General features: G+C 60.0%; 50 protein-coding genes, 1 pseudogene and 1 riboswitch. Of the genes and pseudogenes, 38 read left to right on the top strand and 13 right to left on the bottom strand.

Annotated features, from left to right (window positions below):
* Positions 1-156 precede the first annotated feature (156 nt).
* The 15 genes and pseudogenes from waaF (at position 157) to AACY11_RS14345 (ending at position 15,499) form a co-directional block, all read left to right on the top strand.
* On the top strand, positions 157-1,191 hold the full coding sequence (gene waaF, locus AACY11_RS14415) for a lipopolysaccharide heptosyltransferase II (protein ID WP_339432269.1): 1,035 nt from the start codon (positions 157-159) through the stop codon (positions 1,189-1,191).
* Position 1,192: 1 nt separating this feature from the next.
* Complete coding sequence (gene waaC, locus AACY11_RS14410; protein ID WP_221731249.1) at positions 1,193-2,254, top strand: lipopolysaccharide heptosyltransferase I; 1,062 nt, start codon at positions 1,193-1,195, stop codon at positions 2,252-2,254.
* A complete protein-coding gene (locus tag AACY11_RS14405; RefSeq protein WP_339495034.1) occupies positions 2,254-3,375 on the top strand; it encodes a glycosyltransferase family 4 protein in 1,122 nt (373 codons plus the stop codon). Before waaC ends, AACY11_RS14405 begins: the two co-directional genes overlap by 1 nt.
* Positions 3,376-4,182: a lipopolysaccharide core heptose(I) kinase RfaP gene (gene rfaP, locus AACY11_RS14400; protein ID WP_339432271.1), complete on the top strand. Its 807-nt coding sequence runs from the start codon at positions 3,376-3,378 to the stop codon at positions 4,180-4,182. It begins immediately after the preceding gene.
* Positions 4,182-4,916, top strand: a complete 735-nt coding sequence (locus AACY11_RS14395) for a lipopolysaccharide kinase InaA family protein (protein WP_339432272.1) — start codon at positions 4,182-4,184, stop codon at positions 4,914-4,916. The genes rfaP and AACY11_RS14395 overlap by 1 nt, the downstream gene beginning before the upstream one ends.
* A complete protein-coding gene (locus AACY11_RS14390; RefSeq protein WP_339465363.1) occupies positions 4,913-5,665 on the top strand; it encodes a lipopolysaccharide kinase InaA family protein in 753 nt (250 codons plus the stop codon). Before AACY11_RS14395 ends, AACY11_RS14390 begins: the two co-directional genes overlap by 4 nt.
* Positions 5,665-7,116 carry a lipopolysaccharide kinase InaA family protein gene (locus AACY11_RS14385; RefSeq protein ID WP_339495033.1) on the top strand — a complete coding sequence of 484 codons (1,452 nt, stop codon included), beginning with the start codon at positions 5,665-5,667 and terminating at the stop codon, positions 7,114-7,116. The genes AACY11_RS14390 and AACY11_RS14385 overlap by 1 nt, the downstream gene beginning before the upstream one ends.
* A gap of 220 nt (positions 7,117-7,336) precedes the next feature.
* The gene (locus tag AACY11_RS14380) at positions 7,337-7,672 is read left to right on the top strand and encodes a YceK/YidQ family lipoprotein (RefSeq protein WP_339495060.1); all 336 of its coding nucleotides are present in this window, start codon (positions 7,337-7,339) and stop codon (positions 7,670-7,672) included.
* Positions 7,673-7,844: 172 nt separating this feature from the next.
* Positions 7,845-9,602, top strand: coding sequence for a carbamoyltransferase family protein (locus AACY11_RS14375; RefSeq protein ID WP_339432276.1), 1,758 nt, complete (start codon positions 7,845-7,847; stop codon positions 9,600-9,602).
* The gene (locus tag AACY11_RS14370) at positions 9,586-10,716 is read left to right on the top strand and encodes a glycosyltransferase (RefSeq protein ID WP_339432277.1); all 1,131 of its coding nucleotides are present in this window, start codon (positions 9,586-9,588) and stop codon (positions 10,714-10,716) included. The genes AACY11_RS14375 and AACY11_RS14370 overlap by 17 nt, the downstream gene beginning before the upstream one ends.
* Entirely contained in the window at positions 10,716-11,612 is an 897-nt protein-coding gene (locus AACY11_RS14365) for an antimicrobial resistance protein Mig-14 (protein WP_339432278.1), read from the top strand. The genes AACY11_RS14370 and AACY11_RS14365 overlap by 1 nt, the downstream gene beginning before the upstream one ends.
* 8 nt (positions 11,613-11,620) lie before the next feature.
* On the top strand, positions 11,621-13,051 hold the full coding sequence (locus AACY11_RS14360; protein WP_339432279.1) for a PIG-L deacetylase family protein: 1,431 nt from the start codon (positions 11,621-11,623) through the stop codon (positions 13,049-13,051).
* Between the two features lie 26 nt (positions 13,052-13,077).
* Positions 13,078-13,441 (top strand): annotated as a pseudogene (locus AACY11_RS14355) (DUF6625 family protein); the annotation flags it as partial.
* Entirely contained in the window at positions 13,425-14,582 is a 1,158-nt protein-coding gene (locus AACY11_RS14350; protein WP_339495031.1) for a glycosyltransferase family 4 protein, read from the top strand. The pseudogene AACY11_RS14355 and the gene AACY11_RS14350, both read left to right, overlap by 17 nt.
* Before the next feature lie 14 nt (positions 14,583-14,596).
* On the top strand, positions 14,597-15,499 hold the full coding sequence (locus tag AACY11_RS14345; protein WP_221731335.1) for a glycosyltransferase: 903 nt from the start codon (positions 14,597-14,599) through the stop codon (positions 15,497-15,499).
* 79 nt (positions 15,500-15,578) lie between these two features.
* Here AACY11_RS14345 and AACY11_RS14340 read toward each other — a convergent pair whose 3' ends face one another.
* Complete coding sequence (locus AACY11_RS14340; RefSeq protein ID WP_339432282.1) at positions 15,579-17,441, bottom strand: O-antigen ligase family protein; 1,863 nt, start codon at positions 17,439-17,441, stop codon at positions 15,579-15,581.
* Positions 17,442-17,595: 154 nt separating this feature from the next.
* On the opposite strand from AACY11_RS14340, the gene msbA reads away from it, so the two are divergent.
* The 5 genes from msbA to AACY11_RS14310 all read left to right on the top strand — a co-directional run bounded on the left by msbA (position 17,596) and on the right by AACY11_RS14310 (position 23,859).
* Positions 17,596-19,398, top strand: a complete 1,803-nt coding sequence (gene msbA / locus AACY11_RS14335; protein ID WP_339432283.1) for a lipid A export permease/ATP-binding protein MsbA — start codon at positions 17,596-17,598, stop codon at positions 19,396-19,398.
* A gap of 433 nt (positions 19,399-19,831) precedes the next feature.
* The gene (gene hldE / locus AACY11_RS14325; RefSeq protein WP_339432284.1) at positions 19,832-21,253 is read left to right on the top strand and encodes a bifunctional D-glycero-beta-D-manno-heptose-7-phosphate kinase/D-glycero-beta-D-manno-heptose 1-phosphate adenylyltransferase HldE; all 1,422 of its coding nucleotides are present in this window, start codon (positions 19,832-19,834) and stop codon (positions 21,251-21,253) included.
* A 130-nt stretch (positions 21,254-21,383) separates the two neighbouring features.
* Complete coding sequence (locus AACY11_RS14320) at positions 21,384-22,358, top strand: glycosyltransferase (protein ID WP_339495030.1); 975 nt, start codon at positions 21,384-21,386, stop codon at positions 22,356-22,358.
* Positions 22,359-23,045 carry a hypothetical protein gene (locus AACY11_RS14315; RefSeq protein ID WP_339465356.1) on the top strand — a complete coding sequence of 229 codons (687 nt, stop codon included), beginning with the start codon at positions 22,359-22,361 and terminating at the stop codon, positions 23,043-23,045.
* A 13-nt stretch (positions 23,046-23,058) separates the two neighbouring features.
* On the top strand, positions 23,059-23,859 hold the full coding sequence (locus tag AACY11_RS14310; RefSeq protein ID WP_339495028.1) for a hypothetical protein: 801 nt from the start codon (positions 23,059-23,061) through the stop codon (positions 23,857-23,859).
* A gap of 4 nt (positions 23,860-23,863) precedes the next feature.
* Here AACY11_RS14310 and AACY11_RS14305 read toward each other — a convergent pair whose 3' ends face one another.
* From AACY11_RS14305 to AACY11_RS14290, 4 genes are all read right to left on the bottom strand, one after another.
* Positions 23,864-24,829, bottom strand: coding sequence for a metal ABC transporter ATPase (locus tag AACY11_RS14305; protein WP_339432288.1), 966 nt, complete (start codon positions 24,827-24,829; stop codon positions 23,864-23,866).
* 31 nt (positions 24,830-24,860) lie between these two features.
* Positions 24,861-25,673, bottom strand: coding sequence for an aldo/keto reductase (locus AACY11_RS14300; RefSeq protein ID WP_339495026.1), 813 nt, complete (start codon positions 25,671-25,673; stop codon positions 24,861-24,863).
* Positions 25,670-26,845, bottom strand: coding sequence for an NAD(P)/FAD-dependent oxidoreductase (locus tag AACY11_RS14295; protein WP_339495024.1), 1,176 nt, complete (start codon positions 26,843-26,845; stop codon positions 25,670-25,672). Before AACY11_RS14295 ends, AACY11_RS14300 begins: the two co-directional genes overlap by 4 nt.
* A 133-nt stretch (positions 26,846-26,978) precedes the next feature.
* Positions 26,979-27,311 (bottom strand): DMT family transporter, encoded by a 333-nt coding sequence (locus tag AACY11_RS14290; RefSeq protein ID WP_221731228.1) that lies wholly within the window; start codon positions 27,309-27,311, stop codon positions 26,979-26,981.
* Between the two features lie 109 nt (positions 27,312-27,420).
* On the opposite strand from AACY11_RS14290, the gene AACY11_RS14285 reads away from it, so the two are divergent.
* Both AACY11_RS14285 and waaA read left to right on the top strand, forming a co-directional pair.
* Complete coding sequence (locus AACY11_RS14285) at positions 27,421-28,317, top strand: LysR family transcriptional regulator (protein ID WP_339495022.1); 897 nt, start codon at positions 27,421-27,423, stop codon at positions 28,315-28,317.
* A gap of 11 nt (positions 28,318-28,328) precedes the next feature.
* Positions 28,329-29,603: a lipid IV(A) 3-deoxy-D-manno-octulosonic acid transferase gene (gene waaA / locus AACY11_RS14280; protein WP_339465351.1), complete on the top strand. Its 1,275-nt coding sequence runs from the start codon at positions 28,329-28,331 to the stop codon at positions 29,601-29,603.
* A gap of 58 nt (positions 29,604-29,661) precedes the next feature.
* Here waaA and AACY11_RS14275 read toward each other — a convergent pair whose 3' ends face one another.
* Positions 29,662-31,095, bottom strand: coding sequence for a TolC family outer membrane protein (locus tag AACY11_RS14275; protein ID WP_339432293.1), 1,434 nt, complete (start codon positions 31,093-31,095; stop codon positions 29,662-29,664).
* A gap of 204 nt (positions 31,096-31,299) precedes the next feature.
* A riboswitch (TPP riboswitch) is annotated at positions 31,300-31,405 on the top strand.
* Positions 31,406-31,551: 146 nt separating this feature from the next.
* Here AACY11_RS14275 and thiC point away from each other — a divergent pair.
* Complete coding sequence (gene thiC, locus AACY11_RS14270) at positions 31,552-33,441, top strand: phosphomethylpyrimidine synthase ThiC (RefSeq protein ID WP_339432294.1); 1,890 nt, start codon at positions 31,552-31,554, stop codon at positions 33,439-33,441.
* 187 nt (positions 33,442-33,628) lie between these two features.
* Positions 33,629-34,921 carry a putative hydroxymethylpyrimidine transporter CytX gene (cytX, locus tag AACY11_RS14265; RefSeq protein WP_339495021.1) on the top strand — a complete coding sequence of 431 codons (1,293 nt, stop codon included), beginning with the start codon at positions 33,629-33,631 and terminating at the stop codon, positions 34,919-34,921.
* Here cytX and AACY11_RS14260 read toward each other — a convergent pair.
* Positions 34,890-35,636: an RsiV family protein gene (locus tag AACY11_RS14260; protein ID WP_339465348.1), complete on the bottom strand. Its 747-nt coding sequence runs from the start codon at positions 35,634-35,636 to the stop codon at positions 34,890-34,892. The two genes, cytX and AACY11_RS14260, sit on opposite strands and share 32 nt — an antisense overlap.
* Positions 35,637-35,864: 228 nt before the next feature.
* Between AACY11_RS14260 and AACY11_RS14255 the strand changes: the two genes are divergently transcribed.
* The 9 genes from AACY11_RS14255 (at position 35,865) to AACY11_RS14215 (ending at position 45,154) form a co-directional block, all read left to right on the top strand.
* The gene (locus AACY11_RS14255; protein WP_339432297.1) at positions 35,865-36,482 is read left to right on the top strand and encodes an NUDIX domain-containing protein; all 618 of its coding nucleotides are present in this window, start codon (positions 35,865-35,867) and stop codon (positions 36,480-36,482) included.
* Entirely contained in the window at positions 36,473-36,925 is a 453-nt protein-coding gene (locus AACY11_RS14250; RefSeq protein ID WP_221731220.1) for a DUF1249 domain-containing protein, read from the top strand. Before AACY11_RS14255 ends, AACY11_RS14250 begins: the two co-directional genes overlap by 10 nt.
* Before the next feature lie 99 nt (positions 36,926-37,024).
* The gene (gene cpdA, locus AACY11_RS14245; RefSeq protein ID WP_339495019.1) at positions 37,025-37,840 is read left to right on the top strand and encodes a 3',5'-cyclic-AMP phosphodiesterase; all 816 of its coding nucleotides are present in this window, start codon (positions 37,025-37,027) and stop codon (positions 37,838-37,840) included.
* Between the two features lie 90 nt (positions 37,841-37,930).
* Positions 37,931-38,539, top strand: a complete 609-nt coding sequence (locus AACY11_RS14240; RefSeq protein WP_339495017.1) for a YqiA/YcfP family alpha/beta fold hydrolase — start codon at positions 37,931-37,933, stop codon at positions 38,537-38,539.
* Positions 38,540-38,580: 41 nt separating this feature from the next.
* Positions 38,581-40,488 carry a DNA topoisomerase IV subunit B gene (parE, locus tag AACY11_RS14235; RefSeq protein WP_221731217.1) on the top strand — a complete coding sequence of 636 codons (1,908 nt, stop codon included), beginning with the start codon at positions 38,581-38,583 and terminating at the stop codon, positions 40,486-40,488.
* Positions 40,488-41,477, top strand: a complete 990-nt coding sequence (locus AACY11_RS14230; protein ID WP_339495015.1) for an esterase-like activity of phytase family protein — start codon at positions 40,488-40,490, stop codon at positions 41,475-41,477. The genes parE and AACY11_RS14230 overlap by 1 nt, the downstream gene beginning before the upstream one ends.
* Complete coding sequence (locus AACY11_RS14225; protein ID WP_339465343.1) at positions 41,474-41,998, top strand: retropepsin-like aspartic protease family protein; 525 nt, start codon at positions 41,474-41,476, stop codon at positions 41,996-41,998. The genes AACY11_RS14230 and AACY11_RS14225 overlap by 4 nt, the downstream gene beginning before the upstream one ends.
* Positions 41,999-42,005: 7 nt before the next feature.
* Positions 42,006-44,270 (top strand): DNA topoisomerase IV subunit A, encoded by a 2,265-nt coding sequence (gene parC / locus AACY11_RS14220; RefSeq protein ID WP_339432303.1) that lies wholly within the window; start codon positions 42,006-42,008, stop codon positions 44,268-44,270.
* 176 nt (positions 44,271-44,446) lie between these two features.
* Positions 44,447-45,154 carry a PqiC family protein gene (locus AACY11_RS14215; protein ID WP_339432304.1) on the top strand — a complete coding sequence of 236 codons (708 nt, stop codon included), beginning with the start codon at positions 44,447-44,449 and terminating at the stop codon, positions 45,152-45,154.
* A gap of 233 nt (positions 45,155-45,387) precedes the next feature.
* On the opposite strand, the gene AACY11_RS14210 is transcribed toward AACY11_RS14215, so the two are convergent.
* The gene (locus tag AACY11_RS14210) at positions 45,388-46,896 is read right to left on the bottom strand and encodes an AhpA/YtjB family protein (protein ID WP_339432305.1); all 1,509 of its coding nucleotides are present in this window, start codon (positions 46,894-46,896) and stop codon (positions 45,388-45,390) included.
* A gap of 134 nt (positions 46,897-47,030) precedes the next feature.
* Between AACY11_RS14210 and serB the strand changes: the two genes are divergently transcribed.
* Positions 47,031-48,245 carry a phosphoserine phosphatase SerB gene (serB, locus tag AACY11_RS14205; protein ID WP_339432306.1) on the top strand — a complete coding sequence of 405 codons (1,215 nt, stop codon included), beginning with the start codon at positions 47,031-47,033 and terminating at the stop codon, positions 48,243-48,245.
* 103 nt (positions 48,246-48,348) lie between these two features.
* Here the strand turns inward: serB and AACY11_RS14200 are convergent, their stop codons facing one another.
* Positions 48,349-50,103, bottom strand: coding sequence for a molecular chaperone (locus AACY11_RS14200; protein WP_339495013.1), 1,755 nt, complete (start codon positions 50,101-50,103; stop codon positions 48,349-48,351).
* A 220-nt stretch (positions 50,104-50,323) separates the two neighbouring features.
* Between AACY11_RS14200 and AACY11_RS14195 the strand changes: the two genes are divergently transcribed.
* On the top strand, positions 50,324-50,725 hold the full coding sequence (locus AACY11_RS14195; protein ID WP_221731209.1) for a lectin OAA family protein: 402 nt from the start codon (positions 50,324-50,326) through the stop codon (positions 50,723-50,725).
* Between the two features lie 68 nt (positions 50,726-50,793).
* Here AACY11_RS14195 and asd read toward each other — a convergent pair whose 3' ends face one another.
* The 3 genes from asd to AACY11_RS14180 are packed head-to-tail and all read right to left on the bottom strand — an operon-like array spanning position 50,794 to position 54,069.
* Positions 50,794-51,654 (bottom strand): archaetidylserine decarboxylase, encoded by an 861-nt coding sequence (gene asd, locus AACY11_RS14190; RefSeq protein WP_339432308.1) that lies wholly within the window; start codon positions 51,652-51,654, stop codon positions 50,794-50,796.
* Between the two features lie 18 nt (positions 51,655-51,672).
* The gene (gene rhdA, locus AACY11_RS14185) at positions 51,673-52,488 is read right to left on the bottom strand and encodes a thiosulfate sulfurtransferase (RefSeq protein ID WP_339432309.1); all 816 of its coding nucleotides are present in this window, start codon (positions 52,486-52,488) and stop codon (positions 51,673-51,675) included.
* A 42-nt stretch (positions 52,489-52,530) separates the two neighbouring features.
* Entirely contained in the window at positions 52,531-54,069 is a 1,539-nt protein-coding gene (locus AACY11_RS14180; RefSeq protein WP_339495011.1) for an HDOD domain-containing protein, read from the bottom strand.
* A 166-nt stretch (positions 54,070-54,235) separates the two neighbouring features.
* On the opposite strand from AACY11_RS14180, the gene motA reads away from it, so the two are divergent.
* The 3 genes from motA to AACY11_RS14165 all read left to right on the top strand — a co-directional run bounded on the left by motA (position 54,236) and on the right by AACY11_RS14165 (position 57,391).
* A complete protein-coding gene (gene motA, locus AACY11_RS14175; protein ID WP_339432311.1) occupies positions 54,236-55,087 on the top strand; it encodes a flagellar motor stator protein MotA in 852 nt (283 codons plus the stop codon).
* A gap of 3 nt (positions 55,088-55,090) precedes the next feature.
* Positions 55,091-56,167, top strand: a complete 1,077-nt coding sequence (gene motB / locus AACY11_RS14170; protein ID WP_339432313.1) for a flagellar motor protein MotB — start codon at positions 55,091-55,093, stop codon at positions 56,165-56,167.
* 90 nt (positions 56,168-56,257) lie between these two features.
* Positions 56,258-57,391, top strand: coding sequence for a sterol desaturase family protein (locus tag AACY11_RS14165; protein ID WP_339432314.1), 1,134 nt, complete (start codon positions 56,258-56,260; stop codon positions 57,389-57,391).
* Here the strand turns inward: AACY11_RS14165 and AACY11_RS14160 are convergent.
* Positions 57,361-57,671: hypothetical protein (locus tag AACY11_RS14160; RefSeq protein WP_339495009.1), on the bottom strand; the 311-nt coding region annotated here is incomplete at its 5' end. The genes AACY11_RS14165 and AACY11_RS14160 overlap by 31 nt on opposite strands.

The following is a 57,671-nucleotide window of genomic DNA, read 5'->3' as shown; positions in this document are numbered from 1 at the left end:
ATGCAAAACCCTGTAGGAGCGAGCCTGCTCGCGATCGTGGAGTGACACTCGACAGTCATGTTGAAGGTAATGACCCATCGCAAGCAGCCTGTGTTCCCACCGTGATTATCGAGGCGGGGAGGCGTAATGCCTCCCCGGTTCGTTTTTGGAAACCACATGAATATTCTGATCGTTGGGCCCAGTTGGGTCGGTGACATGGTGATGGCGCAGACCCTGTTTCAGTGTCTCAAGCAACGCCACCCGCAATGCGAAATCGACGTACTGGCCCCAGAGTGGAGCCGGCCGATCCTTGAGCGCATGCCGCAAGTGCGCAAGGCCTTGAGCTTTCCGCTCGGCCACGGCGCGCTGGAGTTGGCGACGCGTCGGCGCATCGGCAAATCCCTGGCCGGTCAGTACGATCAGGCGATCCTGTTGCCCAACTCGCTGAAGTCGGCGCTGGTGCCGTTTTTTGCCGGCATCAAGACACGCACCGGTTGGCGCGGCGAGTTCCGCTACGGCCTGCTCAACGACGTGCGCACTCTCGACAAAGAGCGTTATCCGCTGATGATCGAGCGATTCATGGCTCTGGCCTATGACGCGAACGCCGAGCTGCCAAAACCTTATCCGCGTCCGAGCCTGCAAATCGATCCGGTGAGCCGCGAAGCGGCACTGGCCAAATTTGGCCTGACCCTCGATCGCCCGGTGTTGGCCTTGTGCCCCGGCGCCGAGTTCGGCGAGTCCAAACGCTGGCCGTCGGAGCATTACGCCAAGGTCGCCGAAGCGCGTATTCGTGAGGGCTGGCAGGTGTGGCTGTTCGGTTCGAAGAACGATCATGCGGTGGGCGAAGACATTCGCGCGCGGCTGATTCCCGGTTTGCGTGAAGAGTCGGTGAACCTCAGTGGCGACACGTCCTTGGCCGAGGCTATCGATTTGATGTCCTGCGCCGATTCGGTGGTGTCCAACGACTCCGGCCTGATGCACGTCGCCGCCGCGCTGAACCGGCCATTGGTGGCGGTCTACGGTTCGACTTCGCCAGGCTTTACCCCGCCGCTGGCCGAGCATGTCGAAATCGTCCGTCTGGGCCTTGAATGCAGTCCGTGCTTCGACCGTACTTGCCGGTTTGGCCATTACAACTGCCTGCGCCAATTAATGCCGGACGCGGTCAACGATGCCTTGCAGAAGCTGCACGGCTCTGTGGTCGAGGTTCATTAAGTTGCGGGTATTGCTGATCAAGACTTCTTCGCTGGGCGACGTGATTCACGCGTTGCCAGCGCTGACCGACGCGGCTCGGGCCATTCCCGGGATCAAGTTCGACTGGGTGGTGGAAGAAGGCTTCGCCGAGATTCCGACCTGGCACCCGGCCGTTGGTAAGGTGATTCCGGTGGCGATCCGCCGCTGGCGCAAAAACCTCTGGCAGACCCTCAAGAGCGGCGAGTGGAAACGCTTCAAGCAAAGCGTGCGCGCGAGCAAGTACGACTTGGTGATCGACGCCCAGGGCCTGCTGAAAAGCGCCTGGCTGACCCGCTACGTCAAGGCCCCTGTGGCCGGTCTCGATAAAGGTTCAGCGCGTGAGCCGATCGCGGCGCGTTTTTATGATCGAAAGCTCGCCGTAGCGCGGGGGCAGCACGCCGTTGAGCGGGTGCGGCAGTTGTTTGCCATCGCCCTCGGTTATGACCTGCCCAAGGGGCTGGGCGATTACGGCCTGAGTGTCGAGCGACTGGTGGAGTTGCCGCGCAAGAGTGCTTTCGTGGTGTTCCTCCATGGCACGACGTGGGATACCAAACACTGGCCGGAAGCCTATTGGCGTGAGCTGACCGAACGTGTCGGTTACCTCGGCGTCGGCGTGAAGCTGCCGTGGGGCAATCCGCTGGAGAAGGCCCGTGCCGAGCGCATCGCGGCGGGCTTCAAACACGCCGAAGTCTTGCCGAAGCTGAACCTGGCCGGTGTCGGCAAAGTGTTGGCCGGCGCCCAAGCCTGCGTGGCAGTGGACACCGGTCTCGGCCATTTGGCCGCGGCGCTGGATGTCCCAACGATTTCGCTGTTCGGCCCGACCAATCCGGGCCTGACTGGCGCTTATGGCAAAGTGCAGATTCACTTGGCCAGCGACTTTTCGTGCGCGCCGTGCCTGCAAAAGAAATGTACCTACCAACCGACTGCGCAGGATGCCCGTCAGTTTGACCTGAAACGCGAGCAGCCTCTGTGCTTCACGCGTGTGAATCCCGAGCGTGTCGCCAGCCGACTGAGCACGTTGTTAATGGCTGAGGAGCTGCGCTGATGCAATTGGCATTTGTCCTGTACAAATATTTTCCGTTCGGTGGCTTGCAGCGCGACTTCATGCGCATCGCCCTCGAATGCCAGCAGCGCGGCCACCAGATTCGCGTCTACACCCTGATCTGGGAAGGCGATGTACCGCCCGGTTTCGAAGTGCTGGTGGCGCCGGTCAAGGCGTTCTTCAACCATCGGCGCAACGAAAAGCTCACCGCGTGGATGGAGGCCGATCTGGCCAGGCGGCCGGTGGATCGCCTGATCGGCTTCAACAAAATGCCGGGTCTGGACGTTTACTACGCCGCTGACGGCTGTTTCGAAGACAAGGCGCAGAACCTGCGCAACTCGTTGTATCGCCGCTGGGGCCGCTATCGCCACTTCGCCGAGTACGAGCGTGCGGTGTTCGCCAAGGACGCGAAGACGCAAGTGCTGATGATTTCCGAAGTCCAGCAACCGTTGTTCATCAAGCATTACGACACGCCGATCGAACGCTTCCATCTGCTGCCGCCGGGCATTGCCCAGGATCGTCGGCGCCCGGCGGATGCCGGTGAGATTCGCGCCGGGTTCCGCGCTGAATTCAACCTCAAGGACGACGATCTGCTGCTGGTGCAGATCGGCTCCGGGTTCAAGACCAAGGGCGTGGATCGCAGCCTCAAGGCGCTGGCCGCGTTGCCCGCTGAGCTGAAGAAGCGCACCCGGCTGTTTGTAATCGGCCAGGATGACCCCAAATTGTTCCAGATGCAGAGTGCAACTTTGGGCCTGGGCGACAACGTGACGTTTCTCAAGGGCCGCAGCGATATCCCGCGGTTTCTGCTTGGCGCCGATCTGTTGATCCATCCGGCGTACAACGAAAATACCGGCACAGTGCTGCTTGAAGCGCTCGTCGCCGGTTTGCCGGTGCTGGTCAGCGCGGTCTGCGGTTACGCCCATTACATCGCTGAGGCGGATGCCGGGCGGGTGCTGGACGAGCCGTTCGATCAGGCGCAACTGACCCGGTATTTGACAGACATGTTGACCGATGACTCTGCGCGCGCGGCCTGGAGCCGCAACGGTGTGGCCTTCGCCGAGACGGCCGACCTCTACAGCATGCCGCAGCACGCGGCCGATGTGATTCTGGCGGAGCACGCTTAAATGAAGTTGATGCTGGCTGAACCGTTCAAGAGCCTCTGGGCTGGACGCGACCCGTTCACTGAAGTCGAAGGCTTGCAGGGCGAGGTTTACCGCGAACTCGAAGCGCGCCGGACATTACGCACGGAAGTCGACGGCAACGGATTTTTCGTCAAGATCCACCGAGGCATCGGCTGGGGCGAGATCTTCAAGAACCTGCTGACTGCCAAGCTGCCGGTGCTCGGCGCGGGTCAGGAGTGGAAGGCCATCCAGCGTTTGCAGGAAGTCGGTGTGCCAACCATGACCGCCGTTGCCTACGGCGAGAAGGGCAGCAACCCGGCCGATCAGCATTCGTTTATCGTCACCGAAGAGCTGGCGCCGACTATCAGTCTGGAAGACTTCAGCATCGACTGGGTCAAGCAGCCACCGCAGCCGAAACTCAAGCAGGCGCTGATCGCCGAGGTGGCGCGGATGACCGGCATGATGCACCGCGCCGGCGTCAATCACCGCGACTGCTACATCTGCCACTTCCTGTTGCACACCGACAAACCGGTGACGGCCGAGGACTTCAAGCTCTCGGTGATCGACCTGCACCGGGCCCAGACCCGCGCGGTCATCACCCAGCGCTGGCGCAACAAGGACCTGGCGGCGCTGTACTTTTCCGCGCTGGACATCGGCCTGACTCGCCGCGACAAACTGCGCTTCCTCAAAGGCTACTTCCAGCAACCGCTGCGCCAGATTCTGGCTGAAGAAGCGCCGTTGCTGAGCTGGCTGGAAGGCAAGGCCAACAAACTCTACGAGCGTAAGCAGCGTTACGGGGATGCGCTCTGATGGCGGGTTGGACTCTTGAACCGCAATACAGTGATCTCGCCGAAGATTTCGGCAGCCTCCAAGCTGTCTTTGCCCTGCAAGGCGAGCGTCTGACCCGCGACCCGCTGTCCGAGGTCATTCGCGTACAGCGCAATGGCGTCAACTATTACGTCAAGCGCTACGTCGGCGCCGGTAAAGGCTTGCGCCGTTATCTTGGCAAGCCGCGGGTGAAGATGGAGTGGCAGAATCTCAAGCGTTTCGCCAAGTGGGACATTCCCACTGCCGAAGTGGTGGCTTGGGGGCTGGAGCGCCGTGGCGCGGCGTACGATCGAGGGGCGATGATCACTCGCGAGCTGCCCAACACTGAAGACCTCTCGGCACTCGCCGAGCGCAAGGATCCGAAACTCAAGGATCGTGCCTGGGTCGATGGTGTCAGCCGGCAGTTGGCCGCTTATACCCGCACGATGCACGATCACCGCTTTACCCATAACGATCTGAAATGGCGCAACCTGTTGATTGATGACCAGGCGCGGATATTTCTGATCGATTGCCCCAATGGCGAGTTCTGGCGCGGCTTCTGGCTCAAATATCGGATCACCAAGGATCTGGCCTGTCTCGACAAACTCGCCAAATATCACCTGTCCAATACCCAACGCCTGCGCTTCTATAAGCAATATCGCCAGTGCGACCGGCTGAATGCGGCCGATAAGAAACGGATTCGGCACGTGGTGAGATTTTTCGAGGGACGTGAATGACTGATTTTCTGGCCGAAGAAGACCGCGCGCTGCTTGAACGCCATGGTCTGGGCACTTTTGACGCTCTGTGGGCCAAGCAACTGGAAGCGGTGGATGAGCCGAATACGGCCCGTGGCGGCTGGAGCAGCGTCTTCCGTATGGACCTGGAAGGGCAGGGTTACTACCTCAAGCGCCAGAGCAATTATCTGACGCGCACCCTGCATGCGCCCTTCGGCGAGCCAAGCTTTGCCCGCGAGTTCCGTAATATCAGCCGATATCGCAAACTGGGCATTCCTGCGTTGCAGGCGGCTTTTTTCGGTGAGCGCAAAGTCGATGGCGAAGTCCGGGCGATCCTGTTGACGCGCGCGCTGGACGGCTGGAACGATCTGGAATCGCTGCTCGCGAGCTGGGCAGATCTTAGCGCCGCTCAGCACTCGGCCATCCTCAAGGCCTGTGGGCTGCTGGCTCGGCATCTGCACGGCGTACGACAGGTGCATGGCTGCTTCTACCCCAAACACATTTTTCTGCGGGCCACCGGTGACGGGTATCAGGCGCAACTGATCGACCTGGAGAAAACCCGGCCGTTGTTGTTCGGCATGCGTGACCGGATCAAGGATCTGGAGCCCCTGCAACGTCGCGCTACGGCGTGGGGCGAGCCGCAACTGCGTGAATTGCTGGCGGCATATCTCGATCAACCGACCACCAGTGCGCTGCTCGATCATTGGCTCGTTCGCCTGACCGCGCGCCGCAGCCACAAGGAGACTCGCTGATGCAATTGTCCGAGCTGGCCGCTGCCGGACGAACCCCGCAACTGCCACTGACGGTGGCCCTGGCCGATGCGGCCGGTGTTGCGGATTTGCAGTTGCTGAGTCTGCTGCGGGTCTTGCCGGGGCAGCGCTACGTCGGCGCGGGTGTCTGGCGCGGCCGGCCAGTGCTGGCCAAATTGCTGGTCGGCAGCAAGGCATCCCGGCATTTTCAGCGTGAGCTGGACGGCGTGCGCTTGCTGGCCGCGCAAGGCATGACCACGCCGTTGCTGTTGGCCGATGGCCTGAAGGACGGTGAGGGTGGCTGGCTGCTGTTCGAATTCCTTGAAGGCGCCGAAAGCCTCGGCGATGCCTGGGCGAAAGTCGAGTCGCTGCCGGTGCTGGCGGATGAACAGTCTGCGGTGTTGGCCGAGGCGCTTGGCACCATTGGCGAGCTGCACGGCAAGGGGCTCTGGCAGGAAGATTTGCATCTGGACAATCTGCTGCGTCACGGCGGTCAGTTGTACTTGATCGACGGTGCCGGGATTTGTCTGGAAACCGCCGGTCAGCCGTTGTCGCGACAAAAGGTTCTGGAAAATCTCGGAGTGTTTTTCGCCCAGTTGCCCAAGGCGCTGGAACCGTTTACCGAAGAACTGTTGGTGTATTACTTGCTGAGCAACAGCGAGCACGCGCTGCCGCTGGAAGCCTTGCAGAAACAGATCGACAAGGTGCGCCGCTGGCGTCTGAAGGATTACCTGATCAAGGTCGGTCGCGAATGCACGCTGTTCAGCGTCCGGCGTGGCGCGTTCGGCTTGCGCGCCATTCGTCGCGAGGAAGAGGCGGCGATGGTGCCGGTGCTTGAGAGCGCCGATGCGTTGCTTGATAAGGGCCATCTCTACAAGACTGGCGGCGCCGCGAGCGTCGGCAAGGTCGAAGTTGGCGCCCGCACGCTGGTGATCAAACGCTACAACATCAAGGGATTTGCCCATTGGCTCAAGCGGTTCTGGCGCCCGAGTCGTGCCTGGCATTCGTGGCGTGAAGGCAATCGCCTGGCGTTTCTCGGTATTGCCACGCCCAAACCGCTGGCGGTGCTGGAGAAGCGCTTTTTGTGGTTACGCAGTCGCGCCTATCTGGTGACCGAGTTCCTGCCCGGGCCGGACGTCATCGAGCGCTTTGCGCCTTACGTTGAAAGTGGCGAGGCGCCGGAGTCCGAGTTGGTGGCGCTGGATCAATTGTTTGCCCGATTGATTGCAGAACGCATCAGTCATGGCGACTTCAAGGGGCATAACCTGTTCTGGCAGGATGATCGCTGGGCGCTGATTGATCTCGACTCCATGTGCCAGCATTCCTCGGTGGGCACCTTTGCCGGGGCTTATGCGCGAGACCGGGCGCGGTTCATGCGTAACTGGCCGCAGAGTAGCGCGCTCTATCAGGTGATCGATCAGCGTTTGCCCAAAGATATTTCCAGCAATGACTGAGTCGGCTCTTCGAGCCTTTCGCGAGCATGCCTCTCCCTTGGCATGCATTCCTCCTGTGAGATCAGGCTCGTTCGCGAAGAGGCCAGAAAACCGCTAAGAACACTGTGTGCGCAACAGCGGACAAGCATCACTGACTTGTCCTACAGCCTCATCAGAAGCCATGAACTGTGCCCGTTGCAGCCCCGATGCTAATTTGCCTGACGACTTCGGAGGGCGAATCTTGACCGTAAAACAGGCTGTGACGCTGGGTGCTTTTTCGTGGGTTTTGGCTGGCTGTGGCAGTGCCTTGACCGTATTGCAGGATGATGCCGACGTCGCGCGGGACATGCGCAAGCAAAAAACCTACTGCCAGTCCATTCCACGCATTTACAGTGGGTTGGCCTATGATTTTTGCGTGTTGAACGCACCGCCTGATCCAGGCGGCTATCTTGTCCCGTTCGTGTTGCTGGACTTGCCCTTGTCCGGGGTGTTCGACACCGTTGCGCTGCCTTATACGATTTATCGTCAGTCCACTGAAGGCAATATCGGTATCTACTGGCGCAAGGGCGGTTATTGAGTCTTCAGGCAAGGTTTATCCAAACCATTCGCTGCGGGTCAATTCGCACAGGGTAATTCCCGTCATGTTTACGCTATAATCCCGCCCTTTAGCTGTCTCTCGCCCGGAGTGAGGACACATACATCTTCAAGGCGCATCGCGCCTGAACGCAGACTAAAGAGGCTAGACCCCTGTGGCATTGACGATTCTTGGCCTGTCCGGCGCCCTTAGCCATGATCCATCAGCAGCCTTGTACATCGACGGCAAGCTGGTGGCGGCGGCTGAGGAAGAGCGCTTCGTACGCGATAAGCATGCAAAGAACCGCATGCCCTACGAATCGGCGAAGTTCTGTCTTGAACAGGCCGGTATCAAGCCGTCCGATGTTGATGTGGTGGCGATCCCGTTCGCGCCAATCAGCTTGTTCGGCAAGGCACGCTGGCACTACGCCAAGCGTTACTGGTACGCCCCTGATCGTGCGCTTGATGCAATCCTGATGGGCAACCGTCGCTACAAGCGCTATCGCAACAAGATCGTCTGGTGCCTGGAACAACTGGGTTTTGATCCGAAAAAGATCAAGATCGAGCCGGTCGAACACCATTTGGCTCATGCCTCCAGTGCTTACCACTGCTCCGGTTTCAAAGAGAAAACCGCGATCCTTGGCATCGATGGCAAGGGTGAGTACGCCACGACTTTCTTCGGTTATGGCGAAAACGGCAAGATCCACAAGATCAAGGAATTCTTCGACCCTGACTCCCTCGGCGGCTTGTATGGCGCGATCACCGAGTTCCTCGGTTTCGAGATGCTCGACGGCGAGTTCAAGGTCATGGGCATGGCGCCTTACGGTGATGCCAGCAAATACGATTTCTCGCGCTTGGCTTCGTTCGAAAATGGCGAATTGGTGATCAACACCGACTACGCCAACGTCATCGGCCTGCGTCGCTACAAAGAGAAGGGCAAAGGCTTCTACTTCTCGCCGAAGCTGATCGAATGGCTCGGGCCGAAACGTGAAGGTGACATCGCTGACGAACCTTACATCCACTACGCCGCGAGCATGCAAGCGCTGTTCGAGAAACTGGCGCTGCAAATGATCGACCATTACCTGGGCGATGTGCTCAAGGAAACCGGCAAACTGGCTTTTGCCGGTGGCTGTGCGTTGAACGTCAAGCTGAACCAGAAAATCATTGCTCGTGACGACATCAAAGAGCTGTTCGTACAACCGGCGTCCGGCGATGCCGGCACGGCGGTCGGCGCAGCAGCCTATGTGTCCCATGCCCGTGGCGTTCCGGTCGAGAAGATGGAGCACGTCTACCTCGGCCCGTCTTACAGCAACGAAGACGTGATCGCCGCCTGCGCCCGTCACGAGAGCAAGCCGGTCTGGCGCAAGCTCGACAACATGCCCGAGCAGATCGCCAAAATCATGGTTGACGGCAATCCGGTGGCCTGGTTCCAGGGCCGCATGGAATTCGGTCCGCGTGCGCTGGGTGGCCGTTCGATCATTGGCTGCCCGAGCGTCCCCGGTGTCGCCGACCGCATCAATCATCAGATCAAGTTCCGCGAGCGCTGGAGGCCTTTCTGCCCGTCGATGCTCGACACCGTCGCCCCGCAGATGATCAAGATCGATCACCCGGCGCCGTTCATGACCTTCACCTTTGAAGTGGCTGAAGAGTGGAAGACCCGCGTGCCGGAAGTCGTCCACGAAGACGGCACTTCCCGGGCTCAGGTGCTCAAACGCGAATACAACCCGCGCTACTACGACATGATGAAGGCGCTGGAAAGCCTCACTGGAAATGGCGTATCGCTGAACACCTCGCTCAACCGCCGTGGTGAGCCGATGATCTGCTCGCCGACCGACGCGCTGAACATGTTTTTTGGCTCCGATCTGGAATACCTGATCATGGAAGATATTCTGGTAGTCAAAGAAGGCACAAACGCTTATGACACGCTCGGCTGAACGCCATGTGCTGCAGTTCTGTCACGGCTATGACGGGCCGTTCCTCGACTGCGCGCGGCAGTACGCCAGCCTGTTCGCGGGCACAGGCTATCGGGTGACCACGGTCTTTCTGACCGGCGTCGCCGATAGCGAAGTCGCCGCGGCGTGTGCTTCAGATGAAGTGTTGTTCATGGAATACAGTTCCAAGGCTATTCGTGGCCTGAAGCTGGGCGCTATCGGCGATCTGCGAAAGATCGCCGCTTCACGCAACTTCAGTTTCTGTATTGCCCATCGTTTCAAGCCGATTTACATCGCCTTGCTGGGTACTTCGCTGCCGGTGATCGGCGTACACCACGCGTTCGACGATTACAAACGCGGCACGCGCAAGCTGTTCGCGCACATTTTTCGTAAGCGCCTGAGTCTGCTCGGGGTGTCTGATGCGGTGCGTGACGATATGCGCCGATATCTGCCGAAGTGGCCAGCGACGCGGATTCAGACGTTGTACAACCGCATCGACGTGGCTGCATTGCAAGCCTCTCAGATGTCAGTCGGCGAGGCTCGGGAGACACTGGGGCTTGCGGCGGACGCGTTTATCGTCGGCAACGTCGGACGGCTTCACCCGGACAAGGATCAGGCCACGCTGTTGCACGGTTTTGCCGCGGCTTTGCCCGGTCTGCCGGACAACAGCCAGTTGGTGATCCTCGGCGAGGGCCGTCTGGAGCAAGATCTCAAGGCACTGGCTCGCGAGCTGGGTGTTGGCGACCGCGTGATGTTTCTCGGTCAAGTGTCGCAAGCGCGCAATTACTTCCGCGCGTTTGACGTATTTGCCCTGAGTTCTGATCACGAGCCGTTTGGTATGGTGCTGCTGGAGGCGATGGCCGCCGGTGTGCCATTGCTGAGCACAGCGTGTGGTGGGGCAAAGGAAGTGGTTGAAGGCGTGGGCATTCTGTTCCCTATGGGCGACGCCCAACACCTTGCGCAAGGCCTGCAACATCTGGCGGGAATGAATGATCAACAGCGTCTTCAGTGCGCCGAGCTGATGCTCGACCGTTTACGTGAGCGCTTCTCCGACAGCGCGGTGTACGACACCTTCTGGCGTTTGCCGCAAGTTACCGATCTGGCACCGAGGGGCTGATGCTCAACCGATTTCAAGGCTGGCGCGAACGTGGCTGGTCGCCCGTTGACGCCTCCACCTATGCAACAGCCTGGCAGCGTTTTGGCGGCAGCGTCGCGACTCACCCGCTGGTGGTTGAGCGTCTGGCCGATCTGGCCGGCATCCCGGTGCGCTATCTGGCGTGGGAGCAGGACGGTGACGTCAAAGCCGCGATCCCGACCTGGGGCCGTGATCTGGCCTTATCCAAGGACGTACTCAAACGCAGCGGGAAAAAAGGCTTGTTCGACCTCGGCAACGCAGAGTTGATCTTGCCGGCTGCCGCTGATGCTCAGGCTCCGCTGCGTCATCGCGCACGCTATCTGTCGGCGCTCAACGAAAACCGTTTCAGCGGTATGAAGTTGCAGACCGAACAACTGGCCATGGCCCGTACGCCCGAAGAACTGTCGAAGAAATTTCGCTACAACCAGCGCCGCGAATTGCGTCTGCTGGAGGAGGCGGGCGGGGTGGTGCGTCCGGTCGGCGAGTTTTCCAGTGCCGAGTTGGCGGCGATCTACTGCGATCTGTTTCAGCGTCGCTGGGGCTTTCCGGCCACCGGTGCGGCGCGCATGGCGCAGGTCATCGAGCTGTTGCGCGATCTGTTGATCGGCTCGGTGATCTTCCTCAACGACGCGCCGATTGCGATTCAACTGGTCTATCGCGTTGAAGCGCCGCAATGGATCAGTGTTGAGTACGTCAATGGTGGCGTTGATCCAGAGACCCGTGAATTCAGTCCCGGCAGCGTACTGAGCTTCCTCAATACGCAAAGCGCCTGGGAGCATGCTCGGGCGCTGGACAAGCCGATGCGTTTTTCCTTCGGTCGTGCCGACCGTGAGTATAAGGATCGGTGGTGCAATCCTGTGCCGGTGTTCACCGTATGAGCCAGCTCATGAGCCGTAAACAGCAATTGCTCAAACGCCACCGGCGCAACAAGCGTATCGCTCTGCTGGTGGCGCTGATCGTAATGATCTCAGTCGGCGTGCTGGTTGCTTGGTGGCTGCCATTGTTGCTCGCGGTGCTCGGCTGGATCGCCCATGAGGCCTGGTTTGCCGATCATCTGTTCTATTCGCCGAAAGACGATTACCAGTACAGCTTTCCACCATTCACACCACAACCCAAGGTTCACTTGAACGGCGAACAGTTGCGTTTGGATGACGGCGTGATGCTGGTGGATGATGCCACGTTGATTCTGCAGGTGCGGGTCAAAAGCACTTGGCTGGGACGTTTCCTTGACCCTCGGATCGAGTTGGTTGGTGGCCCTCACCCTGATTCGCAAACCTTCGAGCGTGGCGTCAGCGGCCAGCGTTATCTGAACCTCAGTGGTCATGCACACACCCTTTCGCAGGGTCGGCTGCGCTTGCGGGGGCGTTTCTGCCGGGTGGCCGGCAAGGCGGTCCTGTGGGTGCTGGAGCAACCGGATTATCGTCGTCAGCGCGTGATGGTGATCGCGCCGCATGCGGACGACGCTGAATTGGCGGCCTACGGTTTGTATAGTCAGGCCGACGAAGCCTGGATTGTCACCCTGACGGCTGGTGAGATCGAAGCCGAACATTATCAGCAGATGGGCATGAACAAGGTCGAGGCTGCCAGGCTCAAGGGCCGTCTGCGCGCCTGGGACAGTCTGGCCGTGCCGCGTTGGGCCGGTGTGCCGCAGGAGCACTGCGTGCAGCTCGGCTATTTCTGTCTGCAACTGGCAGCGATGCAAGCCGCGCCGAATCAGTCCGTGGGCTCGCGTGAAGCCGATCTGAATGACACGCGACTGTTTCGTCAGTTGAACCCGTTCACCTTGCCCGGTGATGCCGACGGTGCGCCGACCTGGAACAATCTGCTGGCGGACCTGCGTGAGGTTCTGTTGCGCGCACGCCCGGATGTGATCGTGCTGCCGCACCCGACGCTGGATCCGCATCCCGACCACATCTGCGCCCAGCAAGCCGTGGTTGAAGCCTTGAGCCATCTTGACTGGCAACCGACGCTGCTCGGTTACGCCAACCATCTGCACGACAACGACCGTTGGCCGATGGGCGACACAGGGCAGGGAATTGCGCTGCCGCCGGCCTTCGATCCGGCCGTTCCGATGCAGCCACTGTGTCTGCCTCTGTCCATAGAGCAACAACGCGACAAGGCGATGGCGCTCGGCATGATGCATGACTTGCAACCGCCGGCATCACTCAAGCGTCGCCTGCGACGATTGATTCAGTGGCAGTTGGCCAGTAGAGTGCCGTCGGTCTACGGCGAGAATGAATTTTTCAGGAAAGCGGTCAGGCGTCAGGAGTTGTTCTGGCTTCTCAGGCGTGGTGACACTCCTGTTAAGCCGCGTTAATGACATTCGCAGACTGGACTTGCCATCGCCGTTATTTCTCTGCGCATCGACTGGCTGGCTATGGTCTGTTTTCGATTCATGAGCGTCGGGTGGCGGGGCACTTGTATCTGATGTGCAACACCGCGCTCAAGCGCGAGTGGTTCATAAAGATCAAGGACTGGCGGCAACGGTTTACCGATCAGACACATCATGCGATGGACGAAAGCGCATTCAGCCGCATCGGATGGCGATCGTCCATTATCGTATTCCCATTTCGTTTGCTGAAAACGCAACGAATGGTCTCGATTGTCTCAGCCGAATCAGGCCGAAATCAGGCGCATTGCCGCCGGTCATGCTTGGATTATCAATGCAACGGGTTTCCACGAGGGGTCTTATGAGTCAACGATCTAAGGTCCTGCAACTGCAGCCTGATTACAACATCAAGGCACATGATTTTGCCGATCTCTCCGAGCAGATCGTCAAAGCCCTGCCGACGGATCGCTATGAAGTGACCGCAGCGTTTCTGCGCGGTAAACCCGCACCCGGCGAACCGGTGAGCCGTTCTGATCATTCGGTGTATTTCGAGTTTTCCGACAAGTCGCTTAAAGGTATGCGTCTGCGGGCGATGTGGCAGTTGTACAAGTTCTGCCGCCGTGAAAAGTTCGATGTGGTGATCTGCAATCGCTTCAAACCGGTGAACATGATGCTGACGCTCAATCGTTGGCTGAAGGTGCCGTTGTGCATTGGCATTTCCCACGGTTTCGGCGAATACGACCGCTTTTATCGACGCCGCCAGACCCAGCGCCTGATCGATCGGCACTGGCGGCTCGTCGGTGTCTCACCGGCAGTCAAACAGTACCTGCTCGATTGCGACTGCGGTTTCACCGACCAGAACACTTACGCCATCACCAATGCAATCGACATCGAACAGGCCGAAGGCTTGCAGCATAGCCGCGAGCGAGCGCGCGAACTATTGGGGATCGACCCGAATGTGCGGCTGATCGGCGCGCTGGGGCGGTTGGTATCGGTCAAGGGCCACACTTATCTGTTGCAGGCTTTCGCGGCGTTGAAGGACAAGTATCCGAATACTCAGTTGGCGATCATTGGTGCCGGCCGCCTGCAGGAGCCGTTGACTGCCGAGATCGAGCAACTGGGTCTGTGTGGTCGTGCGCACTTGCTGGGTTTCAAGGAAAACGCCCTGCAATATGTGCGCGCCTTCGATATCTGGACCATGCCATCGTTAGCCGAAGGTCTGGGCCTGGCACTACTCGAAGGCATGAGCGGTCACTTGCCGGTGATTGCTTCGAACGTACCGGCCATGTTGCCGTTGATCGAAGGTGCCGGTGGCCTGGCGACCATGCCCAAGGACGTACCGAGCCTGGTCGCGGCGCTCGATACCTACCTCGCACTGTCGGATGACGAACTCAAGGCCAAGGGCGAGCAGGCCTACCGTTATCTGCAGGAGCAACACGACATTGAGGTGTTCCGTCAGGCGTACCTGGACCTGATCGACTCCGGCCTGGAACAGGCCCGCAAGGAGCAGCAGCCGTGAGCGAAGGACAAACCATGCGCGAAGAACAAACTGCAAGCGACCGGCAAACACTCGTCACCGTCATCATTGCCTCTTATAACCACGGTCCATACATTGAGGAGAGCATCCTCAGCGTCCTTGACCAGACCTACAAAAACATCGAATTGCTGGTAATCGATGACGGCTCGAAGGACGACAGCGTCGAGCGCATCACTGCGTTACAGGCGCAGCACGGATTCGATTTTCGCGTGCAGCAGAATCAGGGGCTGACCAATACGCTCAATGGTGCCATCGCGCGTGCCAAGGGTAGCCTGATCGTGCCGTTCGGTTCAGACGACATCATGTACCCTGATCGTATTGCCATCCAGGTGGCCTACATGGACGGTAAGCCGGAAGTGGGAATTTGCGCCGGTAACATCGAGTTGATCGATGCCGACGGCAACCTCTATCCAGAGAAGCGCCAGCGCCGGGATGTGCCATTCCGGCGCCTGGACTTCGATGACATGTTCCTTGAGCGCAAGCCGTACCCACCGGCCCCGACCCTGATGATCCGTCGCGAGGCGCTGGAAGCGGTCGGTGGTTTTGATCCGACGATTCGTCTGGAGGACTTGTTGATCGAGTTGAAGGTGACCCGGGCCGGCTACTTTATCGATGGCCTGAGCGTCGTCATGGCGCGCTACCGCAAGCACGCCACCAATTCGTACAAGAACCATCGCTTCATGATCGAAAACATCCTGCGCACTTACGCGTTGTTCAGTGATCACCCGCTGTACGACGAAGTGCGCTACAGATTTCTCAGTTCCATGTTCCTCAAAGCGTCCAACCGCGATCGCAAGCTGGCCAGGGAACTGCTGGCGCAGATTCCATTCAAGGCATGGAACAAGAAGACCTGGCGCGGATTGGCGCGGATGTATCTTTCCCCGCTGGAAAAAGACTGAGTCACAAGCCGCTCGCGATCAGTGAGCGGCTTCGTTGGCATGGCAAGTTGATCGTGAATCCGGCGAACCGGCTTCGTCCTCAATGCTCGCCTGTTGGCCCATTGCTTGCCAGCACTTGCTTTTGCAATTTATCCACTGCGGATGGCGACGCCATCGTGGCATATCCCTGTAGCAGCGCATCGAGGTGATCCTCGAACAGCCAGCGTTTGTCTACGGTGTAGCGCTGCATATGGCGCAAATTGCGCTGGCGCAGCGAGTTGCTCAATGCTGAAGGGTAGATGCACAGATCCGCCAGGTCGATCAGCCCGAACTCGCCATCCTCCAGCACAAGTACGTTGCCCAAGTGCAATGAGCGGAAATACACACCTTTTTCATGCAATTGCGCCATGAACTTGCCGAAGCGTTCCACCAGGGCCTGGCGGACAGCGGGAGCGGTGATGCTCTGCAATACCTGGCGCAGCGTGTGCCCTGGCAATGGCGCATAGTGCACGGCACTGCTGCCGTCGTCGAGGCGATACAGGTTCAGGATTTGTGGTGTGGGAATGCCCATCAGGCGCAGTTGTTCGCTGTTGACGGCGAAGCGTTCGGAGTACGGGTTGAAACTGCCAGAGGTGTACCAGCGACGACGGCGGAACAGCTTGAGGAAGCTGCCGTCGCTCAGGCACAGGACTTTGGGGCCAAGACCGTCTTCTTCAACTATTTGAGCGTCGCTGCTCAGTTGCTGAAAGTTGGCCGGTGCCAGTTTTTGAACCGGTATTGTCAGTAGACGACGTGCGCGCTGATTGATACTCAGCGCAGCGATCAGTGCCAATGGTATCCACAGCAGAAACCAGTGTTCCTTGGGGCGTGAGATGATCCCTCCACCCTCTGTCAGCCCGGCCCCGATGCCGAACACCAGCCAGGTCGAAGCGATGATAAACAACGGTTGCACACGCAAGCGCCAACTGCTCAGCAGTCCCCACGCCTGGAAGAACAGCCATGGCAGCAAACCGAATATCCCTACGTAATAGAGAACACCCAGCACAAAACTGTGCGGTTCCTCGAAGTTCACCCCAAGGCCGGGGTCGACGCTGAGGCTTGCGCTGTAGCCATGGCCGATCCATGGATGCTCGGCCACCTTAAGCAGGACCTGCCGCCAGATTTCCAGCCGGTATGAATCGCCACGCTCGATGATCATTTGCGAAAACACTGTCAGCACGGCAGCGCCACTGAGAAACAGTGCCGCTAACAGGCCCAGTGAGCGGCGATTCCAGCAGATCAAGCACAGCCACAAAGCGGCCAGCGTCAGAGCGACCAGTGGGGTTCTGGAGCCGGTGCCGATTACGGCGATAAACATGATCGCCATCGCCGGCACGCTGAGCCACATCATCTGGCGGCGCTTGCAGATCATGGTCACACTCAGCCAGTAGGCGCTGAAAAAACCGAAGAGATGCGAACTGAGCAGTGGATTGTCGAACGCCCCACCCCCGATCAGGCGCATGCCCGGTTCATACACTCGTGCAAACGTGAACAGAAAGAAAGTCGTGGCAATCAGTGCGACCAATGCGGCGGTGAACAGCAAGGGTTGCAGGATGTCGCTGCGATAGCGCACCAACAGATAGCAACCGACAAACAGCAGCAGTGTATGCAATGGCGGTTTGAGCTTCCCGTCGAAGGGTTCACCCGACGGTCCCCAGGCAAGACTGAGCAAGGCCCAGGCAACGAACACGATGGCTGCGATGAAAATCGGTTCGCCCAGCAGCGCCCTGAGTTCACGAGGGCGCAGGCACAGCGCAATCAGCGCCGGAATGCTGAACAGCCCGTAATACAGTTTGTGAAGCTGACTTCGGCCCGGCAAAAAGAAAAATGCACAGAGGAGCAAGAAATAGCCGGTTGGAAGAATCCACCGGCTAATGAAATCGAAAACTCGATTGGACGTACTGCTGAAGCCGCGAAGTTGCATGCTGTGAGATTCAATCCTGAAGTTGATCGGCCATTCGGGTGATGGCTATTTGATGCTGAAAAAGATGCCTAACAATAACAGCCTTTCACCGATTGCCAGAACCCTTGAGAAGCTGTGCTAAAGTCTGCGTCCTTTTTATCGACTTTCGCGTGATATGACCGACTCCAGTCTCGCCGCAAGCCCTTCGAGCTTGAAAATCTACTTCCGCCTGCTCGGCTACGTCAGGCCGTACATCAGTTTGTTCCTGATCAGCATTGTCGGTTTTTTGATTTTCGCTTCGACGCAGCCGATGCTTGGCTACATCCTCAAGTATTTTGTTGACGGCCTGTCGAACCCTGAAGCGGTGCTGTTCCCCTCCGTGCCCTACCTGCGTGACCTGCAACTGCTGCAGGCCGTGCCGCTGCTGATCATCCTGATTGCTGCGTGGCAGGGGCTGGGTTCTTATCTGGGTAACTATTTTCTGGCCAAGGTATCCCTCGGCCTGGTGCATGACTTGCGGGTGCAACTGTTCAATAACCTGCTGGTCCTGCCCAACCGCTATTTCGACAAGCATAACTCCGGTCATCTGATTTCGCGCATTACCTTCAACGTGACCATGGTCACAGGGGCGGCGACAGATGCGATCAAGGTCGTAATCCGTGAAGGCATGACAGTGATCTTCCTGTTTGTCTCCTTGATGTTCATGAACTGGAAGCTGACGTTGGTCATGGTCGCGATCCTGCCGCTCATCGCTCTGATGGTGCGCACCGCGAGCAAAAAATTCCGCAAGCAGAGCAAGAAGATCCAACTGGCCATGGGCGACGTTACCCACGTGGCCTCGGAAACCATTCAGGGCTATCGTGTCGTGCGCAGCTTCGGCGGCGAGGTCTACGAACAGAAACGCTTCTTCAATGCCAGCCAGGGCAACACCGACAAACAACTGCGCATGACCCGCACTGGTGCGATCTACACGCCGTTGCTGCAACTGGTGATCTACAGCGCCATGGCTGTGTTGATGTTCCTGGTGCTGTTCCTGCGCGGTGACGCGTCGGCCGGTGACATGGTCGCCTATATCACTCTGGCCGGCCTGTTGCCCAAGCCCATCCGTCAGTTGTCTGAAGTCAGTTCAACAATTCAGAAAGGTGTGGCCGGTGCCGAAAGCATTTTCGAGCAACTGGACGTCAAGCCTGAAACCGACACCGGTACGGTCGAGCGCGATTCGGTGACCGGTCGTCTTGATGTACGTAACCTGAGCTTTACCTACCCGGACACTGAACGTCAGGTGCTCGATGACATCAGCTTTTCGGTCGAGCCCGGGCAGATGGTGGCGCTTGTCGGCCGTTCGGGCAGCGGCAAGTCAACGCTGGCCAATCTGATTCCGCGCTTCTATCACCACGACAAGGGCGAAATCCTTATCGACGGTGTGGAAGTCGAGCAGTACAAACTGCTTAACCTGCGCCGTCATATCGCCCAAGTGACCCAACACGTGACCTTGTTCAGCGACACCGTGGCCAACAACATCGCTTATGGCGATCTGGTTGGCGCACCGCGTGAAGACATCGAGAAGGCTGCGTGTGACGCCTACGCGATGGACTTCATTTCGCAACTGCCTGAAGGCCTGGACACCCAGGTCGGCGAGAACGGGGTATTGCTTTCCGGTGGCCAGCGCCAGCGCCTGGCGATTGCCCGTGCATTGCTCAAGAACGCACCGTTGCTGATTCTCGATGAGGCAACCTCGGCTCTCGACACGGAATCCGAACGGCACATTCAAGCGGCGCTGGATCAGGTCATGAAGGGCCGCACCACGCTAGTGATTGCTCACCGTTTATCGACCATCGAGAAAGCCGATCTGATTCTGGTCATGGACCAGGGGCGGATCGTCGAGCGCGGTACTCACGATGAACTATTGGCGCAAAACGGTTACTACGCGCGTCTGAACGCCATGGGGCTCGACGCCCCGGCCGAAGACATCGCCTGACTCAGCGTTCCTGTTCGTTCATTGATGTGCCCAAATGCGCGGGCAGCCACGTAGGCGTCGCGGTGTTCAATGGCTGGCGCCCGTCATACGGGTACGAAGATCAATTCCCGGCGCAGTTTGCCGTGGCGTTCAGGTTTTCCTCGTCGGCCCAAGAGTTCTGTCCCTGCGGAACAAGCGGGGGGGGCGGCGGGCTTATCAGCGTGATTACGAACTGCTCGCTTATGGGTGAACAATTGTATGTACCGCTGCTGTCGAGTGTCGGATCGATACCGAAACTCTCGAGTTGTCCGAGGCAGGCCAGCAATTCGCCGCCCATTTGCTCAAAAAACAAGCAAAGACAATAGCTGTTTCATCCTGTTGCAGCCTGTACACAAGCCTGCGCCAACCCTGTGTTAATATCGCGCCCCTGTTCATTTTGTATGTGGGTTGCTCCATGAAGTTGTCCATGCCGCGATTCGATCAAGCCCCAGTCTTGGTGGTCGGTGATGTCATGCTCGACCGTTACTGGCATGGCGGAACCTCACGGATTTCCCCTGAGGCCCCGGTGCCGGTCGTTAAAGTCGAGCAAATCGAAGATCGTCCGGGCGGTGCCGCCAACGTTGCCTTGAACATTGCCGCGCTGGGTGCGCCGGCGTCCCTGGTCGGTGTGACCGGTGACGACGAAGCCGCCGACAGCCTGAGCAACAGTCTCAAGGGCGTGGGCGTACGTGCCTTGTTCCAGCGCATTGCGCACCAGCCAACCATCGTCAAGCTGCGGGTCATGAGCCGGCACCAGCAACTGCTGCGTATCGACTTCGAAGAACCGTTCGCCACTGACGCACTTGCCCTTGGCTCGCAGGTCGATGACTTGCTTGAAGGCGTCAAAGTGCTGGTGTTGTCCGACTACGGTAAAGGTGCATTGAGAAACCATCAGGCCCTTATCCAGGCGGCACGCGCCAAAAACATCCCGGTGCTGGCCGACCCGAAAGGCAAGGACTTCTCGGTCTATCGTGGCGCCAGCCTGATTACCCCGAACCTCAGTGAATTCGAAGCCATCGTCGGCGGTTGTGTCGATGAGCACGAACTCGTCAGCAAGGGTGCGACGCTGATGCACGACCTGGAACTCGGCGCTTTGCTGGTAACACGGGGCGAGCACGGCATGACGTTGCTACGCCCTGATCAGCCAGCGCTGCACCTGCCTGCCCGGGCCCGTGAGGTATTCGATGTGACCGGTGCCGGTGATACTGTGATTTCCACCCTCGCGGCAGCCATCGCAGCCGGCGAAGATCTGCCCCACGCGGTGGCGCTGGCCAACCTGGCAGCGGGCATTGTCGTTGGCAAACTTGGTACGGCGGCCATCAGCGCCCCGGAATTGCGTCGCGCGATTCAGCGTGAAGAGGGTTCCGAGCGCGGCGTGCTGGGTCTTGAACAGTTGTTGCTCGCAGTGGCCGATGCACGGGCGCATAACGAAAAAATCGTGTTCACCAATGGCTGCTTCGACATTCTGCATGCCGGTCACGTGACCTATCTGGAACAGGCACGGGCCCAAGGCGATCGACTGATCGTCGCAGTCAACGACGATGCTTCGGTCAGTCGCCTGAAGGGGCCGGGTCGCCCGATCAACAGTGTCGACCGGCGCATGGCCGTGCTGGCTGGGCTTGGGGCGGTGGACTGGGTGATCAGCTTCCCTGAAGGCACGCCGGAAAACCTGCTACGCGAAGTCAAACCGGATGTGCTGGTCAAGGGGGGCGATTACGGGATCGACCAAGTGGTCGGCGCGGACATCGTGACGGCTTATGGAGGCACCGTGAAAGTGCTGGGGCTCGTGGAAAACAGCTCGACAACGGCGATTGTCGAAAAAATCCGCAGTCGCTGATCAGATGAATTTTTGCCGTTGTGTACTGCGTGTGAACGGATTTTGCCTTGGGGATCGAGCCGTTTCCGATGATGTTGGCAAGGTTGAGTCCGCTGCGCTTGCCCGCTTACGTCGCGTGGTCAATTAACTTATGAAAGTCATGCTCCTGGTGATGGACGAGCAGCGGGTCATTCTCGACCGGCTCTACGACATCGTTCAGCAGAATTGTGATGAGTGTTTCATCTATCGTTTGAGCAAGCAGCAACAAATGAACCTGGGGCCGTTTCTGGCCTCGGTTGATTATCAAACCTTCGATCGTGTGGTGATCTTCTCCCGGGTCAAGCGCCTGACCAGGCAATTGCGGGTGCTCAAGTGCATTCCCGGGTTGATCTTTCTCGAACATGACGCCTACCAGAACTACATGCCTGCCAGTAAATACCGTGGGGTGTATTCGCGTCTCTATCGTCGTCTTCCGAGTTGTCGGGCGTTGGTGTCCGGTGCCGTGGTTGCCCGCAAAATGCTGGCTGAAGGCATTGATACAGCGTTCGTTTCAAAGGGTTACGACGAACAGATGCTGCACAACACCGGTGTCGAGCGGGACATTCCCATCGGCTTTCTCGGTAGCCTGAAAAGTACCGAGTATGCCCAGCGCAAATCGCTGCTCGAGTCTTTGGCGCAGCGCACCGGCATGCTGGTGACCCGGACCGAATCGGGCTCGGAGTATCTGGAAATGCTCAATCGCATCAAGATTTTCGTCAGCGCCGACATCGGCATGAACGAATTCATGATCAAGAACTTTGAAGCCATGGCTTGCGGTTGCGTATTGCTGGCCTGGAGTCAGGGCGAAGAAGACCAGTTGCTCGGCTTTGAAGATATGCACAACACGGTGTTTTATCGCAGCGAAGCGCAAGCACTGGAAAAGATCAAACTGCTGCAGGACGACCCGGAGTTGGCGCAGCGTATCGCCAGCAATGGACAGGTGTTCGCACAAAGTCGCTATTCCTTTGCCCGTGTGGGTCAGACGTTGGCTACTGAAATCCAGCGCGAGATGCGCCCATGGCAATCGCCTTCGGCGCTCACGAGGTTCTGGGTGAAGCTACGTTACGGGATGAAGGTGCCGTTCTGAATGATGGACGAACACATGGCGCTGGATGCGCTACCCGGCGGTGACCAGTCTGTTCTGGACGCGTTGCCTGAGCCTTTGCGCGAGTGCCTGAGCCGTGCGGCTCGTGTCGTACTGATCGCCAACAATCCGGCTATTACTGTGGCGGATTTTCAGGCGCTTAACCTTGGCGTCGACGATGTCGTGGTCAGCTTCAATACCTGCATCAAGGCAACGCTGCTCGACTCGCGGAGCGTGAATGTCTTCGTGCACGGGTACAACGCACCGGATGCGTATTTTTTCGGCCTTCCCTACGGGCCGGATGTGCAGCGGCTGTTCGAGCAGGCAAGTGAGCGCTGTTTCACCTTGCTGGTGGGCTGCGCCGCGCCGATGTGTCCGTTGCCGAGGGTAGCCATGTACTGGGATCGCATCCCCTTGCCGCCGCTATGGCACTATCCGGTCGATCGTCCGGGAGGCAAGCGTTACGTCGGGCCCTCCACGGGTTTCAACACGCTGGTGCTGTTCGATTGGTTGCGCGGCCATACCGGTTATACCTATCAGCTCATGACCCTGGGTTTTTCCAACGAGGCCGGAAAATTGTGGGGTGGCCATGCCTGGGATTATGAGCGGGACTGGCTAAGGGCGTCGGACGTCTTCGTGGTCCCTCTGCAGCCACGTCGCTGGTGGCAAAAGCTGTTTCGCCAAAAATAAAAGGTGCTGTTGAGTGTTGAAAATTGCCGTGGCTTTTTTCGGGATCCCGAGAAACTCGCAAATTTGCTTTCCTTCCATCGAGCAGAACGTATTGGCGCAGTTGCCTGTTGGCAGCGACGTGAAGTGCTTTTATCACCTGTACAAAATCGATGAAGTGCAGAACACGCGATCTGGCGAGAAAGGCGAACTGGCGGCTGACAACTATCAGCCGTTCGAGGCGATGACGGGAGCGCTGACTTCCACTGAAGACGTGTTGGAGCGTTGGGATTTCGAGCAGGTCAAAGCACAGGGTGATACCTGGGCTGATGACTATGCATCGCTGCGCAACCTGATCTTTCAGCTCAACTCACTGCATACCGTCACTACGATGATCGAAACCTTCAGTCCGGATTTTGTTGTCTTCGTGCGACCGGACATTTTTTTCCACGACCCGCTTCCCGCCTATGTGTTCAGTCACCAACAAGCCCGGCGGCACAATGCCTACATTCCTGACTGGCAGTGGTGGGGCGGGCTGAATGATCGATTTGCCATTTGTGGGCGCGATACCTACGTCGCGTATGGCAAACGGATCGAGCGCATCTTCGACTTCTGCCGCGCGACGGGAAGAAAGCTGCACTCCGAGCGCCTGCTCAAATATGCATTGCAGCAGGCGGGCACCAGGATTTGTACGCTACCGACCCAGGCCTCCCGAGTTCGAATCACCGGCGCCTTTGCCGAAGAATCGTTCTCGCCCAAGCGCGGCATGGGCAAACGCGAAAATCGTTACTTCCATTTCTTCGCAACACTGCGCACATGGATGGATCGTCGTCGCTAGTTGGCTATTTGCTCACGCGTTTCTTGCCGATGCCCACCAGGCTCAGGGCCTTGAGGCTCAATTGCTTGAGCCCTGGGCGAGGGGGTTCTGCCGGTTGCAGTCCCTGCTGCACGAGCCAGTCTTTCCAGCGAATCCGCTCTTCGCGCACGACCCACCCTTCCTGGCTCGCAAAGCTCTCGGCCAGGTAGAGTCCGCGGGTACTGGCCGGCAGGAGTTTGTCGCGCTTGAGGGTGTACAACTCGGCCACTGGCGCGCCGTCCTTGAGTGGCATCAGGTACAGGTCCGGGCGTTTGCGGTCTAGCCGCGCCACCAGTTGATCGCCCTCCAAACGCTCATCGACGTGGAACAGGCTCAGGGATTTGGCTTCCTTGGGCACCTCCAGCCGCAGGTCATAGATCAATTGCAGCGACGCGGTGGGCAAATGCACGTACGCCCGTGGACGTTCCAGCAATTGCAGATTGGCGCAACGAATGGGCCGCGCCGAGCCGGACAGCGGCGTCAGGCGAAACGGCAGGGCCTCGCGATAATGCAGCGCGGCTGAGTAGGGCGCCGGCAGCCACGTATCGTTGAAGCGCCCGCCGAGCCAGCCTTCCGGGGTTTCCAGCAGACACTCTTCGGCGATCTCTTGAATGGCGGTGTGCAGCGGGATGTTCAGTTCGTGGGCCGGCACGTAACCGGAAATCAACTTGAGCACCACGTCGCCGCGATCCTGGCGCCGCTGACGCACCAATACCCAATAGTCGCGACCCTGCCAATGCAGGGTCAGTCGCACCGACACCCCGAGGTTCGCCAGTTCCAGTGAGAAGCGCTCGGTGTCGGCCACGCTGACCGGTTTGCGCCGCTGCAGGGTCTGGGTGAAATTCAATGGCATGCCGACACTCTGATACGTCAGGCCTTCGGGCGTTGCTTCGACGAACAGTGGCAGCGTCTTGAAGTTGCTCGGGTTCTTTCTGATGAGCGTGCGCGCCATATCGGCTCCTGCTTAAGGCCGCGAAGCGGCGTCAATGACCACGAAGGACTTGGGCAACGGTCGCAACGTTATGGGCGAGGTGCAGCGGATTGATCGTCCCGACAATAGCACTGGCTACGCCAGGCTGGGCAAACAGCAACTCGAAGCTGGCCTGCACCGGATCGACGCCCGGGCTCAGGCAAACGTGACCGCTGGCCAAGGCTTTTTTCACCAGGATGGCCTTGCCGTGAACAGCAGCATAGTCAATGACAGCCTTCTCGTTTTGTTCGTTCAGATTGTAGGTGACCATCGCACAGTCGCCTTGCTCCAGCGCCTTCAACCCGCCTTCGACGGTTTTGCCGGAGAAACCGAAGCCGCGGATCTTGCCTTCAGCCTTGAGCGCCGCAAGCGTCGAGTACACCGTTTCGTGCTCAAGGATGGCGATGTCGTTGCCATCGGAATGCACCAGCACCAGATCGATGAAGTCCGTTTCCAGACGTTGCAGACTGCGTTCCACGGACATCCGGGTGTGCGCTGCGCTGAAGTCGTGGCGAGACTCGCCGTTGGCGAACTCTTCACCGACCTTGCTGACAATCACCCAGTCCTGACGCTGACCCCGCAACAGCGGGCCGAGGCGTTCTTCGCTGCGGCCATAGGCCGGGGCGGTGTCGATCAGATTGATGCCCAAGTCCCGAGAAAGTTTGAGCAGCCTGCGCGCGTCGTCGTCGTCGGGAATCTGGAAGCCGTTGGGGTATTTAACGCCTTGATCACGGCCGAGTTTGACGGTACCCAGGCCCAACGGCGAAACCCTCAGGCCCGTGCTGCCCAATGGGCGGAGCAAGTCGTGCAGGGTCGCAATCGTCATGGCAGCAGTTGCTCCCAGGCCGGAACGCCCATGAGTGGTTTCGGCAGCGGCGGTAATGGCTCGGCGGCTTGCGGCTGGATACCGTCGCGTTGCAGCGAAGCGAACACGCGATCAGCGAAGTCCGGTGCCAGCGCCAGTTTGGTTGGCCAGCCGACCAACAGGCGCCCCTCTTCGGCGAGGAAGGCGTTGTCCGGGCGCGTCAGGCCGGTTTGCAGCGGTTCGGCACGGTCGACGCGCAAGGTCGCCCACTGCGTGGTGCTGAGGTCGATCCACGGCAACAACTGAGCGATTTCTTTTTGCGCCGTGGCGATCTGCTCGGCAGGCTCGCGAGCCACGCCTTCGCTTTCGGCGATGTCGCCACCCATGTACCAGACCCACTGGCCGTCAGCGGCCGGATGGGTTGTCACGGTGATGCGCGGTTTGGTGCCGCCGCCCAGGCAGTGGGCGTACAGCGGTTTCAGACCCGGACCTTTGGCGATGATCATGTGCAGCGGACGGCGTTGCATGGCCGGTTGGCTCAAGCCCAGGGCGATGAGCAGTTCAGCGGTACCGGCGCCGGCACTGAGGACGATGCGCTGGGCGCGGATTTCGCGACCGTCGACTTTCAGGCCGACCAGCACACCCGCTTCGAGCAGAGGCTCGATGGTGTGTCCGGCCAACAGGCCATCGCCGGCCAGATCGGCCAGACGCTGGATCAGGCCCGGCACATCCACCACCAGTTCGGCGAGACGATAGACCTTGCCCTTGAAACGCTTGTCTTGCAGGGCGGGTGGCAGTTGTTCACCTTTGACCTGATCGACACGGCCACGCACGGCTTTGCTGGCAAAGAAACTGGTGAGGTTGCCGGCGAGGGTGCCGGGCGACCATAGGTAATGAGCGTCGGACAGCAAGCGCACGCCGGACAGGTCCAGTTCGCCGTTACCGGCCAGCGCTTCACGCCAGCGCCGTGGCATATCGGCGATGGCTTCCGAGGCGCCGGTCAGCGCACCGTGCAGCGCGTACTTGGCGCCGCCGTGGATGATGCCTTGGGATTTCAGGCTCTGCCCGCCACCGAGGCTGGCACTTTCCACCAGCACGGTCGAAAAACCCTGACGACGCAGGCGTGCATTCAGCCAGAGGCCGGCGACACCAGCGCCGACAATCAGAACGTCGGTGGAAATAACAGATGGCATGCAGCGACCTCAGAGTTCAAGACGAGGGCGCAGTATACAGACTCGGGAAAGAGGCGGATTTGTCGGTGATCAACAAGGCTGAGGCAAGACCAATGTGGGAGCCTGCTCGCTCCCACAGGGATTGGAGTTGGCGTTAATGGCCGGCGGTTTTCGAGAAGAGCTGGATGACGACGACACCCAGGACAATCAACGCCATCCCCAGCATCGCCGGCAGATCCAGCTTCTGCCCGTAAACGAACAGCGCCGCGACACTGACCATGACGATGCCCATTCCGGCCCAAACGGCGTAAGCGACACCCACCGGCACCGTTCGCACCACCAGCGTCAGCATCCAGAAAGCGATGCTGTAGCCGACAATCACCAGAATCAGTGGCAGGGGTGTGCTGATGCCTTTGACCGCCTTCATCGAAACGGTGGCTATCACTTCGGCGCAAATGGCAATGGCCAGATAGACGTAGGCGTTCATGGTTCAAATCCTCATGGAAAATGTTGCTTGCTGAGGCGGCATTCTAGTGATTCCTCAGATGGGGTAAAGTCATTACCTATCTGTTATTGAGATAGGTTGGTGGATCAGCATGCAGTGGAATCTCGATCAGTTGCGGGTGTTTGTCGACGTCGCTGAGCAGCGCTCGTTCTCCGCCGTGGCGCGGCAGCAACGCAAGGCGCAGTCAGCCATCAGCAGTGCGATTGCCATGCTGGAGGACGACTTGGGTGTCAGCCTGTTCCAGCGTAGCAGCGGGCGTCAACCCAGCCTCACCGAAGCGGGTGAGGCACTGCTTGAAGAGGCGCGGGAAGTGTTGCGCCAATGCGAGCGCCTCAATGGTCGGGCCATGGCGATGATGCGCGGCCAGGAGGCGCAATTACGGGTGGCTCAGGATGAGGCGATGCCGTACCAGGCGCTGGTGGAGAGTTTCGGCGCGTTGGCCGAGCATTTCCCCAGCCTGGAAGTGCAACTGACCAGCGCCGCCCAAGGCGAAGTGGCGCGCAAACTGGTGGAACACCGCGCCGATCTCGGGCTGCTGTTCTATCACGATGAAATCCCCGAGGCACTTGAACGTCGGGTACTGGGGCGCGTGGAGATGGTCACCGTCTGCGGGATCAACCATCCCTTGGCGACGCAGTCCTACGTCACCTGCCAGCAAATGGCGCAACATCGGCAACTGTTGATGTCGACGCAAACCAGTGTTTACCCCGGCAACGACCCGGCCAGCCCGCAAGTGTGGCGTGCCGACAGCTTCTATGTCATGGCCGAGTGGCTGGTGCGCGACCTGGGCTGGGCGTGGTTGCCACGGCATGTCGTGCAGTATTCGGCCTATCAGGGCTTGATGGTCGAGCTCGACAGCGAATGGACGCCGCCGGCGCTGGTGGTCGAACTGGTCTGGCGCCGCGACGAGCCGCTCGGCCCGGCCGCGCGCTGGCTGGCAGAGCGTTTTGCCGTGCACTTGCGGGCCATCGGCGACAAAAGTCGATAAACTCCGCCGCCATGAATAGAACTCTCTACACCGCGCTGTTTTACCTGGGGCTGCCATTGGTGGCGATTCGGCTATGGCTACGGGCGCGAAAAGCGCCGGCGTATGCCAAGCGGATTGGCGAACGTTTCTCTTATGGCATGCCGACGTTGCAACCGGGTGGCATCTGGGTGCACGCGGTGTCGGTGGGCGAAAGTATTGCGGCGGCGCCGATGATTCGCGCCTTGCTGCAACGTTATCCACAGTTGCCAATCACTGTGACCTGCATGACGCCGACCGGATCGGAGCGAATTCAGGCCCTGTTCGCCAACGAGCCGCGCATCCAGCATTGCTACCTGCCGTATGACTTGCCGTGTGCCGCCGCGCGTTTTCTGGAGCGTGCGCAGCCGAAGCTGGCGGTGATCATGGAAACCGAGCTCTGGCCCAATCACATTCATCAATGCGCCAAACGCGGCATTCCAGTGGCGTTGGCCAACGGGCGATTGTCTGAACGTTCGGCCCGGGGTTATGGCCGCTTCCGCAAGCTGACCGCGCCAATGCTCGCCGAGATGAGTTTTTTTGCCGTGCAGACCGAAGCGGAAGCCCAGCGCTTCCGTGATCTGGGCGCGCGTCCTGAAACGGTCGAAGTGACGGGGTCGATCAAGTTCGACCTGACCATCGACCCGCAACTGCTGCAGCGCGCCGCCCAATTGCGCGGCCAGTGGCAAGCGCTGGAACGTCCGGTGTGGATCGCCGCCAGCACTCACGAAGGCGAAGACGAAGTGGTGCTCAACGCCCATCGTCAGTTACTGGCCAGCTATCCGAATGCACTGTTGATTCTGGTGCCGCGTCATCCGGAGCGTTTCAGCACGGTGTTCGAACTGTGCCAGCGCGAAGGCTTCGCCACGGTGCGCCGCTCCACCGACGCTAACGTCGCGGCTGAAACATCGGTGCTGCTCGGCGACACCATGGGCGAGTTGCTGTTTCTCTATGCCTTGGCCGACAGTGCGTTTGTCGGCGGCAGCCTGGTGCCGAACGGTGGGCACAACCTGCTGGAACCGGCCGCCTTGGCGAAACCTGTGATCAGCGGCCCGCACCTGTTCAACTTCCTCGACATCGCCGCGCAGATGCGTGAAGCCGGCGCGTTGGTTGAGGTGGATGATGCCGAAGGGCTGGCAGTGGAAGTGCGGCGCTTGTTCGAACTGCCGCGCGATGCGCAGCGCATGGCTGAGGCGGGGCTGAATGTGATGCGCCGCAATCAGGGGGCGTTGCAGCGTTTGTTGGATGGGTTGGGGCGCTTGATCAAGTAACCCTACACAAAAAAAGATCGCCGCCTGCGCCAGCTCACACCGCAGGCGGCGATTTTTTTTAAGGCCGCGCCTTGAGCTGCGCCTCAGCAGCCTTGGCCAGGTCCGGCGGCAGGAAGTCCTTGTCCGGGTTGTAGTCGGCTTTCAGATAGCGCGTCAGGTCCTGCAAGTCACCCGGGTTCAACGTGCCTGCTGCCTGCTTCAAGCGCAGGTTGTCGAGGATGTAGTCGTAGCGGGTGTTGTTGTAGTTGCGCACCGAGGTGTACAGCTGTCGCTGGGCATCGAGCACATCGACGATGTTGCGCGTACCGACTTGATAACCGATTTCCGTGGCTTCCACTGCGCTCTGGTTGGAGATGATCGACTGGCGGCGCGCCTGCACCTGCTCGACATCGGTGTTCACCGCACGGTGCAGGTTGCGAGTGTTCTCGACGACTTGCCGGCGCAGGGATTCGCGCTGTTGTTCGCTCTGATTCAGTTGCTCGTAAGACTGACGCACTTGCGAACTGGTCAGCCCGCCGCTGTAGATCGGGATGTTCAGTTGCAGCCCCAGCGTGCTCTGTTCGACGTTGCCACGGTACGGCGTGCCGAAGGCGTTCGGATTGGAGAACCCGAGGGCGTCGTTGTCACCCTTTTCGTATTTGGCCACGGCGTCGAGGGTCGGCAAGTGACCGGCCTTGCGTTGCTTCAACGTTTCCTCAGCCGAACTGACAGCAAAGTTGCTCGCCAGCAGATTGAGGTTCTGTTTCGCCGCCGTGTCGACCCAGGCCTTGGCGTCGTTCGGCGCTGGCGGCAGGATCGGCAGCGTGTGGACGATGCCTTGAATCGAGTTGTACTGACGGTTGGTCAGGGTGATCAGCGCTTCGAACGCATCATCGACCTGACGCTGGGCGACGATCCGGTTGGCCCGTGCGGTGTCGTAGCTGGCCTGCGATTGCAGCACGTCGGTCTTGTCCGACAGGCCGACATCGAAGCGCTCGTTGGACTGGTCGAGTTGGCGCTTGAACGCTGCTTCTTCCGCTTTGGTCGAGGCCAGGTTGTCCTGACTGCGCAGCACATTGAAGTAGCTTTCGGCCGATTGAAGGATCAGGTTTTGCTCAGTGGCAGACAGTTGCAGCGCCGCCTGTTCGTTGACGTCTTTGGCGGCCTGGTACTGGAACCAGCGATCAGCGCGGAACAAGGGCTGGGCCAGGGTCGCCTGATAGGAATGGGCGCTGCGGCTGGCGGTGGCCGAAGGCTGGTCGATCGAGGTGCGCACGTTGGCGACTTCGGCGCCACCGGACAGGTTCGGCAGCAGCCCGGCGCGGGCCTGCGGTACGACTTCTTTCTGTGCGCCGTACTGGGCGCGAGCGGCGGCGAGGTCGGCATTGTTGTCGACCGCTTCCTGATAGACGCTGACCAGATCGGTTTTGGTCGACAAGGGCGCTTCTGCTGCCCAGGCCATTGCGTTGGACGCACAAGACACGGCAAGAGCCAGTGAAAGTTTGCGCAGCATGAGGCGATCCCTAGCAAATATTATGGAAATAATCCGGGTGTCAAAGGTAAGGCGCGGTCCACGCAGCGTCAAGGCGCAGCATGGCGTAGCGAGTGTAGTTGGGCATTGGGGCTGCAACAATCCTGCAAGCACCGGCAATTGCGCCATTCATCATGGTGTTTGCCGCGGTGTTGGCGTTCTTTGCCGCTTGTGTCTAGACTGGCCGGGTTCTTGTCGGGGTGCCTTGCTATGAGGCTGAGATCGAATAATTTCGGATCCCGTTGAACCTGATCAGGTTAGCGCCTGCGTAGGGAACAAGATTTCTCGTCACCCGGCGAGTCCTCTTGTGCTTCGTCCGGGATATTGTTCGACAATCGAACGCTCGACGACGATGCACAGCACCGGTCCTGGTGCGTCCGTGCCTTTCAGGTTCTGCTCCGACAATCCACTGCCTGGATGCTGTCTGGAGAGCCCGTGATGACGACAAAAGCAAAAAACGCGATCAACCTGAGTGACTCGGCCAAGGTCGACGAGCAATCGGTCAAGCCGTTCACCCGTTCGCAAAAAGTCTACGTTCAGGGCTCGCGCCCGGACATCCGCGTGCCCATGCGCGAAATCACCCTGGACGTGACCCCCACCGACTTCGGCGGCGAAATCAACGCGCCGGTCACTGTGTACGACACCTCCGGTCCGTACACCGATCCGAACGTGGTGATCGACGTGCGTAAAGGTTTGGCCGATGTGCGTTCGGCCTGGATCGACGACCGTGGTGACACCGAGCGCCTGGCCGGCCTGAGCTCCAGCTTCGGTCAGGAGCGCCTCGCCGACCCGGAACTGACCAAGCTGCGTTTCGCTCACGTCAACAACCCGCGCCGCGCCAAGGCCGGGGCCAACGTCAGCCAGATGCACTACGCGCGCAAAGGCATCATCACCGCCGAGATGGAATACGTCGCCATCCGCGAAAACATGAAGCTGCAAGAGGCCCGCGCCGCCGGCCTGTTGAACCAGCAACACGCCGGGCACAGCTTCGGAGCGAGCATCCCGAAAGAAATCACCCCTGAGTTCGTCCGCGAAGAAATCGCCCGTGGTCGCGCAATCATTCCGGCCAACATCAACCACGTCGAACTGGAACCGATGATCATCGGCCGTAACTTCCTGGTGAAGATCAACGGCAACATCGGCAACAGCGCCCTGGGATCGTCCATCGAAGAAGAAGTGGCGAAACTGACCTGGGGCATTCGCTGGGGCTCGGACACCGTGATGGACCTGTCCACTGGCAAACACATTCACGAAACCCGCGAATGGATCATCCGCAACTCGCCGGTGCCGATCGGCACTGTGCCGATCTATCAGGCGCTGGAGAAGGTCAACGGCGTCGCTGAAGACCTGACCTGGGAGTTGTTCCGCGACACGCTGATCGAGCAGGCCGAGCAGGGCGTCGACTACTTCACCATCCACGCCGGTGTGCTGTTGCGCTATGTGCCGCTGACCGCCAAGCGGGTGACCGGCATCGTTTCCCGTGGCGGTTCGATCATGGCCAAGTGGTGCCTGGCGCACCACAAAGAGAACTTCCTCTACACCCACTTCGACGAAATCTGCGAAATCATGAAGGCCTACGACGTCAGCTTCTCGCTGGGCGACGGCCTGCGTCCGGGCTCGATTGCCGACGCCAACGACGAAGCGCAATTCGGCGAACTGGAAACCCTCGGCGAGCTGACCAAGATCGCCTGGAAGCACGATGTGCAATGCATGATCGAAGGCCCCGGTCATGTGCCGATGCAACTGATCAAAGAGAACATGGACAAGCAGCTCGAGTGCTGCGACGAGGCGCCGTTCTACACCCTCGGCCCGCTGACCACCGACATCGCGCCAGGTTACGACCACATCACCTCGGGCATCGGTGCGGCGATGATCGGCTGGTTCGGTTGCGCGATGCTGTGCTACGTGACGCCCAAAGAGCACTTGGGCTTGCCGAACAAGGATGACGTGAAGACCGGGATCATCACCTACAAGATCGCCGCGCATGCCGCCGACCTTGCCAAGGGCCATCCGGGCGCGCAGATCCGCGACAACGCTCTGAGCAAGGCGCGTTTCGAATTCCGTTGGGAAGACCAGTTCAACCTCGGTCTGGACCCGGACACCGCCCGTTCGTATCACGATGAAACGCTGCCGAAGGACTCGGCGAAGGTCGCGCACTTCTGCTCGATGTGCGGGCCGAAATTCTGCTCGATGAAGATCACTCAGGAAGTCCGTGAGTACGCGGCCAACCAGCGTATCGAAGCGGTCGATGTGGATGTCGCCCGAGGCCTGGCGGAACAGGCCGAGCGGTTCAAGAAGGAAGGCAGTCAGCTGTACAAGAAGGTTTGATCTGACCTGAGATTTTCGGTGCCTGTACTGGCCTCTTCGCGAGCAAGCCCGCTCCCACATTTGAATCCAGTTGTTCACAGAGCTTGTGTTCACAGGAGATCCGGTGTGGGAGCGGGCTTGCTCGCGAAGGCGTCAGAACAGGCGCCAGGGGTCTCAATGACAAAAATATTCCTCCGAGATACCACCCTTGAGCATTCAACCCAGCACTTACTCCCCTGACCTTGCCGTACCCGCCGACAAGCGTGTATTCGGCGGTCGCGATCTGTTTTCCCTTTGGTTTTCCTTAGGCATCGGCCTGATGGTGTTGCAGACCGGCGCATTGCTCGCGCCGGGTCTGGGCCTGTCGGGTTCGCTGCTGGCCATTTTCCTCGGCACGCTGGTCGGCGTTCTGCTGCTGGCCGCTGTTGGCGTGATCGGCAGCGACACCGGCCTGTCGTCGATGGCCGCGCTGAAACTCAGCCTCGGTAACAAAGGCGCCAGCCTGCCGGCGCTGCTCAATTTGCTGCAACTGATCGGTTGGGGCTCATTCGAAATCATCGTCATGCGCGACGCCGCCAGCCTGCTCGGCACCCGTGCGTTCAGCGAAGGTTCGCTGGGGTCGAATCCGGTGTTGTGGACGCTGGTTTTCGGCGCTCTGGCGACATTGCTTGCGGTCAGCGGGCCGCTGACGTTCGTGCGCAAGGTTCTGCGTAAGTGGGGCATTTGGCTGCTGTTGGCCGCATGCCTCTGGCTGACCTGGAACCTGTTCGCCAAGGCCGATCTGGCTGCTCTCTGGGCGCGTGCCGGCGATGGTTCGATGCCGTTCGCCGTGGGCTTCGACATTGCCATCGCCATGCCGCTGTCGTGGTTGCCGCTGATTGCCGACTACTCGCGTTTCGGCAAACGGGCCAAGAGCGTTTTCGGCGGCACCGCCATCGGTTTCTTCGTCGGCAATTTCTGGCTGATGAGCCTGGGCGTCGCTTACACATTGGCGTTCGCGCCGAGTGGTGAAGTCAACGCGCTGTTGCTGGCCCTGGCTGGCGCCGGTCTGGGGATTCCGTTGTTGCTGATTTTGCTGGACGAGTCGGAAAACGCGTTCGCCGACATTCACTCGGCCGCGGTGTCCAGCGGGATTCTGTTGCGCTTGAAAGTCGAGCATCTGGCCTTGGCCATCGGCGCGATCTGCACGCTGATCGCACTGCTGGCGCCATTGGCGCAATACCAGAATTTCCTGCTGCTGATCGGCTCGGTGTTTGCGCCGCTGTTCGGCGTGGTGCTGGTGGATCACTTCATCTTGCGCAAGCGCAGCACTCGGGTTGCGTCAGCCGCATTGCGCTGGCCGGCGCTGTTGGCCTGGCTCGGTGGTGTGAGCACCTATCACTTGCTGGCGAATCTGTACCCGGATGTCGGCGCAACCCTGCCAGCGCTGGTGCTGGCAGGGCTGCTGCAACTCGTGCTCGGCCGGGCTTTCAGTTACGGCCGGGGAACAGCTCAGGCTTGAGAATGCCGTTCAGGCGCGGATAAGGGATCTTCAGCTCGACGTGACCCAGCGCGTAAGGCGCGATGGTGCTCACGTCGTACTTGAGGATTACGCCACCGTAGGTCAGCGCCACGTTCGGGGTTTTCTTGAACGGCCAGCTCGAAACGAATTCCGCTTCCTGATCGAGCTTGGTGCTGATCAGCCAACTGTTGTGCGCCACCTGCGCAGCCTTCCAGAACGCGTCCTCCTGACCTGGCATCAGCATGTCCGACAGGTTCAGCACTTTGTGCTGCTGGCGCGAATAGTTGATGAAACCGCGACCCGGTGTGCCATGGGCGCCGCCGGTGTCGAGGTAGCTCGACAATTCGATGATCACCAAGCCGTCATGCTGCTCGCGTACTTTGGCTTGCAGATAACTGCTGTTGCGTGGGCCGGCAGTATTCAAGAACTGCTCGCGGTAGGCCGCCAGGGTTGGCGCCACCGATGGGTTCTGTTCGGTGCCGGTCATTTGCAGCAGGCGTTTTTCGATGATGCCGTCCAGGGCAGGCTCTGCCGCGAAATGTACGGTATCGATATTCACCAGCGGGCAGTCGGGGCTGGAACACCCAGGCTTGAGCTGTTCCGACGCATCGCGGGTGGTTTCCAGGGGCGTGCGGTAGTTGGGCTGGAACAGGCTCGCGCACGCGCCCAGGGTCAGGGCGATGGCGGCCACGGAGGCAATTTTGAAAAGCGACATGGGCGTCCTTTCTGAAACAGGGGAAGGCAAAAAGATATCCGCTTCGACTCTCACCGAAGCAGTCAGTTCGCCACTAAGCTAATTAGAGTGGGTTTCGCCTTCACCGTCCATCCCGCTGACGGTAAAGGGGCTGCATCAAACGATGCGGGCGCGTTAGGATGGCGCGAAGTCGAGGTTGCAAGTCACAAAAAGGAACCTCGTAATGGATTTGCAGTAAAGAGGATGCTCATGACTGACTTTGCCAACGCCATTCCAACCGCCGTCGATATCGTGCGGCGCGAAAAATGCTACGAGGGCTTTTACAAGCTCGACCGTTTGCACCTGCGCCATGAATTGTTCGCGGGTGGCATGAGCCGCGAAATCAACCGCGAAGTGTTCGTGCGTCACGATGCCGTCTGCATGCTGCCTTACGATCCGCAGCGCGACGAAGTGGTGCTGATCGAGCAATTTCGCGTCGGCGCCATGGGCAAGGCCAGCAACCCTTGGCTGGTTGAGTTGGTCGCTGGTCTGATCGACAAGGACGAGCAACCGGAAGAAGTTGCTCACCGCGAGGCGCAGGAGGAAGCTGGGCTGGACATCAAGGCTCTGTGGCCGATGACCAAGTATTTCCCGTCGCCGGGCGGCAGCAACGAGTTTGTGCATTTGTATCTGGGGCGTTGCGAAACCGCAGGTGTGGGCGGCCTGCATGGGCTGGAGGAAGAGGCCGAAGATATCCGCGTCACGGTCTGGGCGTTTGAAGATGCCTTGCAGGCTGTACGCGATGGACGTATTGCCAATGCGGCGAGCATCATCGCTCTGCAATGGCTGGCGCTGAACCGTGCCGAAGTGAGGGGGTTATGGTTGTAAACAAGCTGCGCGATCGTTATCGAGTCGACCTCGTGGGGCTGCAAGCCGCCTGCGAGGCCAACTACGCGCGCCTGATGCGACTGGTGCCGGACATGCGTAACGACCCGGAGGCGCGACGCATCGCCGTGACTCAGGGCGAGCAGATGCTCGGCGTGCTGGCCCTTGAAGTGCTGCAAACCTGTCCTTACACCACCACGTTGCAGGTGCGTCAGGAACACAGTCTGCCGTGGCTGCCGGTGCCGCAACTGGAAGTGCAGGTCTATCACGACGCGCGCATGGCCGAGGTCATCAGCGCCGAACATGCACGACGCTTTCGCGGCATCTATCCTTACCCGAACGCCGCGATGCATCAGCCGGATGAAAAGGCTCAACTCAATCTGTTTCTGGGGGAGTGGTTGAGTCATTGCCTGGCCTTGGGGCATGAGTACGAAGTCGTACGCTAGTTGTGAACTGCGTCCGGTTCACAGGTTTCCCCTTTCAGTGATCCCCCAGCATAATTGCGGCACTCAACCGATTCCGTGCTTTTGCCCTGGGAGAACGCCTTGCCGAGCGTATCCGCATTGACCACCGCCGATCCGGCGCTGCTGGTGCAGTTATCCGACAGTCATCTGTTCGCCGAGGCGGATGGCACGCTGGTGGGCATGAACACCCGCGAGAGCCTGCAGAAGGTCATCGAACAGGTGCTCAGGCAGCAACCGCGGATCGACCTGATTCTGGCCACCGGGGATATTTCCCAGGACGGCACGCTGGAGTCGTATCGACAGTTTCGCCAGATGACCGCGCAGATCGATGCGCCAGCGCGCTGGATTCCCGGCAATCACGATGAGCCGCAGATCATGGCGCTGGCCGCGGTGCAAAGTGCGTTGCTGGAGTCAGTGGTCGATGTCGGCAACTGGCGCGTGACCTTGCTCGACTCGGCGGTGCCGGGTTCTGTGCCCGGTTACCTGCAGGACGATCAATTGCAGTTGCTCGCCCGCTCGTTGAGTGAGGCACCGGAACGCCATCATCTGGTGTGTTTCCACCATCATCCGGTGCCAGTGGGGTGTGCCTGGGCGGAGCCGATCGGTTTGCGCAATCCCGAGGCGTTTTTCGAGGTGCTGGATCGTTTTCCACAGGCCCGCGCCGTGTTATGGGGGCATGTGCATCAGGAGATTGATCGCGAGCGCAATGGCGTAAGGTTGCTGGCCTCGCCGTCGACCTGCATTCAGTTCGAGCCAAACAGTGAAGACTTCAAGGTTGGCGAACAGGCGCCGGGGTATCGCTGGTTGCGGCTGTTGCCCGATGGACGGCTGGAGACTGGCGTCGAGCGGGTCACGGATTTCGCCTTCACTGTCGATTACGGTTCAAACGGTTACTGAGGCCGCACCGAAGGCATCCTTACAAACACCCACGATCCCCTCGACTCCCTGTAAACTCCGCTATCTTTCGCCGACACTCAGGGAGCTCAAATGTCCGGTTCGATCCTCTATATCCACGGTTTCAACAGCGCACCGGCCTCGAAAAAGGCCTGTGAGCTGGTCGCGGTGATGGAGCGGCTGGGTTTGAGCGGGCAACTGCAGGTTCCGGCCTTGCATCACCATCCGCGCCAAGCCATCGGTCAGTTGGAGCAAGCGATTGCCGAGCTGGGCCGGCCGCTGCTGGTGGGAAGCTCACTCGGCGGCTACTATGCGACTCACCTGGCCGAGCACCATGGCCTGAAAGCGTTGCTGGTCAACCCGGCCGTCAGTCCGCATCGGATGTTCGACGGCTATCTGGGAACGCAGAAAAACCTGTATACCGATGAAACCTGGGAATTGACCCACGACCATGTGACGGCTCTGGCCGAGCTGGAAGTGCCGGCGCCCCAGGATGCGCAGCGGTATCAGGTGTGGTTGCAGACCGGCGACGAAACACTGGATTATCGCCTCGCCCAGCACTATTACCGGGCCTGCGCCTTGCGCATTCAGGCCGGCGGCGACCATGGTTTCCAGGGTTTTGCCGGGCAATTGCCAGCCTTGTTGAGTTTTGCCGACATTGGCGCCGATGTGTATCAGGCAATCGATTTCACCGCACTGTGAAGTCTTGCCCCTCTTTCATGAATGACTGACGACGAGACCCTATGGCCACTCCCAGCGCTAGTTCTTATAACGCCGACGCCATCGAAGTCCTCTCGGGCCTCGACCCGGTGCGCAAACGCCCCGGCATGTACACCGACACCAGTCGGCCGAACCACCTCGCCCAGGAAGTCATCGACAACAGTGTCGACGAAGCCTTGGCCGGCCACGCCAAATCGGTGCAGGTGATCCTGCACGCCGATCACTCGCTGGAAGTCAGCGACGACGGTCGCGGCATGCCGGTCGACATCCACCCGGAAGAGGGTGTGTCAGGCGTCGAGCTGATCCTCACCAAGCTCCATGCGGGCGGCAAGTTTTCCAACAAGAACTACCAGTTCTCCGGCGGTCTGCACGGGGTGGGTATTTCCGTGGTCAACGCCTTGTCGACCGAAGTCCGGGTTCGCGTCAAGCGTGACGGCAACGAATACCAGATGACCTTCAACGACGGCTTCAAGGCCTCGGAACTGGAAATCGTCGGTACCGTCGGCAAGCGCAATACCGGCACCAGCGTGTACTTCGCGCCGGACCCGAAATACTTCGATTCACCGAAATTTTCCATCAGCCGCCTCAAGCACGTGCTCAAGGCCAAGGCTGTGCTGTGTCCGGGACTGCTGGTCAGTTTTGAAGACAAAGGCACCGGCGAGAAAGTCGAGTGGCATTACGAGGACGGCCTGCGCTCCTATCTGGTCGACGCGGTCAGCGAATTTGAACGCCTGCCGGACGAGCCGTTCTGCGGCGCTTTCGCCGGTAATAAAGAAGCGGTCGACTGGGCCCTGCTGTGGTTGCCCGAAGGTGGCGACGCGGTGCAGGAAAGCTACGTCAACTTGATCCCGACGGCGCAGGGCGGTACCCACGTCAATGGTTTGCGTCAGGGCTTGCTTGATGCGATGCGCGAGTTCTGCGAATTCCGCAGCCTGCTGCCGCGCGGTGTGAAACTGGCGCCGGAAGACGTCTGGGAACGCATCGCCTTCGTGCTGTCGATGAAGATGCAGGAGCCGCAATTCTCCGGCCAGACCAAAGAGCGTCTGTCATCGCGTGAAGCGGCGGCGTTCGTTTCCGGGGTGGTCAAGGATGCTTTCAGCCTGTGGCTTAACGCCAACCCGGAAACCGGTCTGGCGTTGGCCGAACTGGCGATCAACAACGCCGGCCGTCGTCTCAAGGCCAGCAAGAAAGTCGAGCGCAAGCGCGTCACTCAGGGGCCGGCACTGCCGGGCAAACTCGCTGACTGCGCCGGGCAGGACCCGATGCGTTCCGAACTGTTCCTGGTCGAAGGTGATTCCGCCGGCGGTTCCGCCAAGCAAGCCCGGGACAAAGAGTTTCAGGCGATCCTGCCGTTGCGCGGCAAGATCCTCAACACCTGGGAAGTCGACGGCAGCGAAGTGCTCGCCAGCCAGGAAGTGCACAACATCGCCGTGGCCATCGGTGTCGATCCGGGCGCGGCGGACATGAGCCAGTTGCGCTACGGCAAGATCTGCATCCTCGCCGACGCCGACTCTGACGGCCTGCACATCGCAACCTTGCTCTGCGCGTTGTTCGTCCAGCATTTCCGCCCGTTGGTGGATGCCGGTCACGTCTACGTCGCGATGCCGCCGCTGTACCGTATCGACCTCGGCAAAGAGATCTACTACGCCCTCGACGAAGCCGAACGTGATGGGATTCTAGACCGTCTGGTGGCCGAGAAAAAACGTGGCAAACCACAGGTCACCCGATTCAAAGGTCTGGGTGAAATGAACCCGCCGCAGTTGCGTGAAACCACCATGGACCCCAACACCCGGCGTCTGGTGCAACTGACGCTGGGCGAAGATTTCGCCCAGACCTCGGAAATGATGGACATGCTGCTGGCGAAGAAACGCGCCGGTGATCGCAAGGCTTGGCTCGAATCCAAAGGCAACCTCGCCGAGGTGCTGGCCTGATGCGGTTTGGCTGGGCCTTGGCGGGTGCGTTGCTGCTGAGTGCGATGGGCGTGTCGGCCGAGCCGTTGCAGGAGTTGCGCGTGCTTTCCGAGCACCCGGTCGACGGCATGCGCGGCGGTAACCTGTCGGGGCTGGCGATGTGTGGCAGCGAGTTGTGGACGGTGTCGGACCGCGATGACGACCAGATTTATCGGCTCAATACCGCCGATCAGGTCTGGCAGGCCGAAGCCTTGCACATCGACGTGCCCGAAGTGCCGGAGACCGGTTTGCCGTGGGGGTTGCGCTCGCGCAGTTGGGCCGCGTCGTTCGTGCGCGGTGGCGATCTGGATTTCGAAGGCATCACCTGCGACAGCGCTGGCAATCGCTACATCGTCAGCGAAGGCCATGCAGCGGTATTGCAGGTGCCCGTCAATGGCCCGGCCAACTGGCTGAAAATCTCGCCGATGATGGTTCGCGAAGCGCGGGCCAGCGGCATGCTCCTGCATTTCAATGCGATATTCGAAGGCCTGGCGATCAACCCGGCAGGCGATCAGATGTGGCTGGCGGCCGAACGGCAAAGCCGTGGCTTGCTCAAGATCAAGCGCCAGCAGACGGTGTGGGATTGCGACGGTCGTTGCGTGCTGCTCAGCGAGAGTGGCAAGGAGATGCAGCCGCCGCAGTTCCCGGATGCCAAAGCGGTCGATCGGGACTTTTCCGACCTTTCGTTGTTCAACGGCAAACTGTTTACCCTTGAACGCAACGCCTTCCAGATATGTCGTCGCGATGCGCAAACAGCCAAGATCGAGCGTTGCTGGTCGTATGCGGCCGAACTGTTGCAGGCCAACCGCCAATACTCACAGAGCTACGGGCTGGAAGAGGCACTGATCGTCGATGCTGAGGGTGCGTGGATCGGCGTCGACAATAATTTTGGCCCGCGTGCCGACGGTGAGGTTCGGCCGGTCGTCTGGCGGTTCGCCGCACCTGACGGTGGCTGGAGCGCCAAGCCTTGAGCCAGCAACCACCGGGCAAGCGCGCCGGGCGGGTGCTGATGATCCTGGCCTGGTGCGCTGCGCTTTTTCTGGCCACGCGGTTTTTCGGCCAGTGGGAACAACGCCAGCAGAATCCGAACGTGGTGGTGAGTTCGCAGCAGGGCGAAGGTTATATCGAAGTGAAGCTGGCCGGTAACGCCCAGGGGCATTTTGTCGCCAGCGGCCAGATCAACGGCGAGCCGGTTGAATTCCTGCTCGACACCGGCGCAACCGATGTGGCGATCCCGGCGGATCTGGCCGAGCGTTTGAAGCTGCAAGAGGGTTTTGGTGTGACCCTGAGCACGGCCAATGGCCTGAGCCAGGGCTATCGTACAAAAATTGACCGCCTGCAACTGGGCGACATCGTGCTGCGGGACGTCCGCGCACTGGTGGCGCCAGGCTTGCAGGGTGATCAGGTGCTGCTCGGGATGAGCGCCCTGAACAAACTTGAATTTACTCAGCGCGGTGGCACCATGCTGCTGCGCCAGACAACGAACCGATGAGGCCCGCATGAGCGACATCCTTGCAGACAGCTTAGACGGCGTAGAGCGCCGCTCGCTGGCTGACTTCACCGAAAGTGCCTACCTCAACTACTCCATGTACGTGATCATGGACCGTGCCTTGCCGCATATCGGCGATGGCCTGAAACCGGTGCAGCGTCGCATCATTTATGCGATGAGCGAACTGGGGCTGGACGCTGACTCCAAACACAAGAAATCGGCGCGTACCGTCGGTGACGTACTCGGTAAATTCCACCCCCACGGCGACTCGGCGTGCTACGAAGCGATGGTGCTGATGGCTCAGCCGTTCAGCTATCGCTACACGCTGGTCGACGGCCAGGGTAACTGGGGTGCGCCGGATGATCCCAAGTCCTTCGCGGCCATGCGTTACACCGAGGCTCGCCTGTCGCGTTATTCCGAAGTGCTGCTCAGCGAACTGGGCCAGGGCACCGCGGACTGGGGGCCGAACTTCGACGGCACCCTGCAGGAACCGCTGGTATTGCCAGCGCGTCTGCCGAACATTCTGCTCAACGGTACCACCGGCATCGCCGTGGGCATGGCCACCGACGTACCGCCGCACAACCTGCGCGAAGTCGCCACGGCGTGCGTGCGCTTGCTTGATGAGCCCAAAGCCACGGTCGAGCAACTCTGTGAACACATCCAGGGCCCGGACTATCCGACCGAAGCGGAAATCATCACGCCGCGCGCCGACCTGCTGAAAATGTACGAAACCGGCAAGGGCTCGGTGCGCATGCGCGCCGTGTACCACGTCGAGGACGGCGACATCATCGTCACCGCGCTGCCGCATCAGGTCTCCGGGGCCAAAGTGCTGGAGCAGATCGCCGCGCTGATGCAGGCCAAACCGTCGAAAGCGCCGCAGATCGCCGACCTGCGCGACGAATCCGACCACGAAAATCCGTGCCGCATCGTGATTATCCCTGTCAACAGCCGCGTCGATCACGAAGCGCTGATGCAGCACCTGTTCGCCAGCACCGAGCTGGAGTCGACCTACCGGGTCAACGTCAACATCATCGGCCTGGACGGCAAGCCACAGCTCAAAAACCTGCGCGCCTTGCTGGTCGAATGGCTGGAGTTCCGCGTGCAGACCGTGCGTCGCCGCTTGCAATTTCGCCTCGACAAGGTCGAGCGTCGTCTGCACCTGTTGGACGGTTTGCTGATTGCCTACCTCAATCTGGATGAAGTGATCCACATCATCCGTACCGAGGAACACCCCAAAGCCAAGCTGATCGAGCGCTTCGCCCTCAGCGAGATTCAAGCCGACTACATCCTCGACACCCGTCTGCGTCAATTGGCGCGACTGGAAGAAATGAAGTTGCGCGACGAGCAGGACGAACTGCTCAAGGAACAAGCCAAGCTGCAAGCGCTGCTGGGCAGCGAAGCCAAGTTGAAGAAACTGGTGCGCACCGAGCTGATCAAGGACGCCGAAACCTATGGCGACGACCGCCGCTCGCCAATCGTGGAGCGCGCCGAAGCCAAGGCGTTGACCGAGCACGATCTGCTGCCGAACGAGAAAGTAACAGTCGTGTTGTCGGAAAAAGGCTGGATCCGTTCGGCCAAAGGTCATGACATCGACGCCACTGGCCTTTCGTACAAGGCAGGCGACGGCTTCAAGACCTCGGCAGCGGGACGCTCCAACCAGTTTGCGGTGTTTATCGACTCCACCGGCCGCAGCTATTCGGTCGCCGCGCACACGTTGCCGTCGGCGCGTGGCCAGGGCGAGCCGTTGACCGGCCGTCTGACGCCGCCACCGGGCGCATCGTTCGAATGCGTGATGATGCCGGAAGACGACGCGCTGTACGTGATCGCTTCCGACGCCGGTTACGGATTCGTGGTCAAAGGCGAAGACCTGCAAGCCAAGAACAAGGCCGGTAAAGCCCTGTTGAGCCTGCCGAACAACGCCAAAGTGATCGCACCGCGTCCGGTGACCGATCGTGAACAGAACTGGCTGGCCTCGGTCACGACCGAAGGTCGCCTGCTGATTTTCAAAATCAGCGATCTGCCACAATTAGGTAAGGGCAAGGGCAACAAGATCATCGGTATTTCCGGTGAGCGCGTGGCCAGTCGCGAAGAATATGTCACGGACATCGCCGTGCTTGCGGAAGGCGCAACACTGGTGTTGCAGGCCGGGAAACGGACACTGTCGCTCAAAGCCGACGACCTCGAACACTACAAAGGCGAGCGTGGTCGCCGTGGCAATAAACTGCCGCGTGGCTTCCAGCGAGTCGATGCACTGCTCGTCGAAAACCTCAATTAGGCGTCCCAGAGCGCTCGATCTACGATTTAACGCGTAGATCGACGCTTTGGCGCTGGAGTCGGAACGCATATTCACGGATGATATGGCCTTTCAAGCGCCGGCGTGGCCGAGCGTTCTTCATATTTATTGAGTATTTTCACTGTGGTCAGCCGAGTGGCGGCCACCTGGACGGGATGATGACTGCTCTGCGCCCCCTTATTTTCCTGCTCGCCGGCGTTCTTGGCCTGGCGGGTTGCAGCGTACACCAGCCGGTGTCGCTGTATCAGCTGGACAGCGGAAGTCCGGTTCAGCCTGCGCAAAGCGCAGGCATGGCGGTTTTGTTGGGCCCTGTAGTCGTCGCCGACTACCTGCAACGTGAAACCCTGCTGCAACGTCAACCGGACGGCAGTCTGCAAGCGGCGACCGATGGTCGTTGGGCCGGCAGCCTTTCGTCGGATATCGACCAGTTGCTGCTGCGTCAGGTTGCCGGTCATCTGGACAGCCAGCGCGTGGTATTGGCGCCGGCCACTCAGGGCTTCACCCCGGATGTGCAGGTATTGCTGACCATCACGCGTCTGGACTCCGGCGAGAAACAACCGGCGATTCTCGATGCGCAATGGCGATTGATCGACCGTCGTGGAAAGGTGCGCGATAACCGTATCGTCCACCTGCAAGAACTGCACGCCGGTAGCACGGCTTCGCAGGTTCAGGCACAGGGGATTCTGTTGCAGCGGTTGGCCGATCAACTGTCGGTGGCGCTCAAACCGCTGGCCAATCAGCCGCCGGTGGTCGAGGCGCAGCGTAAACCGGCACCGAAACCGGCAGCGCCTTCGGAAGCCGACAAGCAGCCGAAGATCCCGATGGCTTCGCCGATTCGCACCGATATGGAAGTGTTCCGCTTCTAAGTCTGGTTTGAGTCAAGACAAAGCCCGCCTTGTGCGGGCTTTGTTGTGTCTGCTGTCTGGCGATTTGTGGTCAGGCGTCTAGCCCCTTCGCGAGCAAGCCCGCCCCCACAAGGGTTCTGGTGTTTGCGGTTCCCCTGTGGGAGCGGGCTTGCTCGCGAAGGGGTCGGATCAGGCTACGAAAAAGCCCGCAGACAATCACTCATCTGCGGGCTCCTTTACAGCGGGGTCAGACCTCAGGCCCGGCGCTCATGCATCCGCGCCAGTTGCCGCTCCAGCATCGATGGATAAGGCTCCATCAACCGCTCGACACAGCACGCCCCCTCGGGACTGGCGATCGGGCGAATCCGTGCACGCTGACGGATTAGCGCGTCATCACTGATCTTGCGTTCAACCAGCAGCAAATTGCGGCTGTGCTGTGACAAGGCCAGCGCGTCCTGGGCCGAATCGGTGAGCAGCAGATCAATCTGGCTCAGGCCGAACAACTCATCACCCAGGGTCAGGCCCAGTTGCAATTGCAGGGTAATGCCACTGTCCGCGACTTCTATCTGCAACTGATGGCCCAGCGCTCGCAGTAACTCGCCGCAGCAGATCGCGTTGGTCAGGTAGTCGTCGCCACTGTCCTCGGTGTGGAACAGCATCAGCGTGCTGCCATCGTTCAGGGTTTCGATCTCGCCTTGATACAGCGAAGCGGCTTGATCGAGGCAATCGCGGTAGCGCTTTTGCAACTCTTCCAGACGGGTCCGAGGCAAACGGCGCAGTTGCTCCTGCGAGCCCAGTTGCACGGCCAGTACTGCCGTGTGCTGAGGCACGCTTGGCGTGGCCTGGCGAATCGGCGGTTGCGCGGTTTCATTCAAGGACTCGTCGCGCAGGTCGGCGAAGGCGTCGTCGTCCTCATCGTCTTCGACGGTGCTGACCACCCGGCGTGCCGCAGGCTTTTGCGCGGCCATCGGCCGGCTCTCGTCGAAGCTCGGGTCGCGCAGGTTACGCACCTCGAACTCGGTCTCGTCGTCTTCGAACTCGGGCTCCGGTTCTGGCTCGGGTTCAACAGGCTCGGGGGCATAGTTGGCGTGTAACTGACGGGCCAGATCGCCGATCTCGTCCTGACGCTCGATGCCCGGGGTGTACTCATCGATCCGGCGCAGCCATACGCGCAGTTGCAGGAGCGGCGTGGAGATGTGCCGACCCAGCCGCAGGCTCAGGGCCAACGACAGCGCCAACAGAATCGCACTCAAGATGCCCATGCTCTGCAGGCTGATGGTCATCGGCTGCTGGAACTGATCCATGTCCAAGCTGATGCGCAGCTGCCCGGCGGTCACGTCCTGAAAAGTGATCTTGCTTTCGTACATGCCTTCGGCTTCGCCCAGCAGGCTGTGCTTGGGGCGCTGACCGGACTCGGCGAGGATGCGGTTATCCACGCTGTAAATGGCGGCGTGGGCCACCAGTTTGTTTTTGGTCAGATTATTGAGCAGTACGTTGAGGCTGAGGATGTCGTTGGACACCAGCAGCTCCGTGGCGGAGGTGGCGGTCTGCGTGGTCAGGCTTTCGCCCAGCGCATCGGCCTGTTCGTGCATGGCCTGCTTGAATTGCAAACCCATCACGCCGGCATAGATCACCAGGGCCAGAGCGACCAGGATCACGTTATGGCTGGCAATGCGCAATGCAATCGGTACACGGCGGTGGCGCAGTGCACGGAAGATCAGCAGGAAGAAGTTATCGGTTTTAACTGGCGTGGGCCGGTTCACTGAGCTCGGCTCTTTTGTCCGTGAAGTTGACGCGCAGTATAGCGACAGGCCCTAGACCGGCAAAGCGCTCGCGGTGCCCGATGGTCACTGAAAGTGGGTAGAATGCGGTTTTTTTCCAGTTGCGGGGGTGCGCGTTGCGCGAAATCGTCCTGATTAACATCACGGGAGTCGACCGTCCGGGTCTGACGGCGGCCATTACCGGTGTTCTGGCCCAGGGTGGTGTGAACATTCTCGACATCGGTCAGGCGGTGATCCACGACACCCTGTCGTTTGGCATCCTGGTTGAAATTCCCGATTCCTTGCAAGGCAAGTCGGTGCTCAAGGACATCCTGTTCAAGGGCTACGAGCTTGATCAGCAAGTGCGCTTCACCCCAGTGTCCGAAGAGGATTACCAGCAATGGGTGGGCAATCAGGGCAAGAAACGCCACATCGTCACCCTGTTGACGCGCAAAGTGACGGCTGGCCAATTGCAGGCCGTCAGTTCGATCACTGCCAAATACGGCCTGAACATCGATCACATCGACCGTCTGTCGGGTCGTATGCCGCTCGACACCCCGGCCGACCAGGGCAAGGGCTGCATCGAGTTCTCCGTGCGTGGCGAAGCGGCTGATCCGCAGGCGCTGCGTGCCGAGTTCCTCAGCGTCGCGCAGGAACTGAACGTCGACATCGCCTTCCAGGAAGATTCGCTGTTCCGTCGCAACCGTCGTCTGGCGGTGTTCGACATGGACTCGACGCTGATCGAAGCCGAAGTCATCGATGAACTGGCCAAGGCGGCCGGAGTTGGCGAGCAGGTTTCGCACATCACCGAGCGTGCCATGGCGGGCGAACTGGATTTTCGCGCCAGCTTCAAAGAGCGTCTGGCGCTGCTCAAAGGCCTCGACGTCAGCGTGCTGGACTCGATCGGTGCTTCGCTGCGCCTGACCGAGGGAGCCGAAACCCTGTTCGCCGAACTCAAGCGTCTGGGTTACAAGACCGCAATCCTGTCGGGCGGCTTCACCTATTTCGCCAAGCAATTGCAGGCCAAACTCGGTATCGACTATGTGTTCGCCAACGAACTGGAAGTGGTCGACGGTAAGTGCACAGGCGTGGCGATCGAGCCGATTGTCGATGCGCAACGCAAGGCTGACCTGTTGAAAGAACTGGCGCACAAGGAAGGTTTGCGTCTGGAGCAGACCATTGCGGTCGGCGACGGCGCCAATGACCTGCCGATGCTGGCCATTGCCGGGTTGGGCGTGGCGTTTCGCGCCAAGCCGTTGGTCAAGCAGTCGGCGAAGCAGGCGATCTCCACCCTTGGGCTCGATGGCGTGCTGTATCTGCTGGGCTTCCGGGATCGCGACGGGCAGCTCTGACTCTCCAGGGCCAGCGTCGGACTCTTCGCAAACAAACCCGCTCCCACTTTGGAATGCATTTCAAGTGTGGGAGCCGGCTTGCTCGCGAAGGGCGCAACCCGGTCTAAAGCGACTTCCACAACGAATCGAAATCCTCTTCGCTCCCGCTCTGCGACGCCGCCTCCAGCGAGCGATAGGCAAACTGATTGAAACTGTGCGTACTCGCCACCCGTCGATCCAGCCCGGCGGGGTGCTCCTCGCCCAGGGTGTTGATCAGCACCTTGCTGCCTTCCTGAAAGGGTAGACGCGGCGCCAGCAAGGTGGCCGGCAAGTCGATCGAGCTGATCTGCGGCAGTAGCAATCCGCGTAAATAGTGGCTGTGATCGTCCCGCGAGCGCACCAGTTGCAAACCGCACGGTTGTGCATGGGGCGCCACCAGTTCAATGCCCATCTGCGTGCCGCTGCCGCGCACCTGCCGGATCCAGCGAATGACCGCGATGCTCCAGCCCTGATTCGTGCTGTCCTGAATCCCGAGCATTTCCCCGGTCTGTAGCTCGACGGGGACTTCTTTCGGCCAGCCCAGGCAATAACCACCGGGACTGTGATTGATCACAGGCAGAGCATACGTCGGATAGTGTGGCGTGCTGTCGGTGCTGCTGTCGTCCTCCACCAACTGGTCGTACTGAATTTCTTCGTAGGGCAGAAACTCATCGGCCTTGCTTTGCGGCGCGGCGTCGAACGCCTGGCTCCAACTGTCCTTTTCACCTTGAGTCACGGCGCTGCTGAAGTTTGCCGCGCGTGCGCCGGGGAGCTTGAGCAGTTCGCTGAACGTGCGTTCACCACCCAAATAGAAGTGCAGGGCGCTCATGCCCACGCACACGGTCAGGCTGCCTTGGCCCACGGTGCGCTGAAAACTGCGCTCGGCCGCCTGGCCCCAGGTCGCATGCAAGTGTTGCAGGGTGTCGAAGCTCAGCCCGGCAGGGACGGGCAGCGGCGTCGACGTGTCCTGGCGCTGCAGAAATGCCTCGATGACATTCACCAGCGGCTGCGGATCGAAGCCGAGCAGTGCATTTTTCTGCTCACTGCGGAACATGTTGCGATAGCGCGGCCCGGCATCGAGTTCGGCGCTGATCGCAAACAAACCCTCGTCCGGGCTACCGGGATGCAGTTTGAGCAAAGCACTCCACGGCTCGATCACTTCTGCCAGTCGGGCAATCTGGTTCTGTCGCAGTTGATTGCAGCGGGCGCAGCCCAATAGCAGGGCGGCGATGTAAGTCTGTTCCAGGCTCAACTCGGTGCTCAGGCTGGCGAGATCGTCATGCACCTGGCGCTGTTGCAACTGCAATTGACAGGCTATTCGATAGAGCTGATGCAGCTCGAACCACAGATGCTCCGGCGGCGAGCTGTACAACTGCGCGGCGCGCACCCCTTGAGCTTTAAGTGCATGGGCTGCCCGTTGCAGGGCCTGGCTGACAAGTGCTGCGCGATCCTTGCTGTACTTCGGCGCAATGCGCAACACGATCTGTTTGTAGCCGATGGCCAGATGACCTTGCAGCGCTTGACACAGGTTGCTGATCTTGCGCGAGCGCTCGTCGAGCATGATCGCCTGATGCAGGAAGTGCCGCTCCAGATGCTGGCAGACGAAGTACACCTCAGGGCGCAGCAGTTCCAGCAGTTGCAGGCGATTGTCACTGGGGGTGAGCAACAGATTGAGTTCGCCCAGGCCTTGATACAACAGGCGGGCGGTTTCGCCGATGTTGGCTTTGGGCAGGTCGGCGATCCAGCGTTTGAGATCGCGCGGGGTGTGTTCACAGAACGACAGGCGCGTTTGCGTTGGCGTCGGGGCGCGTAATGTCGGTTGGAATTGAGGCTCACTCATGCCATGACCAGCTCCGGAAACGAATGGGGCAATGCACGAAACTCTAGCAGCTGTGGCCGGGTTCGCGGGTTCCTGTGGGGTTTTTTACCGTTTGTCTGCTTGCTCGTTGCCATGCCGTAGGCGCAACTAGGCTCTTAGGCGTGCGATCGGATACGCACGGTCGTACGGCCTGTTGCCAATAGCGGGCAGGTCTCTTCATAACTTCAAGGAGATGAGGTTCATGTCTAAATATGTAGTGGCAAATCAGTGGGGCGGCAGTTCGGCCCCTTGGCATCCAGGTGGAGATTGGGTGCTGGGCGCGCGGGACAACCAGAACGTCGTGGCCATCGAGATCAAGTCCGGTGACGACGGCAAAACGTTCACCGGCACCATGACCTACGCCGGTGAAGGGCCCATTGGCTTCAAGGCGCAACGCACAGGCCAGAACCAGTACAACGTCGAGAATCAGTGGGGTGGCAACGATGCCCCGTGGCATCCGGGCGGCAAGTGGGTCATTGGCGGACGGGACAATCAGAACGTTGTCGCGTTGAGCGTCACTTCCAATGATGGAGGGAAAAACCTCAGTGGCACCAATACCTATGCCAACGAAGGGCCAATCGGCTTTCGTGGGCAAATAGAGTAACGGTCCCCGCGAGTCGTATCCGCCCATTCGCAGACGTGCGAACGGGCGGATCAGTGGCTACATCAGACTCAGGCTTTTGGCAGCGCCAAACCCTGGCCCATCTGCACTGGCGAGCCAGCCGCCAGTTCTTCAGCCCACTTCACTTGATCCGGCCCGAACAGCACGATCGCGGTCGAACCCAGCTTGAAACGGCCCAGTTCGGCGCCTTTTTCCAGATGAATCGGCGCGCGGGCGGCTTCGTCGTAGCGGAAGGTTTTCAGCTCGCGTTTCGGCGGCGTGACCAGGCCGGCCCACACGGTTTCGATCGAAGCCACAATCATCGCGCCCACCAGAACAACCGCCATCGGGCCGCGTTCGGTGTCGAAAATGCACGCTACGCGCTCGTTGCGGGCGAACAGCTCCGGGACGTTTTCGGCGGTGGTCTGGTTGACCGAGAAGATCCGGCCCGGGATGTAGACCATTTCACGCAGGGTGCCGGCCAGCGGCATGTGTACGCGGTGGTAGTCCTTCGGCGACAGGTAAATGGTGGCGAAGTCGCCGCCCATGAACGGCGCTGCGTTTGCCGCGTCACCGCCGAGCAGTTCCAGCACGCTGAAACTGTGGCCCTTGGCCTGGAACACCCGACCGTGTTCGATCGGGCCGAGCTGGCTGACGGCACCGTCGGCCGGGCTGAGGACTGCGCCCGGGGTTTCGTCCAGCGGACGCGCGCCGTCTTTCAGGGCGCGGGTGAAGAACGCGTTGAAGTGCTCGTAGGCAGTCAGGTCTTCAACCAGTGCCTGCGACATGTCCACTTGATAGCGCTTGGCGAACCACTGGGTGAATGCATTCTTGAACCAGCGCACGCGGCACTCGGCAATGCAGCCGGCCAGGCGCGACAGCAAATGATGAGGCAGCAGGTACTGGCTGAGGATAAACAGACGCTCTTTCATTAGTTGTCCTTAAAAACCTTAAATCTCGACAGGCGTGTCGGGGTGGTTGCCCCATTCGCCCCAGGAACCGGCGTAGCCTTTGACTCGCGGATAACCGAGGGACTTGGCCACCAGATAAGTGAAGCCCGACCGGTGATGGGTCTGGCAGTGGGTAATGATTTCTTTGTCCTTGGTGATCCCCAGGTCTTCGAGGATCTGCGGCATGTCAGTGCGAATGCGTAACTGACGCGCCTTGTCCATGCCCGCCGTCCATTCGAAATTGACGGCGCCGGGAATATGGCCGGCTTTGGCGGCCAGGACCTTCTCGCCGGAGTATTCCAGCGGCCCGCGTGCATCCCAGATCGCCAGGTCGGCGGCGCCGAGACGGCTTTGCAGGTATTCGCGCGTGGCGGTCGGTTCTTCGTGCAGCGTCAATGCCACCGGACCACCGGCGGCAGGAGGTACCTGGATCGACATCGGCATGCCATCGGCCAGCCACGCCGGCAGACCGCCATCGACATAGTGGTACTTGTCGTGACCGATCACGTCGAGCAGCCAGATGAAGCGTCCGGCCCAGCCGCCGCCCTCGTCGTCATAGACCACGTAGACCGCGTCCTGGCGATGGCCCAGCTCACCGAACAACGCTTCCAGATCGGCTTTGGCCGGCAACAGTCCCGGCGCCGGTGGCTGGCCGAACTGGGTTCGTTTCGGATCGACAAACCGCGCCCCGGGAATGTGTCCTTCGGTGTAGCGGGCGGCACTGGTCAAGTCCACCAGAATCAGATCGCTTGCCTCGAGCCTGGGGAGCAGGTCGCTCGGTTCGATCACGAGCGGCAAGCCAGAGAAGTCAGACATGTGAGGTCTCCAGAGCACAAAGTGGGGGATTGTAGCGCAGCCTCATCGGCCACGGCTGCTAAAGCTGTGCAGGGCTTTTTCGATGCATTGCGCGGTTTTGCCAAAGGCTTGCACGGTGATATCGGCGAAGGGGCCACCGCCCTGATCGGCGACGACGATCATGATCACCCGGCCATTGTTGACCAGTGAGCGCAGGAACAGGTGCTCGCCACGAAACAGAGAGCGCAGGTTCGGCGGCAGCAGGGCAGAGAATTGTCCGTCGTTTTGCGGGTTGATCCGTACCTGCGCCTGTTGCGCGAGCAGCCGTTGCAGGACTTTGCTTTGACTGACCACAAAGTTCAGCGCCCCCGCTTCTTTTGGCAGGCCGAAGGTCTGGTGCACGCGCAGATTGGACTGGGTGCGATCGGCCATCAGGATCATCACCCGATGCATGCCGCTGGCGACCAGGGCGTCACGGGCGGCAACGGTCAGGCTCATGGCATTGGTGAAGCGACTCGGCTCGGCCAGCAGTTCGGCGCATTGCCGGCGCCACTGCGTCAGATCTTCGGCGCTGGGGGCGGCGGCCGGGAGCATTCCGGCCGGCAAGCGATGAGTGCCCCACGGCCATAGCAGCGAAATGGCCGGGTGCCACAGATCCGGCAGCGCATGGTGACGCGCGCTGTTGGCCGCCTGTTGGTGCAATTGCTGCTGCACCTCGTCCATCGAAATTTGCAGATAAAGGCTGGTCAGGTACTGCCAGCGCTTACTGTGCGGACTGTCCCACGCCTGTTGCGCCGACAGCGCCAGCCCGTTGGCCAGCAGCACGGTGTTGGCCGGCTGATTGAGCCAGCGGCGCAACGTCGGATCATCGTCCAGACGATTTTGCTGACGTAACGGGTGCTCGCTGTCGCGGGCGATTCTAAGGACCTTGACCAATTCGCGGCGCTCGCCGAGCAGCAATTTGTAGCCTTGTTGCACCCAGACCGGCAGGTGCCATACGTGCACCAGCGCCTCGGCGATTTTCAGCAGGCGCACGCCGAACAACTGTTTCTCGACAGTGCGCGCCGACTCGCCCTTGTGGATAACCCGCAGTTCCCACTCTTCAAGCAACTGTGGATACGTCAGCGCCAGCGGCCACAACGGCGAGAGAAACAGCAGACTGCCCCAATGAATGTCCTGCCACAGCCGCGCCAGGCGACTGGCAAAAAAACCGTTGGCCTGTTGCGTGGCGTGTTGGCTGATCATTTGCAGTTGCCGCAGGGCCTTGGGAATCTGCATCTGCGGTTCGGCAGGCAGGCGTGCCAGCAGTTCTTCGGTGCGGGCGAGGCCGAGACGGTTGATCGCCACTTCGAGATTTTCCGCCGGTGTGCTCATCGTGCCGTGGGTGTGACGATTTGCCTCACGGATGATGCTCAAGGCCAGCGCCGGGCTGTCCTGCATCAGGTCAGCGATGTCGCGCAGAGAACTGCGGTTGTCACGAATGGCCCGGCAGACTTTGTCGTGAGCGTCTTGCGGCACGGGCAGGCGCACGCTATCGAGCCATGTCACCCAGCCTTCAAGGGTGGTCGGTTTTACGTGTGGGACGTTCGTTTCATTAGCCATGTCTGGACGAGATCTTCACTGACTGTAGACGCGCCCGGCATGGGCTAAATTGGCTTTTCGCCTGAACTGGCTATAGTCTGGCGCAGTTTTGCCGATAAGTAGAAGAAGAGATTTTTTAACTTCCGAATATGACCTTGAACCCGACTTAAATAAGTACTTTCTACCTATGGCTAAAATTATCGGCATCATCGTCGTATTCGCGAGCGTGCTCGGCGGATACGTGCTCTCCCACGGCAAGATTGCCGCCCTGGTCCAGCCCTTCGAGGTGATGATCATCGGTGGTGCGGCACTGGGTGCATTCCTCCAGGCCAACCCCGGTTACATGACGATGCACGTGCTCAAGAAATCCCTGAGCATGTTCAGTTCGCGTTTCAGCCACACCTTCTACCTGGAAGTGCTCGGCCTGATCTACGAGATCCTCAACAAGAGCCGTCGCGAAGGCATGATGGCCATTGAAGGCGACATCGAAGACGCCGCCGCGAGCCCGATTTTCGCCAAGTACCCGGCAGTCCTTAAAGATGAACGCATGACCGCGTTCATCTGTGATTACCTGCGCATCATGTCCTCCGGCAACATGGCTCCCCACGAGCTCGAAGGCCTGTTCGACATGGAGCTGTACAGCCTCAAAGAAGACCTTGAGCACCCGTCCCACGCGGTAAACGGCATTGCCGACGCCATGCCGGGTTTCGGTATTGTCGCGGCGGTACTGGGTATCGTGGTGACCATGGCATCCTTGGGTGAGGGCGATCAGAAGTCCATCGGTCTGCACGTCGGTGCGGCGCTCGTGGGTACCTTCTTCGGTATTCTCGCCGCGTACGGTTTCTTCGGCCCGTTGGCGCATTCCCTGGCCCACGATGCCAAGGAAGAACTGAACGTCTACGAAGCCATCAAGGCCTCGCTGGTGGCTTCGGCTTCCGGCATGCCGCCATCGTTGGCGGTGGAGTTCGGTCGCAAGGTGCTGTACCCGGCGCACCGTCCAAGCTTTGCCGAGCTGGAACAAGCCGTTCGCGGTCGTTAAGCCATGGAAAATAATCAGCCGATAATCATCAAGCGCGTCAAGCGCATAGCCGGTGGGCACCACGGCGGGGCATGGAAAATCGCCTTCGCCGACTTCGCCACGGCAATGATGGCGTTCTTCCTGGTGTTGTGGCTGCTGTCCACCGCAACGCCGGAGCAGAAGATCGCCATCGCCGGCTATTTCAAAGACCCGGTCGGCTTCTCTGAAAGTGGCACGCCTTACATCATCGATCTGGGCGGTACACCGACCCTGGCCCCGGAAAATACCCTCAACCCCGAGGTGAAATCCCAGCCACAACCGGACAAGGTCACCGTCGACACCGATCAGGTCGAAGGCATGGCCGAGCAGGTCGAGAAGGAGCGTCTGGAACTGCTCCTGCAAGAGTTGCAGAACAAGGTCGACGAAAACCCGCAACTGCAGAAGTTCAAGGATCAGATCCTCTTCGAGATCACGCCGAACGGCTTGCGCATCCAGATCATGGACGCCGAGAACCGGCCGATGTTCGACTCCGGTTCCGCACGTCTGAAGCCGTACTTCGAAGACATCCTGCTGGCCATGGCCGACACCATCAAAGCGGTGCCGAACAAGATCAGTATCAGCGGCCACACTGACGCCCAGCCATACATTGGCCGTGGTGATTACGGCAACTGGGAACTCTCGGCCAACCGTGCCAATGCCGCTCGCCGCGCATTGGTCGCTGGTAGCTATCCGGAGGAGCAGGTGGCGCGAGTGGTGGGTTATGCCTCGTCGGCGTTGTTCGACAAGGAGAACCCGTTCAATCCGGTCAACCGCCGCATCGACATTGTCGTGCTGACCAAGAAGGCTCAGGCAGCCATCGAAGGTGCGCAAGGTGCCGAACCGGCGAAACCGGCAGAGCAAGGGCAAAATGGTGCCGTTGCAACGCCACCGGTCGATCCGAACGCACTGCCGGCCGATCAGCAACCGGTGCCTGCCCACGAGTTGCGTGAACGGTTGAACCTGTTCGACGACGCGGCACCGAAACCGGCCGAGCCGGGAAGTGCGGCGCCGGCGCCGACAACGCCCCCGGCGACTGCACCGGCCCCCGCGCCGAAGCAGTGACCCCTAAAAAGCCACGGTAACCGTGGCTTTTTTGTGCCTGCCTGCGTCGCATTGACCAATCGCAGTTTTCGCATTCACGGAAGATCAGTTATGGAAAGAGTCAAAGCCTATTTTCAGCGGCACGGCCACGCCCCCTTCAAGTTTGGTGAGGGGCGGGTCAGTGGTTATATCTCGGCCACGCTCGGGCTGTTGAGCCTGCTCGCGGTGTTGTGCTTCCTGTTTCCCGAGTGGCTCACCACTGCTGAACTGCGCAAGGTCTACGACGAACAGTTTGCGCGTACCACGCTGTTGCTGGGGCTGGTGCTGTCGTTCAGCCTCGGTACCCTGAATATCCTGCTCAACAAACGCAAGCGTCTGGGGATCACCGGGCTGGTCGCGTCGGGGCTGGCGGTATTTCTCGGCGGCACCAACGTGCAGGTCAGTGCAATCGGGCAGACCCCGTACTCGCTGGGTCTGGACTGGTTTGTCCTGGCGCTGCTGGTCTCGGCCATCGTGTTTATTCCTCTGGAAAAACTGTATGCCAAGGACCCCGAGCAAAACATTCTGCGACCGCACTGGCGCACTGACCTGACCTACTTTTTTGTCAGTCACATGCTGGTGCAATTCATCCTGATTTTCATCACCGCTTCGTCGAGCTACATCGCCGGTTGGGCCGTGTCGCCGGGCTTTCAGGCCAGCGTGCAAAGCCTGCCGCTGGTGGTGCAGTTCCTGCTCGCGGTGCTGGTGGCGGACCTCGGTCAGTACTGGCTGCATCGGCTGTACCACGTTGTACCTTTTCTGTGGCGCCTTCACGCCGTGCATCACTCCAGCACGCACATGGACTGGCTGGCCGGCTCGCGCGTGCATTTCATCGAAATCCTGCTGACCCGCACCGGCGTACTGGTGCCGCTGATGCTGCTGGGCTTTGCGCCGCAGGCGTTGAATGCCTATGTGATTCTGGTCGGCGTGCAAGCCGTACTGGCCCACGCCAACGTGCGGATCAAGGGTGGCTGGCTGAATTACCTGATCGTGCTGCCGCGCTACCACCACTGGCACCACGCCCGGCACAAGGACTACATCTACAAGAACTACGCGATCCACACGCCACTGGTGGACATGCTGTTCGGCACCTTCAAGCTCCCGCCGAAAGAATGGCCGGTGCGTTATGGCGTATTTGGCAAAGAGCTGCCGGGCGGGATTGTGCAGCAGCATCTTTATGCGTTTAAGAAGCCTGAGCCGAAGTAGGGCAGGTGGATGTGGAGGAGCCGCGTTGATCGCGGCTTTTTTACGTCTGTTGAACGGCAGGCTGTTGTAAAGGAAATGTCCTTCCGATTTTGAAGAATCCCCCTACAGCTATCTTTTTTTCGCCTCGTTACTGTGCCCGCCAGTCTTCGCGAGCACAAACCAGGGACGGTTTCGACATCGCGCTCTTTTCCTCTTTGCTTAAGGATAAGCGTATGTTCCGGCCGGCCAATGCGGCGCATTTCTCGTTGCAGATTCCTGCGATCCGTCACGACTTCAAGGT

It is taken from the genome of Pseudomonas sp. RA_105y_Pfl2_P56 (assembly GCF_963970845.1).
Lineage (GTDB): Bacteria > Pseudomonadota > Gammaproteobacteria > Pseudomonadales > Pseudomonadaceae > Aquipseudomonas > Aquipseudomonas baetica_A.
This window is presented reverse-complemented; position numbering and strand designations above follow the sequence as displayed.

Coding starts and splice junctions, on each gene's coding strand:
- waaF (WP_339432269.1), top strand. CDS start 157: ATGAATATTCTGATCGTTGGGCCCAGTTGGGTCGGTGACATGGTGATG.
- AACY11_RS14405 (WP_339495034.1), top strand. CDS start 2,254: ATGCAATTGGCATTTGTCCTGTACAAATATTTTCCGTTCGGTGGCTTG.
- rfaP (WP_339432271.1), top strand. CDS start 3,376: ATGAAGTTGATGCTGGCTGAACCGTTCAAGAGCCTCTGGGCTGGACGC.
- AACY11_RS14395 (WP_339432272.1), top strand. CDS start 4,182: ATGGCGGGTTGGACTCTTGAACCGCAATACAGTGATCTCGCCGAAGAT.
- AACY11_RS14390 (WP_339465363.1), top strand. CDS start 4,913: ATGACTGATTTTCTGGCCGAAGAAGACCGCGCGCTGCTTGAACGCCAT.
- AACY11_RS14385 (WP_339495033.1), top strand. CDS start 5,665: ATGCAATTGTCCGAGCTGGCCGCTGCCGGACGAACCCCGCAACTGCCA.
- AACY11_RS14370 (WP_339432277.1), top strand. CDS start 9,586: ATGACACGCTCGGCTGAACGCCATGTGCTGCAGTTCTGTCACGGCTAT.
- AACY11_RS14365 (WP_339432278.1), top strand. CDS start 10,716: ATGCTCAACCGATTTCAAGGCTGGCGCGAACGTGGCTGGTCGCCCGTT.
- AACY11_RS14360 (WP_339432279.1), top strand. CDS start 11,621: ATGAGCCGTAAACAGCAATTGCTCAAACGCCACCGGCGCAACAAGCGT.
- AACY11_RS14350 (WP_339495031.1), top strand. CDS start 13,425: ATGAGTCAACGATCTAAGGTCCTGCAACTGCAGCCTGATTACAACATC.
- AACY11_RS14345 (WP_221731335.1), top strand. CDS start 14,597: ATGCGCGAAGAACAAACTGCAAGCGACCGGCAAACACTCGTCACCGTC.
- AACY11_RS14340 (WP_339432282.1), bottom strand. CDS start 17,441: ATGCAACTTCGCGGCTTCAGCAGTACGTCCAATCGAGTTTTCGATTTC.
- msbA (WP_339432283.1), top strand. CDS start 17,596: ATGACCGACTCCAGTCTCGCCGCAAGCCCTTCGAGCTTGAAAATCTAC.
- hldE (WP_339432284.1), top strand. CDS start 19,832: ATGAAGTTGTCCATGCCGCGATTCGATCAAGCCCCAGTCTTGGTGGTC.
- AACY11_RS14320 (WP_339495030.1), top strand. CDS start 21,384: ATGAAAGTCATGCTCCTGGTGATGGACGAGCAGCGGGTCATTCTCGAC.
- AACY11_RS14315 (WP_339465356.1), top strand. CDS start 22,359: ATGATGGACGAACACATGGCGCTGGATGCGCTACCCGGCGGTGACCAG.
- AACY11_RS14305 (WP_339432288.1), bottom strand. CDS start 24,829: ATGGCGCGCACGCTCATCAGAAAGAACCCGAGCAACTTCAAGACGCTG.
- AACY11_RS14300 (WP_339495026.1), bottom strand. CDS start 25,673: ATGACGATTGCGACCCTGCACGACTTGCTCCGCCCATTGGGCAGCACG.
- AACY11_RS14295 (WP_339495024.1), bottom strand. CDS start 26,845: ATGCCATCTGTTATTTCCACCGACGTTCTGATTGTCGGCGCTGGTGTC.
- AACY11_RS14290 (WP_221731228.1), bottom strand. CDS start 27,311: ATGAACGCCTACGTCTATCTGGCCATTGCCATTTGCGCCGAAGTGATA.
- AACY11_RS14285 (WP_339495022.1), top strand. CDS start 27,421: ATGCAGTGGAATCTCGATCAGTTGCGGGTGTTTGTCGACGTCGCTGAG.
- waaA (WP_339465351.1), top strand. CDS start 28,329: ATGAATAGAACTCTCTACACCGCGCTGTTTTACCTGGGGCTGCCATTG.
- AACY11_RS14275 (WP_339432293.1), bottom strand. CDS start 31,095: ATGCTGCGCAAACTTTCACTGGCTCTTGCCGTGTCTTGTGCGTCCAAC.
- thiC (WP_339432294.1), top strand. CDS start 31,552: ATGACGACAAAAGCAAAAAACGCGATCAACCTGAGTGACTCGGCCAAG.
- AACY11_RS14260 (WP_339465348.1), bottom strand. CDS start 35,636: ATGTCGCTTTTCAAAATTGCCTCCGTGGCCGCCATCGCCCTGACCCTG.
- AACY11_RS14255 (WP_339432297.1), top strand. CDS start 35,865: ATGACTGACTTTGCCAACGCCATTCCAACCGCCGTCGATATCGTGCGG.
- AACY11_RS14250 (WP_221731220.1), top strand. CDS start 36,473: ATGGTTGTAAACAAGCTGCGCGATCGTTATCGAGTCGACCTCGTGGGG.
- AACY11_RS14240 (WP_339495017.1), top strand. CDS start 37,931: ATGTCCGGTTCGATCCTCTATATCCACGGTTTCAACAGCGCACCGGCC.
- parE (WP_221731217.1), top strand. CDS start 38,581: ATGGCCACTCCCAGCGCTAGTTCTTATAACGCCGACGCCATCGAAGTC.
- AACY11_RS14230 (WP_339495015.1), top strand. CDS start 40,488: ATGCGGTTTGGCTGGGCCTTGGCGGGTGCGTTGCTGCTGAGTGCGATG.
- parC (WP_339432303.1), top strand. CDS start 42,006: ATGAGCGACATCCTTGCAGACAGCTTAGACGGCGTAGAGCGCCGCTCG.
- AACY11_RS14215 (WP_339432304.1), top strand. CDS start 44,447: ATGACTGCTCTGCGCCCCCTTATTTTCCTGCTCGCCGGCGTTCTTGGC.
- AACY11_RS14200 (WP_339495013.1), bottom strand. CDS start 50,103: ATGAGTGAGCCTCAATTCCAACCGACATTACGCGCCCCGACGCCAACG.
- AACY11_RS14195 (WP_221731209.1), top strand. CDS start 50,324: ATGTCTAAATATGTAGTGGCAAATCAGTGGGGCGGCAGTTCGGCCCCT.
- asd (WP_339432308.1), bottom strand. CDS start 51,654: ATGAAAGAGCGTCTGTTTATCCTCAGCCAGTACCTGCTGCCTCATCAT.
- rhdA (WP_339432309.1), bottom strand. CDS start 52,488: ATGTCTGACTTCTCTGGCTTGCCGCTCGTGATCGAACCGAGCGACCTG.
- AACY11_RS14180 (WP_339495011.1), bottom strand. CDS start 54,069: ATGGCTAATGAAACGAACGTCCCACACGTAAAACCGACCACCCTTGAA.
- motA (WP_339432311.1), top strand. CDS start 54,236: ATGGCTAAAATTATCGGCATCATCGTCGTATTCGCGAGCGTGCTCGGC.
- motB (WP_339432313.1), top strand. CDS start 55,091: ATGGAAAATAATCAGCCGATAATCATCAAGCGCGTCAAGCGCATAGCC.
- AACY11_RS14165 (WP_339432314.1), top strand. CDS start 56,258: ATGGAAAGAGTCAAAGCCTATTTTCAGCGGCACGGCCACGCCCCCTTC.